Origin of the sequence: Dolichospermum sp. UHCC 0406, from assembly GCF_009712025.1 — a bacterium.
GTDB lineage: Bacteria > Cyanobacteriota > Cyanobacteriia > Cyanobacteriales > Nostocaceae > Dolichospermum > Dolichospermum lemmermannii.
Window position 1 is genome coordinate 91458 of the sequence record NZ_VILA01000001.1, and the last position, 57671, is coordinate 149128.

The 57671-nt window shown below is 37.4% G+C and carries 48 protein-coding genes and 1 pseudogene; 33 read left to right on the forward strand and 16 right to left on the reverse strand.

The features are described 5' to 3' along the window. The coding region (gene smc, locus FJR09_RS00425; protein ID WP_168653992.1) for a chromosome segregation protein SMC at window positions 1-3308 on the forward strand (3308 nt) is incomplete at its 5' end. 56 nt (window positions 3309-3364) lie between these two features. Next, complete coding sequence (locus tag FJR09_RS00430) at window positions 3365-4336, forward strand: hypothetical protein (RefSeq protein WP_168653842.1); 972 nt, start codon at window positions 3365-3367, stop codon at window positions 4334-4336. On the opposite strand, the gene FJR09_RS00435 is transcribed toward FJR09_RS00430, so the two are convergent. Next, complete coding sequence (locus FJR09_RS00435; protein WP_168653841.1) at window positions 4333-4587, reverse strand: hypothetical protein; 255 nt, start codon at window positions 4585-4587, stop codon at window positions 4333-4335. The two genes, FJR09_RS00430 and FJR09_RS00435, sit on opposite strands and share 4 nt — an antisense overlap. Window positions 4588-4842: 255 nt before the next feature. Between FJR09_RS00435 and FJR09_RS00440 the strand changes: the two genes are divergently transcribed. The 8 genes from FJR09_RS00440 (at window position 4843) to FJR09_RS00475 (ending at window position 9791) form a co-directional block, all read left to right on the forward strand. Beyond that, a complete protein-coding gene (locus FJR09_RS00440; RefSeq protein WP_168653840.1) occupies window positions 4843-6042 on the forward strand; it encodes an AAA family ATPase in 1200 nt (399 codons plus the stop codon). Continuing rightward, entirely contained in the window at window positions 6036-6671 is a 636-nt protein-coding gene (locus FJR09_RS00445; protein ID WP_168653839.1) for a DUF4276 family protein, read from the forward strand. Before FJR09_RS00440 ends, FJR09_RS00445 begins: the two co-directional genes overlap by 7 nt. A gap of 245 nt (window positions 6672-6916) precedes the next feature. Then, entirely contained in the window at window positions 6917-7153 is a 237-nt protein-coding gene (locus FJR09_RS00450; RefSeq protein WP_015080100.1) for a DUF433 domain-containing protein, read from the forward strand. 270 nt (window positions 7154-7423) lie between these two features. Next, window positions 7424-7654: a DUF5615 family PIN-like protein gene (locus FJR09_RS00455; protein WP_235082031.1), complete on the forward strand. Its 231-nt coding sequence runs from the start codon at window positions 7424-7426 to the stop codon at window positions 7652-7654. A gap of 324 nt (window positions 7655-7978) precedes the next feature. Then, window positions 7979-8200: a hypothetical protein gene (locus FJR09_RS00460; RefSeq protein ID WP_168651648.1), complete on the forward strand. Its 222-nt coding sequence runs from the start codon at window positions 7979-7981 to the stop codon at window positions 8198-8200. Beyond that, the gene (locus tag FJR09_RS00465) at window positions 8200-8610 is read left to right on the forward strand and encodes a type II toxin-antitoxin system VapC family toxin (protein ID WP_168651647.1); all 411 of its coding nucleotides are present in this window, start codon (window positions 8200-8202) and stop codon (window positions 8608-8610) included. The genes FJR09_RS00460 and FJR09_RS00465 overlap by 1 nt, the downstream gene beginning before the upstream one ends. A gap of 348 nt (window positions 8611-8958) precedes the next feature. Next, window positions 8959-9291, forward strand: a complete 333-nt coding sequence (locus tag FJR09_RS00470; RefSeq protein ID WP_168651646.1) for a type II toxin-antitoxin system PrlF family antitoxin — start codon at window positions 8959-8961, stop codon at window positions 9289-9291. 2 nt (window positions 9292-9293) lie between these two features. After that, window positions 9294-9791, forward strand: a complete 498-nt coding sequence (locus FJR09_RS00475) for a type II toxin-antitoxin system YhaV family toxin (RefSeq protein WP_015080103.1) — start codon at window positions 9294-9296, stop codon at window positions 9789-9791. A 193-nt stretch (window positions 9792-9984) separates the two neighbouring features. On the opposite strand, the gene FJR09_RS00480 is transcribed toward FJR09_RS00475, so the two are convergent. Further along, window positions 9985-10851: a DUF2382 domain-containing protein gene (locus FJR09_RS00480; RefSeq protein WP_015080104.1), complete on the reverse strand. Its 867-nt coding sequence runs from the start codon at window positions 10849-10851 to the stop codon at window positions 9985-9987. Between the two features lie 140 nt (window positions 10852-10991). On the opposite strand from FJR09_RS00480, the pseudogene FJR09_RS26050 reads away from it, so the two are divergent. The 5 genes and pseudogenes from FJR09_RS26050 to FJR09_RS00505 form a co-directional block, all read left to right on the forward strand. Further along, a pseudogene (locus tag FJR09_RS26050) lies at window positions 10992-11239 on the forward strand (hypothetical protein); the annotation flags it as partial. Between the two features lie 105 nt (window positions 11240-11344). Then, entirely contained in the window at window positions 11345-12334 is a 990-nt protein-coding gene (locus tag FJR09_RS00490) for a PRC-barrel domain-containing protein (protein ID WP_015080105.1), read from the forward strand. A gap of 180 nt (window positions 12335-12514) precedes the next feature. Continuing rightward, window positions 12515-13576 carry a hypothetical protein gene (locus tag FJR09_RS00495; RefSeq protein ID WP_015080106.1) on the forward strand — a complete coding sequence of 354 codons (1062 nt, stop codon included), beginning with the start codon at window positions 12515-12517 and terminating at the stop codon, window positions 13574-13576. A gap of 79 nt (window positions 13577-13655) precedes the next feature. Then, complete coding sequence (locus tag FJR09_RS00500; RefSeq protein ID WP_015080107.1) at window positions 13656-14141, forward strand: hypothetical protein; 486 nt, start codon at window positions 13656-13658, stop codon at window positions 14139-14141. Window positions 14142-14328: 187 nt separating this feature from the next. Next, entirely contained in the window at window positions 14329-14571 is a 243-nt protein-coding gene (locus FJR09_RS00505) for a hypothetical protein (RefSeq protein ID WP_217361105.1), read from the forward strand. A gap of 4 nt (window positions 14572-14575) precedes the next feature. Here FJR09_RS00505 and FJR09_RS00510 read toward each other — a convergent pair whose 3' ends face one another. Together FJR09_RS00510 and FJR09_RS00515 are read right to left on the reverse strand one after the other, a co-directional pair. Continuing rightward, on the reverse strand, window positions 14576-14836 hold the full coding sequence (locus tag FJR09_RS00510) for a hypothetical protein (protein ID WP_041457967.1): 261 nt from the start codon (window positions 14834-14836) through the stop codon (window positions 14576-14578). 84 nt (window positions 14837-14920) lie between these two features. Beyond that, window positions 14921-16231: a hemolysin family protein gene (locus tag FJR09_RS00515; RefSeq protein ID WP_015080109.1), complete on the reverse strand. Its 1311-nt coding sequence runs from the start codon at window positions 16229-16231 to the stop codon at window positions 14921-14923. A 281-nt stretch (window positions 16232-16512) separates the two neighbouring features. On the opposite strand from FJR09_RS00515, the gene mfd reads away from it, so the two are divergent. The 5 genes from mfd (at window position 16513) to FJR09_RS00540 (ending at window position 26386) form a co-directional block, all read left to right on the forward strand. Continuing rightward, window positions 16513-20028: a transcription-repair coupling factor gene (gene mfd / locus FJR09_RS00520; protein ID WP_168653838.1), complete on the forward strand. Its 3516-nt coding sequence runs from the start codon at window positions 16513-16515 to the stop codon at window positions 20026-20028. 106 nt (window positions 20029-20134) lie between these two features. Then, a complete protein-coding gene (locus FJR09_RS00525) occupies window positions 20135-21403 on the forward strand; it encodes an AAA family ATPase (protein WP_015080111.1) in 1269 nt (422 codons plus the stop codon). 6 nt (window positions 21404-21409) lie between these two features. Continuing rightward, window positions 21410-21856 (forward strand): hypothetical protein, encoded by a 447-nt coding sequence (locus tag FJR09_RS00530; protein WP_015080112.1) that lies wholly within the window; start codon window positions 21410-21412, stop codon window positions 21854-21856. Between the two features lie 81 nt (window positions 21857-21937). Continuing rightward, window positions 21938-22495, forward strand: coding sequence for a Uma2 family endonuclease (locus FJR09_RS00535; protein WP_168651641.1), 558 nt, complete (start codon window positions 21938-21940; stop codon window positions 22493-22495). Between the two features lie 57 nt (window positions 22496-22552). Further along, a complete protein-coding gene (locus FJR09_RS00540; RefSeq protein ID WP_015080114.1) occupies window positions 22553-26386 on the forward strand; it encodes a hypothetical protein in 3834 nt (1277 codons plus the stop codon). Window positions 26387-26456: 70 nt separating this feature from the next. Here FJR09_RS00540 and FJR09_RS00545 read toward each other — a convergent pair whose 3' ends face one another. The 4 genes from FJR09_RS00545 to FJR09_RS00560 all read right to left on the reverse strand — a co-directional run bounded on the left by FJR09_RS00545 (window position 26457) and on the right by FJR09_RS00560 (window position 33239). Beyond that, a complete protein-coding gene (locus FJR09_RS00545) occupies window positions 26457-27287 on the reverse strand; it encodes a Uma2 family endonuclease (protein WP_371260404.1) in 831 nt (276 codons plus the stop codon). 222 nt (window positions 27288-27509) lie between these two features. Continuing rightward, window positions 27510-28601: a glycosyltransferase gene (locus tag FJR09_RS00550; protein ID WP_015080116.1), complete on the reverse strand. Its 1092-nt coding sequence runs from the start codon at window positions 28599-28601 to the stop codon at window positions 27510-27512. Window positions 28602-29025: 424 nt separating this feature from the next. Beyond that, the gene (gene pdxH, locus FJR09_RS00555) at window positions 29026-29670 is read right to left on the reverse strand and encodes a pyridoxamine 5'-phosphate oxidase (RefSeq protein ID WP_015080117.1); all 645 of its coding nucleotides are present in this window, start codon (window positions 29668-29670) and stop codon (window positions 29026-29028) included. Window positions 29671-29885: 215 nt separating this feature from the next. Then, window positions 29886-33239, reverse strand: coding sequence for a type ISP restriction/modification enzyme (locus FJR09_RS00560; RefSeq protein WP_015080118.1), 3354 nt, complete (start codon window positions 33237-33239; stop codon window positions 29886-29888). Between the two features lie 379 nt (window positions 33240-33618). Between FJR09_RS00560 and FJR09_RS00565 the strand changes: the two genes are divergently transcribed. Both FJR09_RS00565 and FJR09_RS00570 read left to right on the forward strand, forming a co-directional pair. Next, window positions 33619-34713, forward strand: coding sequence for an AI-2E family transporter (locus FJR09_RS00565; protein WP_015080119.1), 1095 nt, complete (start codon window positions 33619-33621; stop codon window positions 34711-34713). 120 nt (window positions 34714-34833) lie between these two features. Further along, window positions 34834-35625: a segregation/condensation protein A gene (locus FJR09_RS00570; protein ID WP_015080120.1), complete on the forward strand. Its 792-nt coding sequence runs from the start codon at window positions 34834-34836 to the stop codon at window positions 35623-35625. Here FJR09_RS00570 and FJR09_RS25670 read toward each other — a convergent pair. Continuing rightward, window positions 35622-35753, reverse strand: coding sequence for a hypothetical protein (locus FJR09_RS25670; RefSeq protein ID WP_256370226.1), 132 nt, complete (start codon window positions 35751-35753; stop codon window positions 35622-35624). The genes FJR09_RS00570 and FJR09_RS25670 overlap by 4 nt on opposite strands. Window positions 35754-35781: 28 nt before the next feature. Between FJR09_RS25670 and FJR09_RS00575 the strand changes: the two genes are divergently transcribed. Then, window positions 35782-36951, forward strand: coding sequence for a sugar phosphate nucleotidyltransferase (locus FJR09_RS00575; RefSeq protein ID WP_015080121.1), 1170 nt, complete (start codon window positions 35782-35784; stop codon window positions 36949-36951). Between the two features lie 11 nt (window positions 36952-36962). After that, a complete protein-coding gene (locus FJR09_RS00580; RefSeq protein WP_168653994.1) occupies window positions 36963-37112 on the forward strand; it encodes a hypothetical protein in 150 nt (49 codons plus the stop codon). A gap of 17 nt (window positions 37113-37129) precedes the next feature. On the opposite strand, the gene speA is transcribed toward FJR09_RS00580, so the two are convergent. Continuing rightward, complete coding sequence (speA, locus tag FJR09_RS00585) at window positions 37130-39142, reverse strand: biosynthetic arginine decarboxylase (protein ID WP_015080122.1); 2013 nt, start codon at window positions 39140-39142, stop codon at window positions 37130-37132. Window positions 39143-39669: 527 nt separating this feature from the next. Between speA and ndk the strand changes: the two genes are divergently transcribed. Beyond that, the gene (gene ndk, locus FJR09_RS00590; RefSeq protein ID WP_015080124.1) at window positions 39670-40119 is read left to right on the forward strand and encodes a nucleoside-diphosphate kinase; all 450 of its coding nucleotides are present in this window, start codon (window positions 39670-39672) and stop codon (window positions 40117-40119) included. Window positions 40120-40188: 69 nt separating this feature from the next. Here ndk and FJR09_RS00595 read toward each other — a convergent pair whose 3' ends face one another. Further along, on the reverse strand, window positions 40189-40911 hold the full coding sequence (locus tag FJR09_RS00595; RefSeq protein WP_168653995.1) for a TerC family protein: 723 nt from the start codon (window positions 40909-40911) through the stop codon (window positions 40189-40191). Window positions 40912-41574: 663 nt separating this feature from the next. Here FJR09_RS00595 and FJR09_RS00600 point away from each other — a divergent pair. Beyond that, on the forward strand, window positions 41575-41769 hold the full coding sequence (locus FJR09_RS00600; protein ID WP_148760003.1) for a DUF2811 domain-containing protein: 195 nt from the start codon (window positions 41575-41577) through the stop codon (window positions 41767-41769). Window positions 41770-41911: 142 nt separating this feature from the next. Here FJR09_RS00600 and FJR09_RS00605 read toward each other — a convergent pair whose 3' ends face one another. Further along, the gene (locus FJR09_RS00605) at window positions 41912-42610 is read right to left on the reverse strand and encodes a response regulator transcription factor (RefSeq protein WP_015080127.1); all 699 of its coding nucleotides are present in this window, start codon (window positions 42608-42610) and stop codon (window positions 41912-41914) included. Between the two features lie 189 nt (window positions 42611-42799). On the opposite strand from FJR09_RS00605, the gene FJR09_RS25675 reads away from it, so the two are divergent. After that, on the forward strand, window positions 42800-42922 hold the full coding sequence (locus FJR09_RS25675; protein ID WP_256370227.1) for a hypothetical protein: 123 nt from the start codon (window positions 42800-42802) through the stop codon (window positions 42920-42922). Between the two features lie 126 nt (window positions 42923-43048). Beyond that, window positions 43049-43672 carry a CPP1-like family protein gene (locus FJR09_RS00610; protein WP_015080128.1) on the forward strand — a complete coding sequence of 208 codons (624 nt, stop codon included), beginning with the start codon at window positions 43049-43051 and terminating at the stop codon, window positions 43670-43672. Between the two features lie 41 nt (window positions 43673-43713). Here FJR09_RS00610 and FJR09_RS00615 read toward each other — a convergent pair whose 3' ends face one another. Beyond that, window positions 43714-44394, reverse strand: coding sequence for an HAD family hydrolase (locus FJR09_RS00615; protein WP_168653996.1), 681 nt, complete (start codon window positions 44392-44394; stop codon window positions 43714-43716). A gap of 56 nt (window positions 44395-44450) precedes the next feature. Then, window positions 44451-47477 (reverse strand): exonuclease subunit SbcC, encoded by a 3027-nt coding sequence (gene sbcC, locus FJR09_RS00620; protein ID WP_168653997.1) that lies wholly within the window; start codon window positions 47475-47477, stop codon window positions 44451-44453. Window positions 47478-47727: 250 nt separating this feature from the next. Between sbcC and hsdR the strand changes: the two genes are divergently transcribed. The 4 genes from hsdR (at window position 47728) to FJR09_RS00640 (ending at window position 53903) form a co-directional block, all read left to right on the forward strand. Continuing rightward, complete coding sequence (hsdR, locus tag FJR09_RS00625) at window positions 47728-50079, forward strand: EcoAI/FtnUII family type I restriction enzme subunit R (RefSeq protein WP_168653538.1); 2352 nt, start codon at window positions 47728-47730, stop codon at window positions 50077-50079. 449 nt (window positions 50080-50528) lie between these two features. After that, window positions 50529-51977 carry a class I SAM-dependent DNA methyltransferase gene (locus tag FJR09_RS00630; RefSeq protein WP_168653539.1) on the forward strand — a complete coding sequence of 483 codons (1449 nt, stop codon included), beginning with the start codon at window positions 50529-50531 and terminating at the stop codon, window positions 51975-51977. Continuing rightward, complete coding sequence (locus tag FJR09_RS00635) at window positions 51974-52831, forward strand: restriction endonuclease subunit S (protein WP_168653540.1); 858 nt, start codon at window positions 51974-51976, stop codon at window positions 52829-52831. The genes FJR09_RS00630 and FJR09_RS00635 overlap by 4 nt, the downstream gene beginning before the upstream one ends. 388 nt (window positions 52832-53219) lie before the next feature. Beyond that, a complete protein-coding gene (locus FJR09_RS00640) occupies window positions 53220-53903 on the forward strand; it encodes a hypothetical protein (RefSeq protein ID WP_015080137.1) in 684 nt (227 codons plus the stop codon). A 632-nt stretch (window positions 53904-54535) separates the two neighbouring features. Here the strand turns inward: FJR09_RS00640 and FJR09_RS00645 are convergent. Then, window positions 54536-55891 carry a sensor histidine kinase KdpD gene (locus tag FJR09_RS00645; RefSeq protein WP_168651024.1) on the reverse strand — a complete coding sequence of 452 codons (1356 nt, stop codon included), beginning with the start codon at window positions 55889-55891 and terminating at the stop codon, window positions 54536-54538. Window positions 55892-56288: 397 nt separating this feature from the next. Between FJR09_RS00645 and FJR09_RS00650 the strand changes: the two genes are divergently transcribed. After that, window positions 56289-56618, forward strand: a complete 330-nt coding sequence (locus tag FJR09_RS00650; RefSeq protein ID WP_015080139.1) for a DUF3155 domain-containing protein — start codon at window positions 56289-56291, stop codon at window positions 56616-56618. A gap of 460 nt (window positions 56619-57078) precedes the next feature. On the opposite strand, the gene FJR09_RS00655 is transcribed toward FJR09_RS00650, so the two are convergent. Then, window positions 57079-57612, reverse strand: coding sequence for a cofactor assembly of complex C subunit B (locus tag FJR09_RS00655; protein WP_015080140.1), 534 nt, complete (start codon window positions 57610-57612; stop codon window positions 57079-57081). Between the last annotated feature and the right edge of the window lie 59 nt (window positions 57613-57671).

The following is a 57671-nucleotide window of genomic DNA, read 5'->3' on the forward strand; positions in this document are numbered from 1 at the left end:
AGGTAGGGGAAGTAGGGGAAAATCTAAAATCTAAAATCCAAAATCCAAAATCGTCTGAGTGGAGTGTTACTCGGCGGTTGCGGGTGTCTCAGCAGGGGGGGTATACGTCGAATTATTATATTAATGGTGTGGCTTGTACTTTGACTGAGTTACATGAGGATTTGGAGGAGTTACGGATTTATCCTGAAGGGTATAATGTAGTATTGCAAGGGGATGTTACCAGCATCATTTCCATGAATGCGCGGGAACGTCGGGAAATTATTGATGAGTTGGCTGGGGTGGCGACTTATGATCGGAAAATTGTCCAGGCTAGGTCTACTTTGGATGAGGTGAAGGATAAGGAGGATAGTTGTCGGATTATTCAGACTGAGTTAAGTATACAATGCGATCGCCTGTCTCAAGATAAGGCTAAGGCGGAAAAGTATCAATTATTGAAAGTTGAATTTATCCAAAAGCAGTCTTGGGAATCTGTATTATCTTGGCGTTCTCTCCAAGCACAGCAAGAAAAGCTAGTTGCACAAGTTCAAGAGGGCGATCGCAATTTCAGTGATTTTACTACTCAGTTAAATACAACTAATTCTCAAATTGATCAAAAAACTACTGAATTAGATCAACTCAATCTCCGGGTAAAGGCTTTGGGGGAAGAGGAACTTCTCTCTGTTCAATCAAATCTCGCTACTCAGGAAGCGGAACGGAAACAACTCCAACGTCAACAACGGGAGTTAGAAGCATCTATTCAAGAATCTACAAGACGGTTAAATCAAACTTATCAAGAAATTCAACAATATCAACTGGCTTTAGAGGAAGCTAAGAAAAAACAAAATATAGAAACGGTAAATGTAACGTCTCTACAAACAGAACGTGACACCGCCCAACAAAATTTAGAATCTTCTCGTCAAGCTGCTGCGGAAATTGCCTCAGCTTCGGAAGCTTGGGTACAACAACAAACAGCTTTAAATCGGCAAATGGAATCTTTGCTGCATACTCTTGAACCGCAACGCACTGAACAAGCGCAATTACAGGAACGGAATACTCAATTACAACAATTGATTTCTGAACAATCTCAGTTAATTGCGACTTTAGAACCCGAATTAGCCCAAAAACAAGCTGAATGTGCGCGTCTGGAAACGGAATTTAATGCTTCTACTCAACCTATTCAAAATTTAGCTGAAAATCTCGCTGCGACAGAACAAGAGTTACAAATTCAACAAGATACCCAAAAGCGACTTTTACAAGAACAACGAGATAAACAACGTCAATTAGATAAGTTAGAGGCACAAACTCAAGCGCAACAGGAAATACAAGGAACACAAGCAAGTAAGGTGATTTTACAGTCGGAAATGCCCGGTTTATGTGGTTTAGTGGTGCAGTTGGGTAAGGTAGATCCCAAATATCAAACAGCGTTGGAAATGGCTGCGGGTGGACGTTTGGGGCATATTGTGGTTGAAGATGATAGTGTGGCATCTGCGGGCATTGAACTGTTGAAACAAAAACGGGCAGGGAGGGCAACTTTTTTACCTTTAAATAAGATTAAAGTCCCGAAATTTACCCAGGATGCAACTCTGCGTTTAGCTGATGGTTTTGTTAATTATGCGGTAAATTTGGTAGAATGCGATCGCCGTTATCATGATGTATTTGCCTATGTTTTTGGTGCAACGGTAGTATTTGCGACTCTTGCCCAAGCTCGGAAAAATATGGGACTATATCGTATTGTCACTTTACAAGGGGAATTATTAGAAACAAGCGGAGCTATGACTGGAGGTAGTAGTAGTCAACGTTCGTCTTTACGCTTTGATAGCGGTGAAGCCGGAGAATCTCAGGAAGTCGCTAATTTGAAATCTCGCTTAATAGATATTGATCGGATTTTAGAACGTTGTGGAGAAGCAATTTCTACTTTAGGAACTCGCACTAAAACATTAACTTTAGAATTAACGGAAGCACGTCAAGGACGCAGGGAACAACAATTATATTTAGAACAGTTAAAGAAAGAGATTAAGAGTTTAACAACGCAGTTAGAAAATACTCGTTCTCAACTTTCCCAAAATACCCAAAAATTTACATCTGCACAATCCCGGTTAGAAGTTTTAAATCGGGAATTACCAGAACAAGAAACTCAATTACAACAATTGCGACATACTTTAGCTGAGTTGGAATCTTCCCAAACCCCTAGCGAATGGCAACAAATCCAAGCTATCATTAAAACCCAAGAACAGGAATTACAACAACGGGAAACAGCGTTAAGAGATGTTCAACAGCAATTAAAAAATCTCGAAAATCAACAACAACGATTACAAGAAAAAATAGAAGAATCCCAAACCAGAGTTATTCAATATCAACAAGAAGAAACGACAGGAAAACAGCAACAAGCAACAGTTAATAGTCAAGTTGAAGAATTGAATAATTTAATTACCGACATTCAGGCTAATTTGCGTAAATTGGAAGAAAACTTAGGGGAAGAAAAGAAAAATCGAGATACAGCAGAAACCGAATTGCGATCGCTCTTATTGCGTCAACAACAATTACAATGGGAAATAGAGAAACTGCAAGAAACTCAACAAAAACGCCGGGAAGATTTAACAGCACTACAAAACCAATTGCGAGATTTAGGTGCAGAATTACCCAGTCCCCTCCCAGAAGTTCCCAATAAAGTTGATTTAGAAGACTTACAAAAAGAATTGCGGAGTTTAGGTAAACGTTTACAGGCAATGGAACCTGTGAATATGTTAGCTTTGGAAGAATTCGATAAAGTCCAAAGTCGTCTTCAAGAACTTACCGAAAAATTAGAGACTTTGGAAGGGGAACGGACAGAATTATTATTAAGAATTGAAAACTTTACCACCCTCCGTCAAAAAGCATTTAAAGAAGCTTTCGACGCAGTAAACGAAAATTTCCAATCAATCTTTGCTATTCTTTCCGATGGTGACGGTTATTTACAACTAGATAATCCCGAAGATCCTTTTAACAGTGGCTTAAACCTAGTCGCACACCCCAAAGGTAAACCCGTCCAACGGCTTGCTTCTATGTCAGGGGGAGAAAAATCCTTAACTGCATTAAGTTTTATTTTCTCCCTACAACGTTATCGTCCCTCTCCATTTTACGCCTTTGACGAAGTAGATATGTTTTTAGATGGGGCAAATGTGGAACGACTAGCGAGAATGATTAAACAACAGGCGGAACAGGCACAGTTTATAGTTGTGAGTTTGCGTCGTCCGATGATAGAATCAGCACAGCGCACAATTGGCGTAACTCAAGCCAGAGGTGCATATACTCAAGTTTTGGGTATTAAGTTGCAATCATCTGATCATTGAAGCAGTCCGCAGAATTGCGTAAGATATATAGTTGTGAAGCGATAGGTTTTTGAAAAATGGACATTAATACGGAAAAAAGTGATGTATATGGGCGTTTAGACATAACTCTGCCCGAAGCAGTATATGAGGCAGGGAAGGTTTCAATAGTTACGATATTGCTCCGTAATCCTTTTAACGAACCAGTTGAGATTTTAGAGATACAAGGTCCACGTTCATCACATCTAAGTGAAGTTGTTAAAGACTTTAGGGCAACATCAAGAAATCAATCTTCTAACTCCAACTCACGGCAAGTTAAAAGAAAACCTGGCTGGATTAAATCATTATTTCAAAATTTCAATGATTTTTTGATGACTCCAGTTGATATTAATGCAATCAACGTTGGTGGATTAGCCATTGAATTTCCAAAATCTAAAAGTGTTCTGAACATAGATGCAAAACCTAATTCTGAAACCGAAATTGATACAGATTTAAGTAACTATGATACGGTTAATATTTCAGTAGATGAAGGTGCAAAAGTAAAATTTTCTCAACAAACTGAAGTGTTACAACCAGCGGAAAAGAAAAGCATGACTATTGAACCGCACTGCGAGGCTGTAGCATATTTTGAGATTTCAACTGGGGGATGGTTATTTTTCACTCCCACACGACGTTCTTTGAGTACACTGGTTAGATATCGCGTAAACAATAGAGAAAAGACGCAAGTAATAACGTCTGAATTTGATGTTAGACCACCATTACTTTCAATGGTAGTTGGTGCAGTCATTGGTTCTGTACTTGGAACGCTGGCAAAAGTTTTAAATACGGTGAAGACTCTTGAGGGTCAAACTCTAATAGTTTCATTAGGTGCTGCTGTTGTAATGAGTTTAATAGCGACGATAGCCTTGTCGCGGAAGACAGGGACTCAAGGTTTTATTACTGTTGAAGACTTTTTTGGTGGATTTGTGGTTGGTTCACTCATTGGTTATGGAGGTTCAGCGTATTTTGAAAGGGCGATTATTCCAACAACGCCAAACTCCCCAACGTCTTAGTGCGATCGCTTGTAGGTTAGGTTGATAAATTGCGATCGCTCATAGGTTAGATTGATAAAGTGCGATCGCTTGTAGGTTGGATTGATAAAGTGCGATCGCTCGTAGGTTAGATTGAGAAAGTGCGATCGCTTGTAGGTTGGATTGGTAAAGTGCGATAGCGAAGCGCTCCGCAGGAATCGCTTGTAGGTTGGATTGATAAAGTGCGATAGCGAAGCGCTCCGCAGGAATCGCTCGTAGGTTAAATTGATCAAGTGCGATCGCTTATAATATACTGAATAGACAACATATATTAGACAACCATTCAAGCATAGGAGCTATCTATGTTGTTACAAGAACTTAAAGAACAGATATTCAAACTACCATCTAGCGAACTGACAAGTCAGCGCTTCGCTATCGCAAAAGATAAATAATTGTTTATTCATTGTCAGGAAATGGATAGCTATTTAGAGTAAAGTCACCCAAAATATTAGCAACAATTTAGTTTTATTTAAAATTAGGAGAAATAAATGGAAGGTAAAAGATTTATTCATAAAATCAAATTACAAAACTTTCTCTCCTATGGAAGTGAAGGGGAAGAAATAGAATTACAACCGCTAAATGTGTTAATTGGTGCTAATACATCTGGAAAATCTAATTTAATAGAAGCTATTGGTATTTTACGCGCAACACCCACAGATTTACCAGCACCTTTTCGTCAAGGTGGAGGTATTAATGAATTTTTATGGAAAGGCAGTAAGGATTATGGTACTCTAGGAGCAGGAGCGACAATTCAAGTAATGGTTGATTATCAATCAGGATTACAAACACTGAAATATAAACTAGAATTTAGTGAAATGAATCAGAGGTTTTTCTTGATAGATGAATATATCCATAATGATGATTTTGTTCATTATTCTTATAATGATAAAAACCTTGAACCTGTTTTTAATTTTCGAGAAAAAGATTTATCGGGTATAGAGAAAATATCTCAAGAAAATTGGAATAAGAATGATTTAAAATCTGATCAATCTATATTATCCCAATTAAAAGCAGCACGTAAATATCCAGAGATTACTTATCTGAGTGATAACTTCAATAAAATAAGGATATATAGAACTTTAAGTACAGATATAAATTCTCAATTGCGTAAACATCAACCTACAGATTTACCCCAACATCCTTTATTAGAAGATGGTAGTAATTTAGGTTTATTTATAAAAGATTTAAAATACCGAATAGGTAATAGAAAAATTATTGAAAAACTCAAAAAATTTTATGAGCCAGCAGAAGAATTAGATGTCACAATATATGGTGGTACAGTACAAATATTTATTCGGGAAGAAGGTGTAATTCAACCAATTCCTGCAACTCGGTTATCTGATGGAACATTGCGGTATTTATGTTTAATGGCTTTACTTTTAGATCCTACTCCACCACCACTAATTTGTATTGAAGAACCGGAATTAGGTTTACATCCAGATATTTTACCGACTATTGCAGAATTGTTAATAGAAGCATCTCAGAGAACTCAATTAATTGTCACAACTCATTCTGATGCTTTGGTTTCTGCGTTAAGTGAATATCCTGAATCTGTAGTAGTTTGTGAAAGAGATGATACAGGAACTCATTTAAGGAGACTTAAACCAGATAAACTCAAAGACTGGTTAGAAAATTATACTTTAGGTGATTTGTGGCGGATGGGTGAAATAGGTGGAAACAGATGGTAAAAGAGATTAGAATTTATATAGAAGGTGGTGGAGATTCCAAAAATCAGAGATCTTCACTTAGAAAAGGATTTAGTAAGTTTTTTTTAAAATTAGTAAAGGAAGCAACAACCAAAAACATTAAATGGAATATCATTATGTGTGGTAGTCGGAATAATGCTTTCCGTGATTTCAAAAATGCTTTAAAATCTCATCCTGATGCTTTTAATGTATTATTAGTTGATGCTGAAGCACCTGTAAATAAAAAATCTCCTTGGGAACATTTAAAATTTAGAGATAATTGGGATAAACCAACAGAAGTTGATGATGATAATTGTCATTTAATGGTACAAACAATGGAAGCTTGGTTTATTGCTGATTTTGCAACGCTGAAAAAATTTTATGGCCAAGGTTTTAAAGAAAATGCTATTCCCAAAAATGCTAATGTGGAAACTATTGCAAAAGATAATTTAGAACCTACTCTCAAAACTGCGACTGGTAGAACTACTAAGGGAGAATATCACAAAATAAAACACGCCTCTGAACTATTAGAATCATTAGATGTAACTCAGGTTCGTCAAGCTTCTCCTTATTGCGATCGCTTATTTAATACTCTAAGATCAAGAATTGGATATTTACAGGATGAATCATAACCTAGTAATTGCTCCTCTTGTGCGATAGCGAAGCGCGACCTAGGAATCGCTCGTATGTTAGATTGATAAAGTGCGATAGCGAAGCGCTCCGCAGGAATCGCTCGTATGTTAGATTGATAAAGTGCGATAGCGAAGCGCTCTGTAAGAGTCGCGCAACGGTGACTTTCAGTTCGCTTTTTTCTATTGTCATAGAACTCGAAAAATCAAGTACAATTAATTTAGTGCCAACATAAAATCTAAATATCATGAATAACCTTCTATTAAATAGAATAACAATTAACCATGATATTTGTCATGGTAAACCGTGTATTCGCGGATTGCGCTATCCGGTGGAAATGATCTTAGAACTTTTGAGTTCAGGCATGAATATTGATGATATTTTAGAAGATTATGATGATTTAGAATACGAAGACATTTTAGCAGTTCTCAGCTTTGCTACTCGACTCACTCAAGTTAAAAGTATTCTCCAATTAGTTTCATGAAATTCTTGATTGATGCTCAATTACCAATGCGAATTGCCAATTTATTAGAGAACTTAGGTTGTGATGTTAGAGGATGTTTGAAAAGTATCAGAATTAATCGAGATCCCCCCAACCCCCCTTACAAAGGGGGGCTAAATTCCTCAAAGTCCCCCTTTTTAAGGGGGATTTAGGGGGATCTGCGGGTGTCAGATCCCACACGAGAAAGTTTTCAAACATCCTCTTATACATACCAAAAATCTTCCTTTAAAAAATGCAACTCCAGATTCGGAAATCAACAAACTATCAATCCTGGAACAGAGAATTGTTATTACCAAAGATAAAGATTTTTTAGATTTTTTTTTAATCAAACAAGAGCCTTACAAACTACTACTAATAACCACAGGTAATATTAGTAATAAACAAATTGAACAACTTTTTCTACAAAATATTACTCAAATAATCGAATTGTTTTTGACCTATGATTTTTTAGAAATGACTAGAGATAGTTTGATTATTCATTAGTGCGAGTTCGCCTGTTGGGGAAGCGTAATCAGCGATCGCTCGTAGGTTAGATTGATAAGGTGTGATAGCGAAGCGCTCCGCAGGAATCGCTTGTAGATTGGATTGACCAAGTGCGATAGCGAAGCGCGACCTAGGAATCGCCTGTAGGTGGATTGATAAGGTGCGATAGCGAAGCGCGACCTAGGAATCGCTCAAATTAGACTTATAAAGCAAGATCGTTTATAATATACTGAATAGACAACATTAGACAACCATTCCAGCATAGGAGCTATCTATGTTGTTACAAGAACTTAAAGAACAGATATTCAAAAGAGGTAAATAGTTATGCAAAGTATGAGAGTGCGATCGCTAATTGGTAAAAATGGACTTTTACAAATTCAATTACCCGAAACAACGGAAGGAACGGAATTAGATATTATTCTTGTTTATGAATCAGCATCACCAACAAAAACAACAATAAAATTGAGTGATTTTTATGGTTGTATTCAAGATGAAACATTTATCAGACATCCACAGCCAGAACAAGCAGAAAGAGAGCTATTTTGATGATTTATCTGCTAGACACTAATGCCTGTATTATTTATCTCAAGGGCAAAAACTTTCATTTAAAACAAAAGCTGGATAATATCCCACTTTCAGAAGTCGCTGTTTGTTCAGTTGTGAAGGGTGAATTATTTTACGGATCAATTCGTAGTGCTAACCCAGAGCGTAATCTGACGTTACAGCAAGGATTTTTGAGTCAATTTGTGTCTTTGCCTTTTGATGACCAGTCTGCTAGAATTTTTGGCAAAATTCGCGCCCAACTTGCTGCTAACGGAACACCTATTGGAGCTTACGATTTACAAATTGCGGCTATTGCTTTAGCGAATAATTTGATCTTAGTTACCCATAATACTAAAGAATTTTCACGCATTCCCCAACTACAATTGGAAGACTGGGAAATAGATATTTTGTAATCTTTTAACTGTAAGCATTACAGCTATCAATGCGATAGCGAAGCGCTCCGCAGGAATCGCTCGTAGGTTGAATTGATAAATTGCGATAGCGAAGCGCTCCGCAGGAATCGCTTGTAGTTTGGATTGATAAAGTGCGATAGCGAAGCGCGACCTAGGAATCGCTCGTAGGTTGGATTGAGCAAGTGCGATAGCGAAGCGCGACCTAGGAATCGCGCAAGCACTAACCAAAGGTATCGCTTGTAGCTCAGTTCTGCCGTTAGATTCCAAAGCAGAAATGTCACTGTTGACAAGACAATGCACTTGCATTACGTTAGAGATATAATTTAACCGATAGGTTTAGAGGTCGCTATGGCTGTAATACCAGCCCCATCTTCAGAATCTACTCTTACTGATCGCTATCAGACTACAATCCCTGATCCTGTTCGCAAGTTCCTTGGCTTGGATAAGCGTGATAAAATCTGCTACACTATCCAGCCTGACGGTAAGGTAGTGATTTCTCGCGTCGACAAAACAGAAAGCGATCCTATACTTGGACAGTTTTTAAATTTTATTGCAAGAGATATCGAGAAGAATCCTCAGCACTTACAAGCCATTAGCTCTGATTTAGTCAGCCGTGTTCAGTCCTTGGTTGCTGAAGTCGATCTTGATCTTGATGCACCACTCTCTGATGAGGATGAATAAGTTTGTCTGTAAATCAACCGCTAGTGATTAATGAGTGGAACATATTTGCTCATCCTCTCTTCCTTAACCAGTTTGAAGAACTTCTGACCCAGGTTGAACATTTGCGTCAAAAGTATCCTCAAGAATACAAGAAAAAAAACGCCACAAAGCGTCTATCTGCCATAGCAAAGCTGGCATTTGATGTTATTCCTCAAGACCCAACACGTAGTGATTATCGCCAAGGCAATACGCTTGTTGACGATTACAAGCACTGGTTTAGAGCTAAATTTTTTCAGCAGTACCGACTGTTTTTTCGATATCATCAAGAGAGCAAAATAATTGTTTTCGCCTGGGTTAACGATGAGAACTCTAAGCGATCCTATGACAGTAACACAGACGCTTATAGAGTTTTTAAGAAAATGCTGGAAAGTGGTCATCCTCCAGATAATTGGAATGACTTACTCAAAGATGCAAAAGATGAAACTAATCGTTTAGAAAAAGCAGTCAAAGCAGAAATTTAACTGGCTAGAAATAAGACACATACACAGCCTAACGAATCATTGGAGCGGATAATATTGTGATATTTTGGTATTGAGTTGAGTGCGATGCCTGCGGCGAGCGAAGCTATCGCAAAATCAAGAAATTTATAGGCGATAGCGAAGCGCTCCGTGAGAGCCATTTTCCCAAGACGCAGAACTGCTGTTTCGAGGTTTCTTAGTTTCTTCTCTCAGTTACTCGTTGATCATTCCGAGTCACGTCTAATTCTTCACGACGAATAGTATCTTCCGCTTCAACTGTATCCTGTTCAACTATTTTCTTGATTTTTACTCCTCCTTCACCTAAATCAGCTTCAGTTAGTGATACATTTTTAACACCCGTTTCTGCATCAGTGTGTTCAATGACTATACGTTCTCTTTGCACAGGTACAGAAACTGTTACCATTTCAGTATATGATTGCTTACTAACAGTTACTTCTCCTGTCTTCACACGAGATTTATTAGCTACTAAACGTTCTTCATATAGTTTCAGGTTTTGGTGATCCTGCTCATTCACATTGTAAAGATTTGGTTCTTCCTCATACCTATATGTATTCCGTTCAACAGGAACAGCAGGAGTAACTATTGTGCGCTCATGAGAAACTAGTGGAGAATCTACAGCTATCGGTGACTCTAGCGGTGTTGATGACTCTAAAGGTTCTTGTGCTATTGGTGGACGATAAACACCCCGCACCCGTTCCTCATAGTCGTAATCAATTTCTTGCAAATCTTTAAAATCTGGTAAATTTTCTACCTGCTGCTTTGTCAGCTTATTCGCGTACACCCGACGTTTATCATAGTCAATTCGGGAACGTCCAATTGGTAACAATACTTGTCTACCAAAGAACCAAAAACCTGTGTCCACAACTAAATAACGCAACCGCCCTGAATCATCTACCAATATGTATTTAATAGTGCCAACTTTATCATCATCTATGTCTGAATAGACATCAAAATGCTTAATCTTTTCAACTTCACTGCCATCCAACCCTGGACTATCATAGTTAGAGTCAGGAGTAAAGTCTTCAATTTTGTATAAAGCCATATTCGTTTAGCTCCAAACAGCTATACTTATAATTTTAAAAATAAAATTTTTTACTTCTTCTTTCTCAAGGAAGATATTAATATCAATAAATCTTGCTGTTCTGGTGGAAATGTATTATCAGGATATCCAGCTACAATTACGAAGTTGATATGTTTTTAAATGGGACAAAGGTGGAATGATTAGCTAGAATGATCAAACAACAGGCGAAACAAGCTTTATAGTTGTGAGTTTGCGCCATCCGATGATAAAATCAACACAGCGCACAATTGGCGTAATTCCAGCCAGAGGTGCATATACTCAAGTTTTGGGTATTAAGTTAGGTGACAGGGAACAGGGAACAGGGAACAGAAAACAGGAAACAGGAAAGAAGTTTACCAATGACAACTGACCAATGACAACTGACCAGTGACAAATTTCTGTTAAAAATAGTGATATACATAAACCGGATTCGAGATTGCCTACGGCACGCTACGCGAACAGGAAGAACTATAGAATGACTTCAGAACAAATAGTTAGACGTTCAGATATATTAAACACTCAGGTAATCACCCGCGACAACGGTAAGCGGTTAGGTATCGTGAGTCAAATCTGGGTTGATATTGATCAAAGAGAGGTTGTGGCACTTAGTCTGCGAGACAGCCTCATCTCTATTTCTAGTTTGCCTCGCAATATGTATCTCAACACCATTAACCAAATCGGTGATGTTATCTTAGTTGATAACGAGGATGTCATCGAAGATGTGGAAGTAGAGATTCTCAGTAACCTGATGAACTGGGAAGTCATCACCGAAACAGGTGAAGTCTTAGGCAAGGTGAGAGGCTTTAAATTTAATGGCGAAACGGGTAAAATATACTCCATAGTCATTGCCTCCTTGGGATTACCGCAAATTCCTGACCAGTTTTTGAGTACCTATGAACTGTCCATAGATGAAGTTGTCAGCACTGGTCCGAGTCGCTTAATTGTGTTTGAAGGTGCTGAAGAAAGAGTAAACCAATTAACCGTAGGCGTTTTAGAACGGCTGGGAATTGGTAAAGCCCCTTGGGAACGAGATGCAGAAGAGGAATTTGGCTATACGCCCCCCCGCACAGTTGCCCCCAGCAATCAATTACCTAGCGGTGTACCCCTCCAAGCACCCCGGCCAAAAGTTCGCATTCCTGAACCTATAGCCCAGGAAGAGGAATGGACGGAAGACTACGTAGAGGAAGAAAGACCCCAGCGGCAAGTCATGAAAGCCCGTTCCTACGAGTCAATTCAGTATGATGAAGATGAAGAAGATAACTGGAGTGACGAAACAGTCAGAGATAGTTATCAGGAAGCACCCAGAACCGCAGCCAAACCTGCTAAAAAGACCTACGCAGATCAGTATGATGACTATGATGATGATCTCGAAACTGATGCTTGGGATGATGCACCAAAGCCTGTGAATATTCCCAAAAAGGTCAAGGAACGACAGGTGGAATACGAAGAAGAAGGCGGATATTAAGTTTTGTAAACCCCCTCTACTATAAGTATGAGGGGGTTATTTTTTTGGAAGGGAAAATTGTAGTTGAATATTAATGCTCTTATGGCTGCTAAATTGTAAAGTTAATGGTTTACCTGATGATACAATATATTTAATTTTTATGAGTTATTCAAATGCCCAATTTTAGGTACAAATAACCCTATGCAAGTGAAAATCATTGGAAAAGCAAAAGATTTACGAACAAATACAGATATTCTTTATGCTCAATTATCTATACAAGACTATTTAGATTTAGTAGGCGATAACTTTGATGATTATGAACCTCAAAGAAAACGCGAGAAATATAAAGCATATGAACGCATGAAAATTGACATCATGGATGGTGCTTTGTTACCTTCCATAACTCTCGCAGTAAAACCAGAACTAGTGAGTGATATCTTACCCATTGTACAAAAAGATGACTGGCAAGAACTTGAAAGCGCGTTAAGTAAACCAGGACAAGTAAATATTTTAGATGGATTACAACGGACGTTTATTCTAAGCGACATAGCCAAAGATAAATTTAACTTTAATCCAGAACAGAAAGTTCTTGTGGAGTTCTGGCTTGAAGGTAACATCCGAAATCTTATTTACCGGATTATTGTCCTAAATGCAGGACAGAAACCTATGTCGATGAAACATCAGATTGGTCTTCTATTCATCACTCTAAATGACACACTGAAAGCCGAAATACCAGATATTGAAATTTTCAAAGAAAAAGAATCTGCACGCCGAACAAAGGCTAGGAAGTACCCTCTCGATAGAATTGCCACCGCATATCAAAGTTTTATAACCAAAAGCCCAGAAACACAGAGACAAAATGTTGTCGCACAGAAATTAGTGGAAGAAGAAATTTTAGATTCTACAGAAGAACAACTTGGAGATCAGTTTGATGCTTTCAAAAATTATCTAAGAATCTATGCTGATTTAGATGTTGAAGTATCTCGAATATATATAGGAAATGCTGATCAAGAAATACCAAATGGTATAAAATGGTTTGGAGAAGAAAGTGTGATAAACTCTTTTTTCGCTGCCCTTGCCCTTGTATCTAGCAATAATTCAGAGCGAGTACAAAAGGCTTTAGATACTCTTCTAAAATTACTTAGAGATACCAAAGAAGATGATGATCCTCTCGCATTAGAAAAATTACAGGAGTTAGAAAGTGGATTTAATGCGCGTAAGGTAAGTCTGGGCTTTGCAAAAATGCAAAAAGGAAACTTCTGACAAATGGATTCAAAGAATACTTTCGTGAAGCAGGAAAAGAAAGTTTTGTTAATTGTTGGATAACAGCAGCAGAGTAACTATGAAATATGACGATTATAAAAATAAATATATGGATTCTGCACCTATTTGGGGAGGATTTTTTCATTCAAATGCTGCATCTAGCTTACCAGAAGCATATCGTTTTACGCCTTCTAAATTGATTGCTAGACCTGGAATTGATATTCCAACTTCCTATCATAAAGAAAGTTGCATTCGTTCGGTAGTCCAACCCTATGCCTTTGAAAGATTTTTGAAGCTTTATCACCTTCTAGAACTGATTTTTGACTGGAACTTAGTTCAGCAAATAAAAAGTTTAAATGATGATTTACAAGGAATAGGACAATTACTCAATCAATATAGTAACAATAGGGAACTTGATTTATTAAAAAATCTACTCAAAAGTAAATGTGATGATAAGAAAAAAGTTGATAAAATTGCAGACTGTCTAAATAAAATTAACTCTTCAGACTATTTAGATAAGGGAATGAAGATTTTTTTCGATTATGGTAAAGACGGTAATCCTTAGAGGATGTTTGAAAACTTTCTCGTGTGGGATCTGACACCCGCAGATCCCCCTAAATCCCCCTTAAAAAGGGGGACTTTGAGGAATTTAGCCCCCCTTTGTAAGGGGGGTTGGGGGGATCTCGATTAATTCTGATACTTTTCAAACATCCTCTTACAACAAAATTAATAATATTACTCCATTTAAAGATTTGATGTCTGAAGGAGGTTTCATTGCAGCTAATAAAAGTAATACGAGGATCAAAGGCATATCAGAAAACAACTATGATGATTTGGTGATTAATTTTTCGGCTTATTGTATATATCGTGTGAGATGTTGTACTGCTCACAATCGCATAGGTGAGTACGTTATGTCCAATGATGACGAAGGATTCGTTGTTGAATTTGCTGAACCACTGCTTCGTGAGGTACTTTGTCAGATATTTACTGAGTGAAGATTCAGAAAGATAGATTTAAATCAAAGTTTTCTGGTAATTCAGCATCTACAACCAAAATCCCCTCTTTTCGATATACATTTGCTTGGTTAGAAGAAACTACATTAGTTGTTTGTAAGTTTGTTTCCGTATTTCCTTCAGCAAATAGATTAGTCAAAGCATCAATTTTTTCTGCAACTGCTTGCAAAATAAACTGTTCCGTTGAGATTCCCTGACTGCTTGCTAATTTTTCTATCTTTCGTTGTATTTGTAGAGGAAAGTTCATAAACATTAACGGCATTAAGTTTACATAAATTATAGCTAGAATCTAACTACTGATTTTGCCATTTTTGTTAAAGAATTGTAATTATTACCCATTACCCATTCCTTTGGGTACAACTAATACCTTATCAACCCGATTTCCGTCCATATCCATAACTTCAAACCGCATATTATCCCATTCAAAATGATCAGCGGCTGCGGGAATCCGTCCTAAATGGGTAATCACAAAACCGCCTAAAGTTTGATAATTTCCTCTTTCTTCAGTTTCTAATTCTTCCAGATCAAATAGTTCTAAAAACTCTTCTATTCCTAACATTCCATCTACTAACCAAGAACCATCTTCCCGTTGTACAGCTTGGGGTTCTTCTTGTCCTGGTTCTGCGGGAACATCACCGACGATTTCACTCATAATGTCGTTAAGAGTGACTAAGCCTTGAATTACGCCATATTCATCTACAACTAAAGCCATGTGTGTAACGGTTTGTTTGAATAATTCTAAAACTTTTAAACCGCGGGTGCTTTCCGGGACAAATACGGGTTGACGTAATCCTAGTGTTAAGTCAAAGGGTTCATTCCGTAAACTTCTCGCTAATAAGTCGGTGACAGGAATAATTCCCAGGACGTTATCTAATCCTTCTTGACAAATTGGATAGCGAGAATAGCCGTTTTCCACCATTTTGTGGCGATTTTCTTCAGGAGAGTCGTCTAAGTCTAACCAAACTATATCAGGACGGGGTGTCATAAAAGAGGTGACGGCGCGATCGCCTAACCGGAAAACTCTCTCTACCATGTCCTGTTCGGCTTCTTCAAATGTCCCCGCTTCTGTCCCTTGTTCTATGAGTATTTTAATTTCTTCCTCTGTAACCTGGGGTTCAGCAGAGGGTGTAATTCCTAAAATTCGCAATACTAAATCCGTAGAAGCGCTCAAAATTTTAACTATAGGTGAAGCTATTTTTGCTAAAGTCCCCATGGGGATAGCTACTAAAGCCGCGATTTTTTCAGGGTTATTTAAAGCCAGACGTTTGGGGACGAGTTCACCGACAATCAGGGAAAAATAGGTAATTAGTAATACCACTATGCCAAAAGCGATCGCATTGCTATAATTCGCTAAAACTGGGACTAATTTGACATACTCTTCCAGTCTTTTGGCAATGGTAGCACCACCGAAGACACCATTAAGGATATTAATGAGTGTAATCCCTACTTGGACAATAGATAAAAAATGGTTGGGAGATTCTGCGAGTTTTAATGCAGCCCTTGCGTTGATATCTCCTTGATTGGCTAACTGCTGTAGTCTAACTTTCCGGGCTGAGACTACGGCCATTTCCGACATTGAAAATACACCATTAGCGAAAATTAGCACCAAAATCGTTAAAATTTCAAACGTGAAGGAAGACATTTTTAAAATTGCTGGTATAAAGAGTAAAAGTATACACAGGATGAGAAATCCAGTTTATTTAGACATTTTATTAGTATCCATTATTTTAGGTAATTCTCTGAATAATTTGACTATACACAAAGTAGTAGCTATATTTCTTCTATCTATTAGTAGTTAAGCTGGATTCTTTGCGATTCATCTTCTAGAGTGCCATGAAAACTTTTAAAATAGCTAATATAAACTGCTTTTAGATTTTGACATCAGCAGCGACTTCCTTTTTTAGCGTAAGATATTTGAAATATATGGCCTTTTCTTCTATTGTGCGTGCTTTGGCGCGATCGCCTCTTACCGCCGAACTAATTACCAAACTCAACAAACAACGGGAATTGCGGTTAAATGGGATTTCTCGTCTCCCCAAGGGACTGGTAGCTTCAGCATTAGCAAACTATGAAGATCAGGATTTGTGCGTCGTCTGTGCCACCCTAGAGGAAGCTGGCCGGGTTTTCGCCCAAATGGAAGCAATGGGCTGGAAAACTGTGCATTTTTACCCAACTTCTGAAGCTTCTCCCTATGAACCTTTTGACCCTGAAAATGAGTTAAGTTGGGGTCAAATGCAGGTTTTAGCGGATTTGGTAAATGGTCAGTTGCAAAAGCAAAAAACTGCCATAATTGCCACTGTGGGGGCATTACAGCCACATTTGCCACCTCCGGAAGCGTTTAAATCATTTTGTGTAACCTTAGAAAAAGGGATGGAATTTGATTTAGATGGGTTTGGGGAAAAAATCACTCTTTTGGGATATGAACGAGTTCCTCTGGTGGAAACTGAGGGGCAATGGAGTAGACGGGGGGATATTGTGGATGTGTTTCCGGTGTCCTCAGAGTTGCCTGTGCGCTTGGAATGGTTTGGCGACGAAATTGAACAAATTCGAGAATTTGACCCCGCTACCCAACGTTCTGCTTTGGATAAGGTGGAAAAAATTACTCTCACCCCGACAAGTTTTGCACCTATTATTTCAGATGCACTGAAAGATCTACCAAATGTAGAGACGTTCCAGGGAATTTCTTCAGAGTTAGGAACATTAGAAGGAAGTCGGCGGTTTTTGGGGTTGGCTTTTACAAAACCCGCTTCATTATTAGATTATTTATCTGAAAATACTCTTGTCGCCATTGATGAACTAGAACAATGTTATGCTCATAGCGATCGCTGGGTGGAAAATGCTAATAGTCAGTGGTCAGTAGGGGAGAAGCATTTAGAAGACCATTTTTTGCAACCACCGATAATTTATCTTCCAAATGCTTCGCCGGTACAGTTGTCAGTTGCATTACCGAAAATTCATCGAAATTTTGATGAGTGTATAGCGGAAATTGGCAATTTTAGAAAGTTATATTTATCGGAATTATCAGAAGAAAATAGTGGACTGAATTTAGCTAGTAGACCTTTACCTGTTACACCTCATCAATTTGCAAAATTAGGGGAAACAATTAGAAAAGAACGCGAACGCAATTTTGCAGTTTGGATACTTTCGGCTCAACCTTCCCGTTCTGTTTCTCTTCTGCAAGAACATGATTGTCCCGCGCAGTTTATTCCCAATCCTCGTGATTATCAAGCTATTGATAAACTGCAAATTAATCATATTCCAATTGCCCTTAAATATTCCGGTTTAGCAGAATTAGAAGGTTGTATTTTACCTTCTTATCGGTTGGTTATTGTCACCGATAGAGAATTTTATGGACAACATTCCTTAGCTAATTTTGGCTATGTCCGCAAACGTCGTCAAGCGACATCTAAACAAGTTGATCCTAACAAATTACGTCAGGGAGATTATGTAGTTCATCGTAGTCATGGAATTGGTAAATTTGTCAAATTAGAAAGTCTGACAATTAATGATGAAACCCGTGATTATTTAGTTGTTCAATATGCAGATGGTTTGTTAAGAGTTGCGGCTGACCAAGTTGGTTCTTTATCTCGTTTCCGCACTGGTGGAGATCAAGCCCCAGAATTACACAAAATGAGCGGAAAAGCTTGGGAAAATACGAAGAGTAAAGTTCGCAAAGCCATTAAGAAATTAGCGGTAGATTTATTAAAATTGTATGCAGCCCGTTCTCAACAACAGGGTTTTTCCTATCCTCATGATATGCCTTGGCAAGAAGAAATGGAAGATTCTTTTCCTTACCAACCTACCACAGATCAACTCAAAGCGGTACAAGATGTGAAACGGGATATGGAAAGTGAAAGACCGATGGATAGGTTAGTATGTGGAGATGTGGGTTTTGGGAAAACAGAAGTAGCAATTCGGGCGATTTTTAAAGCTGTTACCGCAGGAAAGCAAGTTGCACTTTTAGCCCCAACAACAATTTTAACTCAACAACATTATCACACAATTAAAGAACGTTTTGCCCCTTATCCTATAAATGTAGGTTTATTGAATCGGTTTCGCAGTGCGGAAGAAAAACGTAATATTCAAAAACGACTGGCTACGGGAGAATTAGATATAGTTGTGGGGACGCATCAATTATTAGGTAAAAGTGTCCAATTTAAAGATCTAGGACTTTTAGTAATTGACGAAGAACAAAGATTTGGAGTTAATCAAAAGGAAAAAATCAAAAGCTTAAAAACTCAAGTTGATGTTTTAACTCTTTCTGCAACTCCCATTCCCAGAACCTTATATATGTCATTGTCGGGAATTCGGGAAATGAGTTTAATTACCACACCACCTCCCACCAGAAGACCAATTCAAACCCATCTTTCACCGCTCAACTCCGATGTTATTAGAAGTGCAATTCGACAAGAATTAGATCGAGGTGGACAAGTATTTTATGTAGTTCCGCGAGTAGACGGAATTGAAGAAACCACGACAAAATTGCGAGAAATGGTTCCTGGAGGCAGATTTGCGATCGCTCATGGTCAAATGGACGAAAGCGAGTTAGAATCAACTATGCTCACTTTTGGCAATAATGACGCTGATATTCTTGTTTGTACGACAATTATTGAATCTGGTTTAGATATTCCGCGAGTTAACACAATTTTAATTGAAGATGCTCACCGTTTTGGTTTATCTCAATTATATCAATTACGGGGTCGGGTAGGACGGGCAGGAATTCAAGCTCACGCATGGTTATTTTACCCCAAACAACGAGAATTATCTGATGCTGCTAGACAAAGATTAAGAGCAATTCAAGAATTTACTCAACTCGGTTCTGGATATCAATTAGCAATGCGAGATATGGAAATTCGCGGGGTGGGAAATTTGCTAGGTGCAGAACAATCTGGTCAAATGGATGTAATTGGCTTTGACTTATACATGGAAATGTTAGAAGAAGCAATTCGAGAAATTAGAGGTCAAGAAATACCCAAAGTTGAAGACACCCAAGTTGACCTTAATCTCACCGCATTTATTCCTGCAACCTACATTCCTGATCTTGATCAAAAAATGAGTGCTTATCGGGCTGTAGCTACAGTAAAATCAAAATATGAACTCAAACAAATTGCTGCTGAATGGACTGATAGATATGGGACTATTCCAGTTCCAGCTAGTCAGTTATTACGAGTTATGGAACTCAAACAATTAGCTAAAAATCTCGGATTTAGCCGCATTAAACCAGAGAATAAACAGCACATTGTTTTAGAAACACCAATGGAAGAACCAGCTTGGAATCTCTTAGCAGAAAACCTCACTCCCACAATGAAAGCAAGGTTTGTTTATTCTCCTGGGAAGGTAACAGCGAGAGGTTTAGGAGTGTTTAAAGCAGACCAACAATTGCAGACTTTAATAGATACTTTTGTAAAAATGCAAGGGGCAATTTCTGAAACTCCTTAAGTGTAGGGTGGGCAATGCCCACCATTTTTCATATATTCCTGAAATTATAGTGTAAAATCTTAAGATAACGAGCAAGGTAAAATAATGATATTTTTGGGAGGTTACGATGTTTAAACAAGTTACTTTAGAGAATTTTAGAACTCATAAATCAACAACTATAGAATTATATCCAGTAACTTTGTTAATTGGTAATAACAATTCTGGTAAAACAAATTTTTTAGCAGGAATACAACATTTTTGTAATCTTGTCAAAAAAGGAAACCCTGATAATAAATATAGAAATGTCACTGGAATAGATTTATATCCATATAAATACAGACTTGCTAAAGATGATGAACCAATGTCATTTTCCATTTTATGGAATAACAAGAGGGGAGAAATTAATTATAAAATAGAAATATGTGAAAGCTCTAATTTTAGATACAATGCTAGTTGTCAAGAAAAAATAACTATCCAATTAGCTAATAATCAAATATCTAAAGAGCTTGAAAGTGGTTATAATCAGCCTACAAATATACTAGAATTAAGCAAAAAAATACAATTAGATCCATCTTTAGAGGAAAATGAAAAAGCACTATGTGAGTTATTTTTTCTTTATTTTACTAATACATTTAATTATCATTTTCAACCTGCATTCCTCAAACAAAAAAACAATCAGGATATAGATGAAGAACAACACAATGAATTTAATAACAGTCTTGAAATAGAACAAAGGAGAATACCAGAATATTTAGGAGAAACAGGAAGTAACTTTCAGTCACTTCTACGCCATGTAAAAGAAAAAGAACAACGTATATTTTCATCATTTATTGCCAAAATGAGAACTGTTGATACAAGTTTTATTGGAGTTCGTTATGATCCAAATCGTTCCAGTTTAATCTGGGAATTCGATTTAGGACGTAAAGGTTCTGTAGAAGAATTTATGCCAGAAGTTGTATCAGACGGCTTTATGAAAATTGCTGCAATAAGTTTGCTTGCATCATTGAGAAGACCACCTGCTATTATTATGCTGGAAGAGATAGAAAATGGTATTAATCCAGGTAATATACAACAACTAATGAATTGGATTTGGCAAGCAACATCACCTAGTCAAGATGGTTTTGTAAAAACACAATTTATTTTAACTTCTCACAGCCCTTCAGTTTTGAGAGAATTTAATCAACATCCTGATCATGTTTATACAGTTCGTTTAGATAAACGTAGTCGTCAAAGCGATGTGAGAAACTTAAATACTGCACTTGATACCCTTGTAGGAATTGGAGCAATTAAAGATGATGAAGTAGAATATGAAATTGAAGAAAACACAAATAAAAAGTTAATAAAAATACCAAAATATCAGTTAGCAGAACTTTGGTACACAGGGACAATTGGGTAAAATATCATGAATACTATTAATGTGGGAATTGTTGGAGACGGGCTAACTGACTATAAAGTGTTTGGAAAAATTGTTGAATGTATTTTATTAGAAGAAATATCAGAAAATGTCAAATTTGATATTATTCTACTGATTAGAAAAAACATTTTTGATCATGTTCAAAAATACAAAAATGCCTGTCGCAAAAATCCTGAAGGGTATTACTTACCCAATAAAATAGCAGTAGAACTAAGAGATAGTATATGTGGTACAATTATCCAAGCTTTTGAGGAGTTTAAAGATAATGTAGATATTTCCTATAGTGATATTCTTTTAATAACTACTGATACGGAACATATTCTTAAAGATAAAAATCAATATTTTGATACTTGGGCAATTAGTTTATCGCATATTTTGAGAGAAGCAATTGAAATATCTCGTTTATACTGTATGTGGTATTTACATCACAGATAAAAAAGATCTAAAATAAATGTAGAATATTTAATAGATTCCCTAGTTTCACCCCTATTAATTAAAATTCCCATAGAGGCGACAATGGTTTTACAATTACTCAGACACCAATTTACAGTTAAGCAATTTCACCAAATGGCTGAATCTGGTATTTTGTCAGAAAATGAAAGATTAGAATTAATTCGCGGAGAAATGATTGATATGTCCCCTATTAGTACAAGACACTCAGGTTGTGTTTTATTTTTAAGTAACTTACTAGCGTTGCTATTAGGAGGTCTGGCCTTAATTAATGTCCAAAACCCAGTAGAATTAGATGAAACTTCTGAACCTCAACCAGATATAGCATTATTAAAACCCCGTGCAGATTTTTATAGAACTGCACACCCCCAACCAGAAGATATATTTTTGTTAATAGAAGTTGCCGACACAACGATAAAATATGACAGAGAAGTAAAAATTCCTTTATATGCAGAAGCAAATATTCCTGAACTTTGGTTAATAGATGTTAATCAGGAAGTTATAGAAGTATATCGAAATCCTCTCCAGGGAGTTTATCAAGATATACAGAAGTTAGTAAAAAATCAGACTTTATCAATTTTAGCTTTTCCTGATGTCAGTATTAATGTGACTGAAATATTTTAAATTATCCAGTCATCTTAAAAGGGCTATTTCTGATATACATTTACAGGGTTGCAGATTATGACATCACCTTTTGAACCATCCCAGAAAATTCCCGTTAAACTACCATCTAATCATCCTGACTTATTATTAGGATTAGATGATTTATTAAATCTCGGTTTAATATCTGATGATCAAGTTAAACAAATATCCCGTCAATATCTCACTTGCACTGTAGTATTTACACCTCAAACTGCATCAGAACCAGAGGAAATTTTCACCCCTAGCACACCCCCACGAAAACCATTAATTGCGACTTTACCTCCCATACCAACAGTACCTAAAAAACCCAGCTTTGTTAATTCGATGCTGCAATCTTTTGGTGAAGAATTAAGTGTGCGGTGGTTGCTGTTTTTGGGTATATTTTTAGTAGTGCTTTCCTCCGGTGTTCTCGCTGCAAGTCAATGGGAAAGATTCCCCGCAGTTGGACAGTATGGGGTTTTATTTGCGTATACTTTGAGTTTTTGTGGATTTACATTTTGGGCGGGTAAACAAAGCAATTTAAGGTTAACTGCACAGACATTATTAATAGTCACATTGTTATTAGTGCCTATCAACTTTTGGGCAATGGATAGCTTTAGTTTGTGGCAAAATCCATTGAATTTAATTGTGATAGGAATTGCATCTCTGACTCTCACATTTATTACTAATCAACTTTGTCAAAACCGCAATATTATTACTAATTTTCCCAGTGGTAAATTACCTTTAATCAATATTATCGGTTTGAGTTATTTACATTGGGGTTGGAAGTTATCAAATTTCCCCCTAATTGCTGTTTATTTAGCAATGATAGGCACAACTACTATTACTGTTTACAATCAATTAACCCAACCCCAAGAAAATACAAATATAGAAACTCCACAATGGGGAATTAGTTTATATTTTACTTTCCTGATTTACGCTTTATTAACTTTACTGACAAGGGCTATTTTTATAGCTGGAGTTAATATTACTCAATTAGGTTTAGCAATTGGGATTTGCGGTGGTTTAGTAATTTGGTTATCAGAAAAAAATTCTTCTACAAATCCTTCTATCCTTTGGGAAGAATTAGGAAGAAGTTTACTTTTATTAGGTTGGTTAGTTTCAGTCATAACAGAACCAGTCCAAGCTATAATAGTCAGCATTTTAAGTTTGTGGGTTTTTAGTCGTCGGTTACAAAGATATAATTTACAAAAAGATTTTTTAGCTATTTTCTTAATTGGGTTACAGACAATTTGGCTAGGTTGGAGATTAATTCCTAATGAATTAAAAACATTACTAATTAGCACCGCTACCCATTTAACCAATTCTCAAAATGAACCTTGGGTATTATTGAGTATTGCTTTATTTCCCTACATCATATTAATGTTATGGTTAACAGATAAATTACATGATCAAGAAAATCAAGAATTGGCAGATTTTGGAGAATATCTAACTTTATTTTTAGGGATTTGTTTAACAATAATTAGCTTAGTGAATCCGACATTAAGAACGGCTAATTTTTTATTATCTACTATTACTCTAGCCACATTTATCCAACGTCGTGCAGCTTTTTATCCTCCCTTGATATACTTAACTCATGGTATGGGAGTATTGACGCTAATTTCTAGCATTAATTGGTTTTTACCCAGTTTAAATCAAGAAATTTGGGCTGGTATCTTATTAGCTATCATGATAGCTGAATGGGGATTTAGTCTTGGTGAAGGCATAACGCGACGGAGTGCATGGTATATTGGTTTAGTATTGGCTGCAATCAGTTTTTCTCTATTATGGGTAAATGCTCAAAATTATTGGGCTGGTAATTGGCAAAATCAAAACTCTTTAGGCGTAATTTGGTTAATTACACCTTTAGCATTAACAGGTTTAGCTATTCGTAACACTGAACCAAATCGCACCAATAACAGGTTTTTAAGTGTCTTCGCTGTAGGGATTTCTCAATTATTAACTTTACCATTACCAGGAATAAGATTAATCGGTTTGGGTGTGGGTATAGCGGTAATGTTAGTCCATACTCGCTATTCAAGAAACCAAATATATGCAGGAATAATTATTGGTTTTGGATTAAGTTTCCTGACTGCATTATTAGGTGAAGGTGTATTTGGTTTAATCCAATTAAAAATATCAGGTTGGTTTGTCGTTACTGCATTAACAATACTGAGTTTATGGCTATGGCGTGGTGTACTTTTACGCAAAGGTACAGAATTGGCAATAATTTATGCAGCCGCAAGTGATAAATGGGCGATCGCATTATGTACAATAGAACTATCAGCCCTAACTTTGCACTCCAGCTTAATTTATCAAGGAACTATCAAAACCGAATATTTCTATATTATCACCACAGCCATAATTTTAGGGGCAATTGTCTATCGCAGTTGGGGACAATCTAAAGAAGCAGCATTTTATGGAATCGGTTGGTGTTTAGAATTATTAACAGCAGAAATCTTAGGATTTGGCGAACATTCAATCATTAGAATCGCCATAGCAAACATCATTCTCGGTTTAACAACTCAGCTATTTGGTGAATGGTGGCGACGCAAACATCAATTACAAACATTACCTAATAGTTTTCATATTCTCCCCCTTATTTATGGTGCATTTAGCGTCATTTTGCGATTAAATACCTTTGCCAATTTTACAGGTTTTTGTTCCCTGGGTGTAGCCTTAATTATGATTGGGGTAGGAAGACGCAGGGAAGCATTTAAACCCCTCCTTTATTTTGGTATTATCGGCCTATCAATTTCCGCCTACGAACTCCTATTTTATCAAATGTCCCTATCTAAAGGAGAGGCTTTAGGTGATGGTTTAATTGCCATGTCAGCCCTTGGTACTAGCATCATGTATGCTTACCGTATCCTCACACCCTGGCTGATTAGTTATCTGGGTTTAAATTCTCAAGAATTAAAAAATATTGCCCATCTTCATTGGGTTTGGAGTAGTATTTTATTCCTTTTTGCTATGACTTTACCTATCCAAATTAACTCGTCTATCGTATTAGGAACAGGATTATTTTTAGTTCGCTATGCGATTTGGCAAGGAAAAGAAAATTCCCAAGAAACAAATCAAGAAATCTGGGTTTATTTAGGTTTAATAGAAGTAGGAATTATTGGTATTTATTTACAAAATTTACCAATAGGGAGATTAATATCTGAGCAATTACTACCTTGGAATGGGGCGATATCCTGCCTATTTGCCTACTTCCTATATATCCTACCTTGGCAAAGATTAGGTTGGTCAAAAACGCCTTGGCAACGCACAGCATACATTCTCCCATTAATTATTGTAGGAACAACGGGACTAACAACCTATCCTATTACTTTAATTATCGTTGCTGCTTACTACGTCTTTTTAGCTAACGCTGCCACACAAATCCGGTTTACATATATCAGTTTAATATTAATTGATTGGGCATTATTTACTTGGTTTAATGATTTAAACTTCAGAGATTCTCTTTGGTACGTTATACCAATTGGTTTATCTTTACTATATATTGCCCAAATAGATGAACAACTAAAATTATCAACAACCAAACCTCTCCGTCACAGTTTGCGAATGTTAGGAAGTGGTTTAATTTGCGGTTGGACAATTTTGTTTTATCAAAATCTGCCTTTTATCCCTGGTGTTTTTAGTCTGATTACTATTTTCGCTGGCTTAGGTTTAAAAGTCCGCGCTTTTCTTTATGTTGGTACAGGTACTTTTTTAATTACTAGCATTTACCAATTAGTAATTTTCAGTCTGAGTTATTCTTTCTTAAAATGGATTGTTGGTTTATTAGTTGGTATTTTGTTAATTTACATTGCTGCTAACTTTGAAACCCGACGCACTCAAATCACTGCCCTACTTCGCAATATTAGTGATGAATTTGCCAATTGGGATTGATTAGACATCTGGTGAAAAAAGTAGAGACGTTCCATGAAACATCTCTACAACAATTTTAGAAAACGCACATTTAATCAATTGGATCAATACCCAGTGCGCGTAATTGTTCTGCCAATCTTTCAGCCCGTTGGCGTTCCTGTTCAGCCCGTTGACTTTCTTGTTCAGCCCGTTGGCGTTCCTGTTCAGCCCGTTGACTTTCCTGTTCAGCCCGTTGGCGTTCCTGTTCAGTCCGTTGCTGTTCTTGTTCTACCTTTTCGACTGCCCAGGGTAACAGATTACCTGCTTGATCCCACCATCTTAGCCAGTAACCTATACGCCCCTCTTTTTCTCCTTCCCACAATCCCAAAAATAATCCCATATCTGTAATCCAGTAGCGATTATTCTCGTCTGTTGGCTGTAATTTATACTGTCCTGACTCAATTTGATGAACTTCCAATTCAACCGTCAGGGGATCAAAAATTACATAGGTAGGGACTTGGAGAATTTGTTCATAAAAAAACCATTTTCCGGGGGGGAAGGCGCGTCTAGCTGAGTATTCTTTCCCGTCTGTATCTGAACAAAATTCCATGACAACGCGGGGAATTTCTCCTTCCAGATGAGGTGTATAACTGCGTCTATCTGTTGTCCCAGACAAGGGTAAAACCGTCTGCACAAAAAACCAATCTGGGGCTTTAACAACAAGTTTGTCATTCATTGTGGCACATATGCCTAAATTGGCAGCTATCAGCATGGTGGATTCAATATATCCACTTAGTTCCAGACTTTCTCGTAATGCCCCAGCAATTAATGGTTGTGCAGTGTTTTCCACAGGTTCTTCTTCTAGGATAAAATCTTCGGGTAATGCTTCCCAAGAGATTGCTATTGTTGATAGTTGTGGAGCAGTTGAGATTGGAGTAGCCACCATAACTCTAACTCCCTGTTGTGAGGATTTTTTCTAATTTATTATCGTCCCATTATAACTGAATCTTTAGATTCTTAATTTAACTGTTTGTGGAGTTGCTGAATTGGAAGATAAACTTGAAAAATCAGCAATTTCAAACTTCGTGTCTACCCTGCGGGATCTCTCTTAGAGATAGGACAAAACATAATTCATCTCCCTATTATCCAATGCCAAAAATTAGTATTAATCAGGTTGAGTAGAGGTCGAAAAACTTTCCTGAAAACTTAACTCCTCATATACAGCCAATGTTTCTTGGTGTACACGGGCAACATTTAACCATTCTAGATTTTCCTGCGATCGCTGTTTCCATTCCTGAAGTATATTTGCATCACTCAATAATTTTATTAATGCCTTAGCCAACTGATGACTATCCTGCGCTGGCACTAATATCCCCGCTTTACCATTATCTAACGCCTCTGGAATACCATCTACCTCAGTGGCCACAATCGCCAACCCTGCTTCCCTCGCTTCTGAAAGCACCAAGGGACAGGGATCACGGTGGGAAGCCAAGACAAAAATATCACAGGCTAGTAAATAACGTTGGGGTTCAGGCTGAAACCCTTCAAAGTGAATCCGATGACTAACAGCCGTTGCTTGGGCTTGAGACTCAAATATTTGTTTATCTGGGCCATTTCCGACCAAATATAAATGTACTGCGGGAAAATCCTGGGCAATTTCTTCAAAAGCCGCGATTAACTCAGTAATGCCTTTTCGTTTATACATTCCTGCTACGGTGGCTATCGCTGGACTTTGTAAACTTAAAGGTTGATAATCTGATATTTTCCGAGTTCGAGGACTACCCAATGTCCCATTACAAACTACCCGTAATTTCTGTTCAGGAATTCCCCGTTGCACCATCGAATTTTTGACAGCCTTACTAACAGCAATTACTCGATCTGCTAAACCCATCAATAAGCTACTCCGTTGAAATTCATTATGAACAGTAGCCACTAAAATATATCCATTCTCCCATCTCAAAGCCCGTGCTAACACCACACCAGTCATCATGTGAGCATGAACTATATCTGGTTGAAATTCTTGCACAATTGTTCGATAAGCGATCGCCGCCTTAATCATTGTTATTGGCTGACGATTTTGGTTAACTGCGTAATGTTTAACACCAAATTGATTTAATAATTTTTCGTATCCCCCTCCCGCTGAAATCACCGCCACATCATCGCCAGATTGGGATTGCAAACAAGCCATATCCACAGCTACATTGACAATACCATTACCGATTTCCTGGACATGATTTAATATATGTATGATTCGCATAAAGTTAAAAATGTGTATCAAAATTTAAATTGTCGGTCTTTTTTATAAGTCATGCTTACTATATACAAATTCATTATAATCTAACTGTACATTAAGAAACATATATCAAAGATAATTTGGGGTAGTTAACTTACGGCAGAATTTAGGAGTCACCAATTCATGAGTCACAGAGTAAAACTGGCTTTGTGTATAGGTCGCAATTTGGATTTTGTACCTCCTAACTACGCAACCTGTTGTATACTGAATTATTAATTAATAATCACTGTTTTCTAATCTAATCAGGATCTTCTTAATTAATTATCATTTAAACATTCAGTCCTCAGCTATCAGTTTTCAATACGGAAATACAGAATGTTAAATGTGTATAACTTTCTTCTTCTTCACCATTACTGCTGATAGCTGAATGCTGACATCAAATATTCAATCAAGGTGATAAACGCTCAATTTCCCAGCTGCCATCATCTACACGAGTATATAACAGGCGATCATGTAAACGACTCGATCTTCCTTGCCAAAACTCAATTTTTTGAGGAATCACCCGAAAACCACCCCAATGCGGAGGACGAGGAACTTCCTGATTTTCATATTTGCGCTGAAATTCTTGCAATTGTAACTCTAAGATTTCTCTGTTCGCAATTACTTCGCTTTGATTAGAAGCCCAAGCACCTAGCCGACTATATGCAGGACGGATTTCAAAATAGTTATCAGATTCTGCTGCGGAAATTTTTTCCACAGTTCCCACAATCCTCACTTGGCGTTCTAATTCCGCCCACCAAAAAACTAAAGCAGCATGGGGATTTACGGTCAGTTCCTGTCCTTTTTGGCTATTGTAATTAGTAAACAAGACAAACCCCCGTTCATCAAAATCTTTGAGTAATACCATTCTCGCTGAAGGTTGACCCTCGGATGTACAAGTAGCCAAAGTCATAGCATTAGGTTCAGGTAGCTGGGCTGCTAGGGATTGACCGAACCAAATTTTAAATTGTATAAATGGATTTGGATCAATTTGTTTCTCATTCAAATCCTGTAATGTGTAATCTTTGCGAAGATCAGCTATGTTAGTATCCATTTTTGTTATTTCCTCAAACTTTATCTAATGGCTTGCATTTTATTTCATTCTTTGTTTATGATTGTGTTTATAATACTTAATTAAGTATTTGAGTTCATAATGCGATACATTTACATTTGGTAAGTTTCGCTAACGCATTCATTCCACCGTTAACCAACAAACAGCGATAAACGATCGCTCTGCATTTTTGTTATTTTTAGGATAAAGTCAAGTATTTACTCATCTTCTTCATCTATTTCTTCCAAATTTAAAAGTGGTAACTCACTCTGAACTTCTAAAGAATTAAATTTTTCTAACTCTGTTGGTTGTGGAAACTCAGCAGATGTAAACAATTGACTTTTAATCACTTCATCGAATAAAGAAGATAAAGAGGGATATAAATCTACAGTCGCATCTAAAACCCAAAGTAAATCAAGTAATTCAAGATCAAATTGCCAAGTTTGAGGACGAATATCATCTAAAGGTGAAGACTTTTTACCAGCACCGTCTCTCATTCTATAAGCTAACCAAGATTTGACAACTTCTAAACCAGAAACACTAAAATTATAAACTTCTGGACGGACATTTTCAAATACACCTAGACCAACTTTTAATTCTTGTGTACCGACATCATAAGAAAATTCTGTGGGATAATCATTTACTGTATTGGGTATTCCTTTTTGACAACGAACTCTACCAACAGGAATTTTACCTGGTTTTTTACCACTGGGAACAAACCTTTCACAATGGGTATGTAACCAAACTAAAGTGCGTCCTATTTCTACTACTTTAATAAATAAATCCCTATTTTTGGTAATGGAAATCCTTGGACCAGGTGTTTCTAGTTCATTCCAAAATTCTTTTACATATTTGGGAGTTGCAAGTATTCCATAACAGTAAGCGAAAAAGTCCTCTGGGGAAATATTGTAATTGAATTTATTACTAAGAATTTCTAAAACTCCATTAGTAATATTAGGTTCAGTAGCTTCAGAATTTCTCCACAGAGGAATAATATGTTTAGCACCAAAAGAACCACGAAAATGATCTAAATCAGGAATTAATGAAGTAGCAACTGCTGATGGACCATTACCTAAAACATTAGTTAATAAACTTGTCATATAAACTTGCTTATCACTGTGATAACGCAGTAAGCCAGGTTTAGCATAATCACAGAGTCTATTATCTAATAAAGCCCACTGACGATCAAAACTACGATAAGCATAACGAATTGGTTCTAGAGAAGGACTTTTAGGTAATAAGTTCGTAATAGGGGGTAATAATGTTCCATCTTCTAATGATTTATATTGTTTAGTAATTTTGCGGTCACGGGTTTCTTTAAACAGTTTTTTCTGTATTCCTGGGGATTTACTAGCATTAATCAAAGTTTGCCAACGCTCATTTAAAACTTCCTTATTTTCACCAATTGTCCATGTTCGTTTAAATTGCACTCCACCACTTTGCCAAGGAAATAAATCAGTTAACTTTGCCCAATTTCCATAATCTGTATCACTAACAGGTAAAAATAAATCAGTCCAATTATTTGCACATTCTCGCCATTGTAAATCTTGAAAAGAATGAATATTCTCTAAACTTGCTAATTTTTCTTCAGTTGTACCATCAATTCTGGTAAAATGAACTTTAGCAGGAACTTCAGGTTGAGGTTTATTGTAACAAACACCAATAGCAATAGCCACAGGAGTTTGAATTGCAAATACATTTTCGGTTTTTCTTGCCCCTAAATTATCACCTTCTAAATCAATAATCCAAAGTTCATCAAATGTTTGACGCATGACTTTTCGCATTCCCGCAAATCCGGGTCCACGCAAATAGGAAGAAGCAGTAATAAAACTGATAATTCCGGCGCGATTTTCTGTATTAGCTTCAAATACTTTCCACAATGCCCATCGCCAAAAATAAACATAGTCATTATATAAATTTTTTGCATGAACACCATAACCCATTGCTGTTAATGGTTCAAGAAAATCCTCTAAAATAGGACGTTTTTTGATCAATTGCTCATTTTCATCAATCTTTTGTTCATCGTCTCCAAATCTTACCCATCCACCTTTTCTTTTCTGATTCATTAAATCATCTTCATCAATTGTTTGACGGTTATAAGGTGGATTTCCTAAACAAACCATCACTGGTGTATTTTGTTTAATTTTTTGAGCGCGTTTATATTCTTGCCCTAAAGATTTATAAAATAAAGGTAAATTACCACTTAATTTAGCATAGGGAGATTCTAAAGTATCACTTAAATAAACATGAACTCCATTTTCTGGTAAAGTACCACCTTCACTTAAAATCTGTTGAGTTAGACGTAAATGGGCAACAGCATAAGGACCTACTAAAATTTCAAAAGCGTGAATATTTGCTGCCGCATTTGTAGCAGCAGAAACTTTCATTCCTTTTCCTCTTAAATTACTAATTTGATCCAGTCCATGTTTAATAGCTGTTAAAATATAAGTACCTGTACCACAAGCGGGATCTAAGGTAATAACTTTATCATCTACAAAGGAAAATTCAGCATCAAAATGTTCTGCTAATAATTCAGCTACTAATCTAACTTGTGTTTTAATTACAGGAATGGGTGTATAATAAACACCTCTTTCTTTTCGCATTTTTGGATCATATTTAGCCAGAAAATCCTCATAAAAATATAACCAAGGATCTTCAGAACCATCTTTATTTAGTGCTGTAACATCAATAGCTGCAATTATTCTTTCTAATAAATTTACAGAAACTTCTATTTGTTCCCGTGCTGCTTCATCACCTAATATTTTTAAAGCATCAGCTAGTAAATTATGACCTGTTCTAATAGTTTTAACAGCTTGTGGTAAAGATAAATCATCTGCACCAGAAAATCTGGCTAATAAAAGTGCATAAGTTAAAGTTTGAGCATAAGCATCTGCAAATTGTTGATTATCTGCATCAGGAAATAAATAATGTCGCCAGTCTTTAGCTACTTGACTTAAATTAGATTCAGGATCTTCAAGAGCAGTTAAAACATCTTTTCTTAATAACCGACAAATAGGAGCAAGCATTTCTGCTAAAGCTTTAGGTGTAGAAGGAACAATAGGTTGCCAATTTAAAAAATCACGTAATAATATTAGTAAATCATTAGCATTTTGAGCAGTGATAGCTGATGCACCCTTAGCAGTAATATCTCCTGAAAATTTAATTGTTTTTCCTACTTTTTCACCTGTGCGATAAAGTCCCCAACTATTACCATCTGTGTAAATCACATTGGGGAGACTTTTAAACTTTTCCCATTGTTGTTTATCATCTCCTTTCAATTTATTGGGATCTGCGCCTTTTCCTGGTGCTTTTAGTTCAATATGTCCCATTAAAAGACCATTAATTGTTATTCCCATATCTGGCCTTCCTGAAAGTACCTTTTCTCGGACTTCCGTAACTACTACAATAGATAAATTTAAAATATTGGCCGCTGATTTTAATAAATTTTCAATAGGTGATTTTAGTTGGTCTTCCGCACCAAAAGAAACAGAAGAAAGTGAAAATTTAGTAGTTAAATCTTTTGCACAGTCTTGAAGATGGGATAAAAATTGAATTTCAGGATTACTAGACATATTACAAAAACCCTAATAATGATTGACGCAGGAATATATGTGTTTAATTATCTTAGTGTATATTTTTCAGGTTGATTTTATTGATACAGAGAACTATATTAAACTTAACAATTAATAGATAATTAGGTTAATAAAATAAAACCAAACTGTGTAAATAAAGGTAAAATTCCTGGAAACTTCTTCACTCTTGCCTTGCTATACTACAATTTTCAACCCCAACCTTATATCTTAGAAGTGGGCTTTCCCTCCTACATCCTGCTATATGATCAAAATCAGGAATTATTTACACAATAGATAAAGGAAGTGACAAAAGTATGGCAACACCATCCTCAATCATTCCTCTCTTACCCCTGAAGTCCTTGCTTATACATTAAATCAGATGCGCCGTTCCGCTTCTCTGCAAACTCTATTAATTTATGGACTCAGTGGACCAATTATCGCCCTCAATATCTGGCTACTGTCTGTATTATTTCGTTTTTTCCAGAATCCAATTACTATTCTCAGTATTGCGGCAATTCTGGCTTTTTTACTGAATTACCCGGTTAAGTTACTTGAGAAAGTCAGAATTACCCGCACTCAAGCGGTAATCATTGTTTTACTACTAACTTTAACTTTGTTTATTGTTTTGGGTGTTACTCTCGTACCCATGCTAATTGACCAAACCATTCAACTTTTAAATAAGATTCCGGATTGGTTGGCGACTAGTCAAGCTAATTTAGATCACTTAGAAAGTTTAGCAAAGCAGCGGCGCTTATCTATAGACTTAAAGCTGGTAACAAATCAAATAAATGCTAATATTCAAAATCTGGTACAGCAAATAGCTTCAGGGGTAGTAGGATTTGCAGGAACACTATTATCAGGAATACTGAATGTAGTCTTAGTCATCGTTTTAGCTTTTTATATGCTTATATATGGCGATCGCGTTTGGTCTGGTTTAGTTAATCTGCTACCCTCTAATATTGGTATTCCCTTTAGCCGATCATTGCAGTTAAATTTCCAAAACTTTTTCCTAAGCCAATTATTGCTGGGACTGTTCATGGTCATAGCCCTCACACCCATATTCTTATTTCTAAAAGTCCCATTTGCTCTCTTATTTGCCATTATAATTGGTATTTCTGGACTTATTCCCGTTGTTGGCGCAACTTTAGGCATTGGTTTAGTCACAATGTTAGTATTAATCCAAAATTGGTGGTTAGCCTTTCCGGTCGCTACAATGGCAGTTATCATGCAACAAATTAAAGATAATCTGTTAGCTCCAAAATTAATGGGTAATTTTATCGGACTCAACCCCCTGTGGATTTTTATCGCCATTTTAATGGGATTTGAAATTGCCGGATTATTAGGAACACTCGTTGCTGTGCCAATTGCTGGGACTATCAAAGGCACTTTTGATGCCATCAAAAGCAGTAACCATAGCGATTTTGTCTCAAATTTTCGAGTTAATTATGGCTCAGAATTTCAAGAAGATAAATAAGTTGGGCATGGGGCATGGGGCATTGAGAAAATTCTTCCTTCTTCTGACTCGTGAACTCCTGATAGCGAAGCGTGGCGTTAGCCATACTCCTGAACTCCTGGTATATTAAATTTTAAATTAATGGATGCAGCCGAATTATTAGAAAAAATTACACACCTGATTGAGCAAGCTGAAAAAGGGGAAATTGACCCTTGGGACGTGCGAGTTATTGAGGTGATTGATCATTACTTGGAATTAATGTCCCCAGAAGCAAAAACCATCAGAGGCTACGAAAGTGACTTATCTCAATCTGGACAGGCTTTTTTATCAGCATCAATGCTCGTATTATTTAAAGCTAATACATTAGTTCAGTTATCAACAGTATATAATACTCCAGAAAAAGTTTTAGATGATACACTATTAGGAATGGAAGACGGCTTGTTATATCCGGCCCATCGTTTGCACCTAGAGCAACACTTGCGTCGTCGTCCGGCCGCTATGCCACCGCCAAAACGTCGGGTGACTTTGCAAGAGTTAATAGACCAGTTGCAAATTATGGCCAGCCAGCTAAAACTGGTAGAAAAAGTTGATAAACCTAGGCGGCTTAAAGGTCGGCCTAGTGTGCAGACCATGCGAGAAGCTCTAGAGTTAGCGCACCAAGAAAATTTAACCCAAGTCGCGTTAGAAATAGAGCAGGTGTTATATGGTGCTGCTAAAGAGCAAAATTCAGAGGAACAATATTGGAATCTAGAAGAACTGATAGATTTATGGATACAGACAAAACAACCAGAGAAAAATGGGGAGCATCATGAATCAGAACACGGTAACTTAGTTAGCGTTTTTTGGGCTTTACTACTGCTATCGGCTCAATCTAAGGTAGAACTATTTCAAAAAGAATTTTACCAGGAAATTCAAATCCGCTTACCTAGCTAAAAGCAGGGGCAGGGGGAGAATAAATTTCTATCTATTCCAACTGACAACTGTACGGGCGAAGCATTTGGAGAACTATTTTTGGCAATGACCGATAATTCATCTTCCAAATGCTTCGCCCCTACTAACAACTAACAACTGACTAAGGAATAAAATTTTATGAAAGCGATGATTCTTGCAGCGGGAAAGGGTACTCGTATCCGTCCCATCACATATACAATTCCCAAACCCATGATTCCTATTCTGCAAAAGCCAGTTATGGAATTTTTACTGGAGTTATTACGTCAACATGGATTTGACGAAATTATGGTCAATGTTAGCCATTTGGCGGAAGAAATAGAAAGTTATTTCCGTGATGGTCAGCGGTTTGGAGTGCAGATTGCCTATTCTTTTGAAGGTAAAATTGATGATGATGGTAAACTCGTCGGCGAAGCTATCGGTTCAGCCGGGGGTATGCGGCGGATTCAAGACTTCTCACCATTTTTTGATGACACATTTGTAGTGTTATGTGGTGATGCTTTAATTGATTTAGATTTAACTGCGGCGGTAAAGTGGCATAAATCCAAAGGGGCGATCGCTACTATCATCACCAAATCAGTTCCCAAAGAAGAGGTTTCTAGCTACGGTGTGGTGGTTACTGACGAAAATAATCGCGTTCAAGCTTTCCAAGAAAAACCTTCAACAGAAGAAGCCCTTAGCACTAATATCAATACAGGTATTTATATTTTCGAGCCAGAAGTGTTTAAATATATACCCTCTGGAGTGGAATATGACATTGGTAGCCAGTTATTCCCCCAACTTGTAGCAGATAACGCCTCTTTTTATGCTATTCCCATGGATTTTGAATGGGTAGATATTGGTAAAGTTCCCGATTATTGGCGAGCAATTCGTGGTGTTTTATCAGGAGAAATTAAAAATGTCCAAATCCCCGGACATGAAGTTGCTCCCGGTATTTTTACTGGGTTAAATGTATCTGTAAATTGGGATAAAGTTGATATCACTGGACCTGTTTATATTGGGGGAATGACCAAAATCGAAGATGGGGCAAAAATTATTGGACCAGCAATGATTGGTCCAAATTGCTGGATTTGTAGTGGGGCTACTGTAGACAACAGTGTAATTTTTGAATGGTCGCGTTTAGCTCCAGGAGTCCGCTTAGTAGATAAGCTGGTGTTTGGGCGTTACTGTGTAGATAAGACGGGAGCATCTATTGATGTGCAAGCTGCGGCTTTAGATTGGCTAATTACTGATGCTCGGCAAACTCGACCTTCAGAAATACCTTTAGAACACCAAGCGATCGCTGAATTATTAGGAGCAAATGTTAATTAGTTAGTTGTCAGTTGTTCGTTGTCAGTTATTCGTTGTCAGTAGGGGCGAAGCATTTGGAAGATAAATTATCGGTCATTGCCAAAAATAGTTCTCCAAATGCTTCGCCCCTACAGTTGTCAGTTGTCAGTTGTCCGTTATCCGTTGTTTTTTTTGACCACTGACAACTGACAACTGACTATTAACTATTCAAGTAAGTATACCGTTGTAAACTTTGCTCATAAGTTTGTAGTAGTCGCTGAGATTCTGTTATAGTAATGTGCTGTTCTTCTAAAGCTCGCTCACACCGTTGGCGAATATTTTCTATCATGTCCTCAGCATCATACTGGACGTAGCTCAGAACTTCACTCATGGTATCGCCCTTGACAACGTGTTCAATTTGATAACCTTTGGGTGTTAAATTAATGTGAACAGCGTTAGTGTCACCAAAAAGATTATGTAAATTCCCCATAATTTCCTGGTACGCTCCATTCAGGAACATTCCCAGATAATAAGGTTTCCCCGGCTCAAATTCGTGCAGTTCTAACACTGATTTGACATCTCGCAAATCTATGAAGCGGTCTATTTTCCCATCACTATCACAGGTTAGATCCGCTAAAATTCCTCTCCGGGTTGGTTCTTCATCCAGCCGATGTATAGGCATAATGGGAAATAGTTGATCTATCGCCCAACAGTCCGGTGCTGATTGAAACACGGAAAGATTGATATAATAAATGGAAGCCATGATTTTTTCTAGGTCTTCCAACTCATCAGGTACGTATTCTTCCTGACGGATGAGAGTTAAAACTTTTTGACAACAAGCCCAGTAAAGACGCTCGGCTTTAGCGCGTTCCTTGAGGCGCAAAATTCCTAAGTTAAAACGACTGATGGCTTCCTCTTTGAATTGAGCCGCATCGTGATAGAACTCTTGGTAATTTTCTTTGTTGATGGATTGGTAGGTTTCCCAGAGATATTTAATGATTGGGGATTCTCCCTCTTGGTGAGGAGAAGGGGGATTAAGGGGGACATCGCTGGTGCTGAGAACATCAAAGATTAAAACCGATTGGTGGGAAGAAATCGCCCGGCCACTTTCACTCACTAATGTTGGTACGGGAATATGCTTTTCATCACAGGTATCTTTTAACTCTGCCACGATGTCGTTAGCATAGTTTTGCATATTGTAGTTTTTCGAGGTGTAGAAGTTGGTTTGAGAGCCGTCGTAATCTACACCCAAGCCACCACCAACGTCTAAATATTTCATATCTGCCCCCAGCATGGCCAACTCCACATAAATGCGGCTGGCTTCTTGGATGGCATCTTTAATGACATTGATAGCAGAGATTTGAGAACCAATGTGAAAGTGTAATAACTGCAAAGAACCGAGTAAGTCGGCTGCACCTAATTTTTCCACAGCTTCCATAATTTCGGGAATTGTCAGGCCAAACTTAGCGCGATCGCCTGTGGAAGTTCCCCAACGCCCCATTCCCTGGGTACTTAATTTCGCTCTTACTCCCAAGATGGGTTTAATGCCTAATTGACGGCTGACCGCAATGGCCAAATCTACCTCTTCAATTTGCTCTAGGACGATCACTGGTGTTTGTCCTAGTTTCTGGGCTAACATCGCTGTTTCGATGTATTCCTGGTCTTTGTAGCCGTTGCAAATTAACAATGCGCCTGGCGTATCCAACAAGGCTAGAGCAATCATTAATTCTGGTTTAGAACCTGCTTCTAAACCAAATTGATGGGGTTTACCAAATCTCACTAAATCTTCGATCAGGTGGCGTTGTTGATTGCACTTAACGGGAAATACTCCCCGATATACCCCAGGATAGTTATAGCGAGCGATCGCTTTGGCAAAACAAGCATTTAATCGCTCAATTCGGTCTTCCAAAATATCGGAAAAGCGAATTAACATAGGTAGCCCCAAATTACGCTGCTTTAAAGCATTTACCAACTCGAACAAGTCTAATGACCCACCACGTTCACCCTTGGGGGAGACAGTCACATGACCAGCCGCATTAATCGAAAAATAAGGCTTTCCCCAACCTTCAATCCGGTACAGGTCTTCACTGTTCTCAATTTTCCAAGGTAGAGGTAAATCTCCCGTAATTGGACTAGGGACTAGTAGTTGCTTCTGTTTTTGGCGTTTCAATTCAGCTTTATGCCCATTAGACGGCATTTTCACAATTTCATCAGCGGTTGACTCGACACCCATTTCTTCCTGACCTCTGTGGTTGCCTACGAAAATAATAATTTAACAAAATAGTCTGGTAAGGGATATACAACTAGAAATAATTTCTGATTAAGAATTAGTAATTAGGGGCTGCTGAATAAACCTAGAACTGAGATATATCAAGAGTTTGAAGGTAAAAAAGGTGAATCAGGTGCAAGGAATAAGGGTTGAAATCAGCAAAAACCTATCACTTGACCAGATTCAATACTATTCTTCTCTTCTTCTAATTCTTCCTCCTGACTCCTGACTCCTGACTCCTGACTCCTAGCCCTCACAGACAACTTTTTCAGCACCCCCTAATTATAAATATCGTCATTACCATGCTGCGCTACCCGTAGAGGGGTAAGTAAGCCTTGCTGCGTCTTTACTAGCCAGAAAAGAAGACAATTTTTTTCTCGTTCCCTTATCTCTGCAATTTTTCGGGAATATTCACAAGACTACTAGACAAAAGACATCAATACAACTGACAATTAACCCATCAAAATTTGATTATGTTTTTGGAGACAGATTTGGAACGCACATTTTTAGCAATTAAACCTGACGGTGTACAACGCGGCTTGGTGGGTGAAATTATCCGCCGATTTGAAACTAAGGGCTTTACCCTAGTGGGCTTAAAGTTTATGAAGGTTAGTAAAGAATTAGCGGAAAAACATTATGATGTTCACCGTGAAAGACCTTTTTTCCCTGGTTTAGTGGAATTTATCATTTCTAGTCCAGTGGTAGCCATGGTTTGGGAAGGCGAGGGCGTTGTGGTAGCAGCCAGAAAAATTATTGGCGCAACCAACCCTTTAACAGCAGAACCAGGCACAATTCGCGGCGATTTTGGCGTTAATGTCGGTCGCAACCTCATTCATGGTTCTGATGCTCAAGAAACCGCCCAAACAGAAATTGCGCTGTGGTTTAAGGAAGAGGAATTAGTTGCTTGGCAACCTCATTCCACACCTTGGTTAAATGAGTAATTAGGGATGGGTAATGGGTAATGGGTAATGGGTAATAAAACTGTTACCTGTTACCTGTTCCCTACCTAATTACTTCAAGACTTCGGCTTTTTCCTTTTCTTCTGGAACTAACTTCACAACGGTGCGTTTAGAGAAGCCCCAGGCTAAGATGATACCAATAGCTGTCACCATGAGCCATTGTGGTGGGACTAAATCATCGTTGATGACTTTTAATAACAGACGTAAACCTACAAACGCTACAGTGATGTAACCTGCGTCTTCTAAGTTTGCATATTCATCTAACCAGCGGATAAATAATCCAGCCATGAATCGGAGGGTGACAATACCGATGGTTGTACCAGTGATTACTAACCATGTTTCTTGAGAAACGGCGATCGCTGTGGTCACACTATCCAAGGAAAAGGCTAAATCGGTAAAGGCAATCACGGGTATAGCTTGCCACAGAGATTTAAAACGTGGTCCGTGATGGTGATTGGATTCGTCTTCTTGGGAACTAAAGTGTTGGAATACTAGCCATAAGAGATAACCAGCGCCCAATAGTTCAAATTGCCAAAATTTTTGTACCCAAGTAGCTGTTAACAATAGGGTGATTCGGAGGACATAAGCAAATACTAAACCAATGTTTAGGGCTTGACCTTCTAGTTTTTTGTCTTCTAGTCCTTGGGCGATCGCAGCGAGGGCGATCGCATTATCAGCCGATAGCACTGCCTCTAAAAACACTAAGATTAGGAGGACTATAGAAGCTTCGACGCTGAAATGAAAATCTAGGTAATTAAATATTTGGTCTAACATTCCAATTTCTCAGGCAAAAATCAATAATTTACAGAATTAGAGCTTAAAAGTTTTTCTTGTAGAAAGCACAACAAATTACTACTTTCATCTATTTTAACTTGCATTTAGCCTAGTTTTAATGAGTAATTTCCGTCACCACTTTAAACTAGATAACTAAAAGTTAGCATACTTATATTCATAAATTGACTTTATCATCTTATTTACCTGATATGTCATATCTTCCTGACATTTTGGTAATTCTTATTATTAACTATTATTTTCCTCATTCATTCCACAGGATTTCCACAGGTAATTTTGCAGTTTTCCACAGATGTTTGACGAGTTAATCAGCTATTCCTGACTTATTGGGGATTGTGAATTTTTCACTACTAACAGGCTTGATAACCGAGTTTTCATGAAGTTATGTAACAAAAATATAGTTATAAGCCTGATTAATTCGTCAATATTTATTTTTGACTGCTAATTGTTAACATTTCGCAGCATTGACAAATCCACCCGTTGTGAGCGCAAAATGATGAGTCTTAGTTTGATTCCCCTAGGCATCTGCATTTTGTATTTTGGTTTATTTTAATTTCCTTCCCTACTTTCCTCACAGGGGATGAATCAGCCCTCAGTCAAACTGAACACAAGTAACTTCTCTTGATTAATCTACAGGAAAATTTTATGAACTCAACAGTTCCTCTCTTTACTGAAATTCCCGAAACATTACAGGAATCCATGAACAACTATCTGCAAAGCCATCCTGATTGGGATCAAACCCGCGTATTAACAGCGGCTTTATCGCTATTTTTGCTGCAAAATGGCGAAAGCGATCGCCGAGCGGCTCGTGTTTACTTAGAAACTTTATTTCATCAATAATCCAGATAAATACTGGATTAAATTAATAAACCAACTCTGTTTCTGTTCACAACATTTTGCGTTGATAGCATAAATTTTGCAGCCCTGCTCCCACGCCTTGAAGGCTTGGGAGCGGCGGAAGTTTAGAGATAGTAGTCAAGTTTTAGTTAGAAGTAGCGCATTCAAATTTGTACCCTACACCACGGATAGTGTGAATTAATGTTGATTGAGTCGGATCGATTTCAATTTTCTTACGAATTTGACCAATATGGACATCTACAACCCGTTGATCCCCAACATATTCATAGTCCCAAACTTTTTGGATCAGTTCAGATCGTCGCCAAACTCTAGCTGGATGACTAGCTAAAAAATATAATAAGTCAAATTCCAGAGCAGTTAAGAGAATGGGTTCGCTATTAAGCATTACTTCCCGTCCTATGGAATCAATAGTTAGTTTGTCAAAGATAAGACGTTGCTGTTCTGCATTAGTTACAACCCGCTGCCGCCTTAAAATTGCTGCTACTCTAACTTCTAACTCTCCTAAACCAAATGGCTTAGTGAGATAGTCATCAGCACCTTTAGAAAAACCGCGAATTTTATCCGCTTCGTCTGTCCTGCTAGTCAGTAGTAGCACAAATACACCACTACGACTCTGCATTTCTTGACAGAGGTTAAAACCAATCACATCCGGCAAATTAACATCTAGAATTACTAAATCAGGGTTAAATTGCTCAAACATACTTAGACCAGTCTTCCCATCTTCGGCAGACTCAACTTGATAATTTTGTTTCAGTAAAAAGCGTTGGATTAAATTCCGAACCGCAGGATCGTCGTCAATTACAAGAATCTTGGCAGCAGCCATGGCTATTATTTTTTACAGAAGTACATAGAATTAACAAAGATGATTGCGTAAAAACGCAGGTTTTACTTTGGCAGTAATTCAAAATTTACGGGGGATAGGGATGATTATCCTGATTATTTCTATAAACTGTAATTTTTATTGTGAATATTGAAGAGGTAAATCTGCTGGTATAGCAGGAGTTAGGGGAGGATGAAAGTAGTTTCCCGACTTCAGCCCACAGTCCTGAGTATTCAAATTTTCAACAATCTTAAAACCACAATTTTCTTATGTGCGGTTGCCCCGACTCATGCTATTATTGTGGTAGATAGATAAAATTGCCTACTTTCTCTAATGCAGGTAGCTACTTGTCTAATTGTTGTCTTTATTTCTATAAAATCTAAAGTTGTTTTTCTGTAAAATAAAAAGTGCCGCTGATTAAGGCTAAAGTAATAACCTCCCATGAGTGATCAAAGTCCCTACGAGAAACTTGGGGTATCAGAAGATGCAAGCTTCGATGAAATTCAGGATGTTCGGAATCGCCTGTTAGAACGACATGGTGGTGATGGCAATGTCCGAGAAGTTATTGAAGCTGCTTATGATGCGATTCTAATGGAGCGCCTGCGGATGCGCCAAGAAGGTAAAATTAAAGTGCCTGAACGCATCCGGTTTCCAGAAAAGCGAGTTCCATCTTCTCCCCAAACAAGTCAAACCCTTGGTCAGCAGTCTCCTGCATGGCTACAGCGGAGTATAGATCAGCCTACTTTAACTGATGTACTGCTACCAGGAGCTTGGTATCTGGGTTTAAGTGCAACTAGTGTGTTATATCCCGGTGGTAGCGGACAGGTTTTACAACTGTCCTTGGTAGTTGGGGTAGCTATTGGTGTTTACTTCCTCAATCGCAAGGAAGGAAAATTTGGTAGAGCGGTTTTATTCACGTTAGTTAGTTTAATTGCTGGCTTAATCGCTGGCGGTCTAATTGCTGGCTTGATATTACCATCACCATTAATAACTTTGACAGCGAATCAGTTTTCGACGCTGTTGACTTTTATATTGATGTGGTTAGTAAGTAGCTTTTTACGTTAGGTAATGGGTAATTGGTTAATGACCGATTACCCATAATTTTTTTATTGTTTGAGGATAAAATCTACAGCCGTTTTTAAATCGGTCACAATCATATCAGGTTGATAAAATGCTAGTTGACTGCGATCTCGGATACCCGACTCAACTGCAATAATTTTGATATCGTGTTTTTTGGCAGCAGCAATGTCGGCTTCTGTGTCTCCCACCATCCAAGTATCAGCCGCAGGGGGGAGTTCAGCTAAGGCTCTAGCCATTAATAATGGTTTATCTTCGATATCACGAGTTTTTAGATAGTCGTTACTTAGGCAATAACGGCGATTTTCTGGGAAAAACTGGCTCAAATTATATTGATTAAAAGCATAATCTAATTCTCGTACCCGTCGCATTGTCATCACGGCTAAATCAACACCGGCTGCTTGAACTTTGGTGAGTGTTTCTAATGCAGTGGGAACAAGGACATCATACTGGAAATAGGGGAGGGTGTGGACTATTTGTTTACGGATTTGGGAAAATTCTTGCCCTTGTTGGGCATCTAAACCTGATTGTAGAGCAATTTGGAGTTCGGGAGTGTGCGATCGCTTGAGTTGCCAAAATTCGGCTTTAGAAAGTTCTATAATTGTTTGTTCAGGATATCGGGTTTTCTCTAAACACAACTGATAAACACGGTAGTAGCGTTCCGAAACATCCATGATTGGCCCGTCAAAGTCAGTAATTAATCTCAGCATGAGTAGATAATTGGATATAGATCCCCGACTTCTCAAAGAAGTCGGGGATCTGGGTATTACATCAATAATTGTAACTGTGAACCTTGCTGATTTTTACTCACTTCAATTCTGGCTTGGAAGGCTTCTTTGAGGTGGGGCATATGGGTTACAGTGAGGATACAGGCAAAATCAGAGGATATGGCGTTAATTGCCGCAATTAAGCGATCGCATCCTTCCCCATCTTGAGTCCCAAAACCTTCATCTATTACTAATAATTGTAATGAGGCTCCTGCCCTTTGTGCCAATAATTTTGCCAAAGCTAAACGAATGGCAAAGTTAATTCTAAAAGCTTCTCCTCCTGAATAAGTTTCATAGGATCTCGTTCCTCTGGAATCAGCAATTAAAATATCTAATGTATCTATTAATTTAGCATTTTTCTTACTTGATTTGCCACTGCGTCCCGCTTTTTGGGTGATAAATTGGACGTGAAATTGATTCGCACTCAATCGAGAAAGTAATTGATTAGCTTCTGCTTCCAGTTGGGGTAAAATATTTTCAATCATTAAAGCTTGAATCCCATTTTTGCCAAAAGCTTGAGCTAATTCTTGATAAACACGCTGTTGTTGTTTACAAATTTGCACCTGTTGGATATCTTGTTCATATTGATTTTGCAAAGTTTCTAATTGCAGAGACATTTGTTTTAATTGTCCCAACTGAGATATTTTATGATCTAGTTCCCGTCTCCGGTTTGCTAATTGTTGTTCTAAAGCATTAATTTGGGCTGTTGGGTTCGCACTGTCGGTTAATTGTTTAACCATATTATCAATTTGTTGAGTTAATATTTCTCGTTCTTTGAATATTCTTTGCAATGAATCTTCCAAATCTTGACTTTTATGACTTAATTGAGGATATTGTGCTTGTGCTGATAAGAATTGTTGATGACGTAATTGCCAACCTTGCCCTTGTCGCACACCTTGACGCAGATAATTATGCTGTTCTGAACTATAGCCAATTTCGGCAATTTGCTGTTCTAAATTAGCGATTTCTTTGGCACAATCAGAATCAGTTTGTCCTTGTTGCAGTTGCAATTGTAATTGAGCAATATTCGCTGTTAATTCTGGTTTTCTAGCTATTAGTTGTCCTTGACGTTTTAAGGCATCCTTAATTTGTCCTTGTTTAATTTCTGCCCAACGTAATTTATCCACATCACTACGGGCAAGAACGTGGTCTTGTTCACTATAATTAAGTTGCTGGAGATATTGATCTAATTGCTGAATTTCTATTTGTTTTTCTGGTGCATAATCACCGGTTTCTAAGGAATTTTCTAAATGTTGTTTTTCAGAAATAATTTGCAGTAACTGTTGTTGAACATCACTTGTAGCTTCTAACTGTGCTGCTAATTGTCCCCGTTTTTCTCGCAATGAATCATAACCTGATAACTTTTGGTCTATTTCTCGATATTCTTGTCTGAGTACCTGAATTTCCCGATCTGAAACCGCTATTTGTTCCCGCACTACCCAAAATTGTCCTTGGGTATCTTCATATTCTAATTGAGTTTTTTCGATAACTTTACTCCAATGATGTTCGTCTAGAGGACGTTCACATAAAGGACAACTAGCATCGGGATTTTGTAACATTTGCAATTTTTGTTCTAGTTCCCCCAATAACCTTTCATAATCTCCTTGATGAGCTTGTAAACGCTCCAGAAAATGTCGTCTTTCCTGTCCTTTTTCCTTTACTCTTTGGAGATAAACTCGCTTTTTATCTAATTCTTCAATTTGCGTTCCTATCTCTATTACTGCTTGTTGTAATTGGGGTTGACGATGGTGTTGATTTTGTAATTGTTTTTCTGTGGCTTGCATTTGCTCCAATCGCGCTACTAGACTAGCATGAGTGCGATCTAATTGACTTTGCAAACTGGCTCTTTGTTGTAATAATGGTGTTACCTGCATTTGCAATTGATCTAAGTTAGTCAAATGCTGACGAGCGGTATTTAATTGTAATATAGCTGTTTCGATATCCCCAGATTTACTCAAGGTTTGGGAAATTTCTTGTTCTTGTTGTTCTAAAGCTGCTAATTGAGCTTCAGCTTGTTGTAATTGACGTTCTAAATCTTGAGTTTGTTTATATAGCTGTTGTTGTTTTTGTTGTTTTAAATTGGTAGCGCGGGTATGTTGTTCAAATTTAGCTGCAAAAATTTCTTCTTGAGATTGCAGACTTTGATATTGAGCATAACCAGCTTGAATATCAACTTGTTGATTGATAATCTTTTCTAAATCTGTTAATTGGGATTTTACGGATATTTGTTCTTGTTGTAAGCGATCGCTATCTTGGTTCAGATTATCATATCGTTGCCGCACAAAATTTAATTGTTGTTCCCAACTTTGTCTTTGATGTTGGATAACTTGTAAACTTTGTAATTGAATATTTTCAAAAGCTTGTACTTGTTGTAAATTATTCAATTGCGCTTCTAACTCAGCGCGTTGAGTTTCCGTTGTTTCCCGTTGTTGTAGTTGAATTTTAATATTCGCTAAAGAATTTTCTAAATCTTCTCCTCGGATTCTATAAAGTTTAGATTTATCCTTAGCGCGTTCTTCTAACTCATCATACTGATTTAGTTTTAATAACTCCGCCAAAATTTCCTTGCGTTCAGCAGGACGTTTGAGCATAAATTCATCGGCTTTCCCCTGACGCAAATAAGCTGAATTAATAAAAGTCTCATAATCTAGCTTAATATGTTCGAGAATGACATCCTGAGTGGCTTTTAATCCCTTACCCGTCAAAGGACGAAACCCAGCAGGAGTTTCAATTTGAAATTCCAAAATACTAGTTCCACCTCTTACCCGGTTGCGAATTACCCGATAAGTTTGCAAACCACTCTGGAAAGTGAAATCAATTCGGACTTCTTGTGCGCCAGAATGAATCACATCATCCTCAATAGTAGCACGGCTTTCACCCCAAATTGCCCAAGTGATAGCTTCTAAAAGGGAAGATTTCCCCGCACCATTAGAACCACAAATACACGCCGTATGCAAGCCGCTAAAATCTAAAGCTGCGTCACGGTAACTAAGAAAGTTTTTGATGATAAGTTGGACTGGAATCATTCAGGCTATAGCGCCACATTTACAATTTTAAAAGTTAACAGTACAGATGCACTTAGTTTTTAGTTTAGCTATCTAATTAGCAGGTTTCTAGTCTTGAAGACATCAATTTTACAAAAATTTACAATATTGGGACAACTTTTTTCAAATGTCATCTGATGTCATCGTCAGATATTCTGTTTTTGTTGTCAAAAATGCGTTTATTGATACTATAGGTAATAAGTGTGCTAAAACCATAATCAGACTTAATTCTATGGACTTTGACAAAAAAGCCCTCAGCGAACGCGACATCTGTACTAAATACATCACTCCTGCCATAGTGCAAACCGCAGGATGGGATTTACATAGCCAAATCCGTGAAGAATACACCTTTACCGCAGGACGGGTTTATGTGAGGGGTAAATTAGTCACAAGAGGAGAAAGTAAACGCGCTGATTATATTCTCTTCTACAAACCTAATCTCAAAATTGCTGTCATTGAAGCCAAAGATAATAACCACAGTGTGGGAAGTGGAATGCAGCAAGCACTTAATTATGCAGAAATGTTAGATATACCTTTTGTTTATAGTTCCAATGGTGACGCATTTTTAGAACATGATAGAACTGTGACATCAGGAATAATGGCAAGAGAAATTCCTTTAGATAGTTTTCCCACACCGGCGGAATTATGGCAACGTTACTGTAAATGGCGAAATATTGATGATGAATTACAGCCTATTGTTACCCAAAGTTATTATGATGATGGCAGTGGTAAATCACCCCGTTACTATCAAGAAATTGCTATTAATAAAACTGTAGAAGCCATTGCTAAAGGTGAAAACAGGGTATTATTAGTTATGGCTACAGGTACGGGTAAAACCTTCACAGCTTTTCAAATTATTTGGCGGTTATGGAGATCTAAACATAAAACTAGAATCCTATTTTTAGCAGATAGAAATATTCTCATAGACCAGACTAAAACCAATGATTTTAAACCCTTTGGTTCTCCGATGACGAAAATAACTAAACGTCAGGTAGATACAGCTTATGAAATTTATTTAGCCCTTTATCAAGGTGTATCAGGAACAGAAGAATCTAAAAATATATATAAACAATTCACTAGGGGATTTTTTGATTTAATTGTAATTGATGAATGTCATCGTGGTAGTGCGGCTGATGATTCTGCATGGCGAGAAATTTTAGAATACTTTTCTGCTGCTACCCAAATCGGTTTAACAGCTACACCCAAGGAAACTAAAGAGGTTTCTAATATAGATTATTTTGGCCAACCCATTTATACTTATTCTTTGAAACAAGGGATAGAAGATGGATTTTTAGCCCCTTATAAAGTTGTCAGAATTGACATTGATAAAGACTTAGAAGGCTGGCAACCAGCACCGGGAGAATTAGATAAATATCATCAATTAATTGATGATAAACTTTACACCCAAAAAGACATTAACCGCACATTAATATTAGAAAATCGAGATATTTTAGTAGCGAAAAAAATTACCGAATTTCTCAAAGCTACCAACCGTTTTGATAAAACCATTGTTTTCTGTGAAGATATAGACCACGCCGAAAGAATGCGCTGTGCCTTAATTAATGAAAATAGTGATTTAGTTTCCCAAAATCGTAAATATATTATGCGAATTACGGGAGATGATGAACAGGGAAAAGCAGAATTAGATAATTTCATTTTACCAGAAAGTCCCTATCCAGTGATTGTGACAACTTCTAAATTAATGACTACAGGAGTAGATGCCCAAACCTGTAAATTAATTGTTTTAGATAAAAATATTGGTTCAATGACTGAGTTTAAACAAATCATTGGTAGAGGGACAAGAATTAATGAAGAATTTGATAAAACATATTTCACAATTATAGATTTCAAAAAAGCTACTAAAAAGTTTAATGATAAAGATTTTGATGGCGAACCTGTACAAATATATGAACCAAAAACAGGGGAATCTCCTGTACCTCCAGATGATGATAATGGTAGTACAGATAATGGAGACAGTAGAGATAATATTGATGATTTACCAGAAAAAACAGGACAAAAGCGAGTTAAATTTGTACCTGTAGGTGTGGATGTTGATATAGTTTCTGAAAGGACTCTTTATTATGGTAAAGATGGTAAATTAATCACCGAATCTATTAAGGACTATACCCGGAAAACTGTCCAACAAGAATTTACGACTTTAGATAAATTTCTCCGTCGCTGGAATGCAGCAGAACAGAAACAAGCTATTATTCAAGAATTAAATGAACAGGGAATTTTATTAGAAGCATTAACAGAGGAAGTGGGGAAAGATTTTGATCCTTTTGATTTAATTTGTCATGTAGCTTTTGACCAACCTGCATTAAGTCGGAAAGAAAGGGCGAAAAAGGTGCGTCAGCGTGATTATTTTCATCAATATAGTGAAAAAGCCCGTGCGGTTTTAGATGCACTTTTAGATAAATATGCAGATGAGGGAATTGAAAATATTGAAAATATAAATGATTTAAAAGTGCAACCGTTTGATAAAATAGGTACACCTATAGAAATTGTCAAATTATTTGGTAATAAACAAAAATATTTAGAAGCATTACAGGAGTTAAAAAATCAACTTTATATGGCATCATGAAATATGAATTACTGAATATATCTGTGTAGTTATCTGTTAGTTTCCACACCCGCCCAGAAATGAATTTCCGGGCTAATAGCTAAAGTAAACTAAAGTTTACTCAAAGATTCTCAGGTTATTTAGTCATCAAAAGACAACTTTTGCTATGAGACTGGGAATATGGCTAACGCCACGCTGCGCTATCATTCCCAGGCGGGCTATTTCTCGTTCCCATACTCTGTATGGGAATGAATTTTAGAAGGCTCTGCCTTCAATGATACTAGAGGTAGAACCTCTTGATAGCATTCCCAGTCAGAGACTGGGAACGAGATAATAAATAAAACAAAAAAATAGTCGGTTTTAACCGACTTTAGCTTTGAGACGGGGAATTTATTCCCTGGCTGGCTGACTGGCTGACTCAAGTATCTGGCATAATAGCCAATAGTGCATAACTCTATCTTTATCAACAAATGTCAATCAGTACCACAATTAAAACTATCCAAGACATCATGCGTAAAGATGCTGGTGTGGATGGTGATGCCCAACGCATTAGTCAATTAGTATGGATGATTTTTCTCAAGATTTTTGACGACAGGGAAGAAGAATATGAATTATTAGATGATCATTACCATTCTCCCATTCCAGAGGCTTTAAGGTGGCGGAATTGGGCTACAGACTCGGAAGGAATGACGGGGGATACTTTACTTGATTTTGTGGATAATGTTTTATTCAAAACTCTAAAAGACGCGAATACCTATCAAGATAAAAACCCTCGCGGGTTTGTTATTAAGGCGGTATTTGAGGATGCCTATAATTATATGAAAAATGGCACTCTTATCCGGCAAGTAATTAATAAATTAAATGAAATTGATTTTAATAGTTCCCAAGATAGGCATTTATTTGGCGATATTTATGAACAAATACTTCGTGATTTACAAAGCGCGGGTAATGCTGGAGAATATTACACTCCCCGTGCTGTAACTCAGTTTATGGTGGATATGATTGACCCTAAATTGGGTGAAAGAATTTTAGACCCTGCTTGCGGTACGGGAGGTTTTTTAACTTGTGCTTTAGAACATATTAAAAATAAATATGTAAAGACTTCAGATGATAGCGAAAAATTACATAAGTTAATTAGAGGTGTGGAGAAAAAACCTCTACCTCATTTATTGTGTATGACGAATATGTTATTGCATGGTGTGGAAGTTCCAGCGATAAGTCATGATAATACTTTATCTCGACCTTTGCGAGATTATAAACCTAGTGATAGGGTGAATGTCATTATTACAAATCCGCCTTTTGGTGGTATGGAAGAAGATGGAATTGAGTCTGGTTTTCCGGCTACTTTTAGAACTAAAGAAACGGCTGATTTATTTTTATTATTGATTAGCCATTTATTACAAGATGGGGGACGGGGTGGTATTGTTTTACCAGATGGGACTTTATTTGGTGAAGGTGTGAAAACCCGGATTAAAGAAAAGTTGTTAGAGGAGTGTAATTTACATACTATTGTCCGTTTACCGAATGGGGTTTTTAGTCCTTATACTGGGATTAAAACTAATTTATTATTCTTTACTAAGGGTGAAGCGACTCAAGAGATTTGGTATTATGAACACCCTTATCCACCAGGGTATAAGTCCTACTCGAAAACTAAGCCCATTAGGATTGAAGAATTTGCACCGGAGAAAGCTTGGTGGCATAATAGAATAGAATCGGAATTTGCGTGGAAAGTTCCTATCCAGGTGATTAAGGATAATGGATATAATTTAGATATTAAAAATCCTCACACGGTTGATTTTGAACATCGAGATGTGGCGGAAATGTTGGAAGAATATGCAAGTCTTTTAGATGATTTGGGTGAAACTCGCAATAGTTTAAAACAGGAATTGATGACGGCTTTAGGGGGTGAATTTGTATGAAGTTAGAAACGTTTTTTGAGCATTTTGATTTGTTGGCTGAAGCGCCTAATAGTGTGCAGAAGTTACGGGAATTGATTTTAGATTTAGCTGTGAGGGGTAAGTTAGTACCGCAAGATGCAAATGATGAACCTGCGGCGGTTTTGTTGGAGAGAATTAAGAAGGAAAAGGAACGGTTAGTTAAGGAAGGGAAGATTAGTAAATCACAACTATCATCTAATGATAAAAACGAGAATGAATATATTTCTTTTACTTTACCAAAAATATGGAAATGGGCAACTATTAATGATATTACTTCACAAGTAACAGATGGAGAACACGCAACACCACCTAGAATAAACATCCCTGAAATACCTTTAGCAACAGCGAAGAATGTTCGAGACGGTTATCTCGATTTAACCAATACTGATTTTGTTTCTTACGAAACTGCCGAAAAATGTTGGAAAAGATGCGAGCCTATACATAATGACATTTTGATGGTATGTGTAGGTGCTACAACTGGAAGATTATGTCTGATTAAAGAGCCACCAAAAATTACAATTGTTCGTAGTGTTGCTTTAATAAGAACTTTTGCAAATTATATCTACCCTGAATATATTGCTCTTGTAATTAAGAGTCCTATTGGACAAAATCAAATTTGGAATAAGGTAAAACAATCTGCACAACCTTGTTTATATATCAATAAAATTCAAAGTATTTATCTTTCTATCCCACCCCTCAATGAACAAAAACGCATCGTTACCAAAGTAGATAAATTAATGAAACTATGTGATGAACTAGAAACCAAACTAACACAAACTCAAACAGAGAGCGAAAAAATCATCAACGCTGCTGTTAAACAATTATTAATGGTGTAGGTTGGTTTGAGGTACGTTCACGAAGTGTGGCGAAGCCATAACCCAACATTTGGGGGATTTTGTTGGGTTTGGTCTTCGTTCTACCCAACCTACGAAAATTAAATTAATATTTTATTCCATAAGGGTAGCGGTAGAACCTTATTTTTTGAAAATTAGTAATATAATAATGAAAGATATTAAGGAGTTAATTATATGCAAATAAAACTTAAATCAAAGGTTGATGCAGAAGGTAAATTATTTTTACAACTTCCTCAACGATTAGCTCTAAAAACCAATTAAAAAAAGAAAACGTAAGTAAGCAGCGCTTATGCTTAATTAACAATTGTCCAGAAACTATCCTAGCCAACCCACGTCACCATACATATCACATATTATGGGCAATCTTATCATGAGTCGTTCTACCCGTTGGCAATCTCGCACCGCTGCACTCATGGCCATAGCCATTACCACAGGTGCAGCTACCCCGTTATTATCTTTTAGTCCTGTTCTGGCCCAAGGATACAATCTCAATCAATCGCGGACAATTAGTATTCCCGCTAACGTAACTTTACCTGTTACCTACGACAAGGAAAAAGTTATTGTCAAACCGGGTGAAACATTAGCCCTAACTCTGAAAATAGCTGACAATGTTACTGATAGCAACAGAAATATTTTAATTCCTGCCAATACTGAAGTGATTGGTGAATTACAACCAGTAAGATTAAATACTCGATCTTCTGGGAATAATCAGCAAGGTGTTCGTTTTGTAGCCAGAGAATTAGTATTTCCTTCTGGACAACGACAACAGATTTTTGCTAATTCCCGAACCATAACCAAAACAGAAACAATCTCCAAGGGATCAAGCACTGGACAAGTATTAACTGATGCTGCTATTGGTGCCGGTGCAGCTAGTGTGATTTCCCTAATTACAGGTAACAAGAAAATTGAAGTTTTAGAGCCTGTGGGTGGTGCAGCAGCGGGTGCTTTAGCTAGTGTACTATTGCGGAAACAAAAAGCTGATGTTTTTGTCCTCAGACCAGAACAAGATTTAGCTATTACCCTGACTTCAAATTTGGTGATCACTCGTCAATAGAGTTAAGTAGGTTAGCATTGAAAATCGTCGTTATGGCACTAGGCAAGAGGCAAGAGGCAAGAGGCAAGAGTGAAGAGGGTTTGGCCGATTTTACTTTTCGTTACATATTACTCTTCGAGAAGCCGCTTCGCGTCTACGGTTTTTTCCGTTCACCTACTTAATAGTTTTGAAGTTGTGAATTTTATAATACGAATAAAGCGATTGTTTCCCTGAATTATGGGGCAATGTCGCTTTATTTTTATGTAAAAACTATTTTTATTCTCTAAGAGGTTGTTTGAAAAGTATTATATCAAACCCGTAATCTCCAAAAACCTAACCCCCCTACCCCCCTTCCCTGCAAGGGAATGGGGGTTTTAAAGCCTCTCCCCTTGCAGGGGAGAGGTTTGGAGAGGGGTCAGTCTATACATTCAAAACTTTTCAAACATCCTCTAAGAGGTTGTTTGAAAAGTATTATATCAAACCCGTAATCTCCAAAAACCTAACCCCCCTACCCCCCTTCCCTGCAAGGGAATGGGGGTTTTAAAGCCTCTCCCCTTGCAGGGGAGAGGTTTGGAGAGGGGTCAGTCTATACATTCAAAACTTTTCAAACACCCTCTAAGCATATATCCAATTAAATATAAAACTTCTATCACTTAATCAACAGACTGTAGCCAAATTATAAATGTAGTTCCTGGGATATGCGGTAATGTGATAATTGAGTGAATGGCCGGACTGAAAACCTCTATACTTCCCTGCATTTCTGCTATTAACTGTTTAGCAATACTAATTCCTAAACCAGTTCCGGGTATTTCTGTTTTTGCCTGTACACCTCGATAATGTCTTTCTCCAAGATGTTCTAGATCTTCTGGAGGAATACCAGGACCTGTATCACTAATAGCAATACCTTGTAAATTTCCTTTTTGTTGCCCACATTGGACTAAGATTTTTCCACCGGGGGGAGTATATTTCAAAGCATTATCTATAATATTACTCAACACTTCTGTTAATGCTTTTTCATTCACTTTTACTAAAGGTAAATAGTGGGAAATTTCCGTAATTAATTGTAAATTTCTTTCTTGGGAAATAGCTTGAGCCGATATTAATAAAGGTGCTAATAAATCTGCTAGACAACAATCAGTTAATTGTTCTCCTGTTCCTGGCAATAATAATGCAGGTTTAACTGGCTTTTGCACATTTTCATTAATAACAACCTTTGATTCTGGTAGAGGTAGAGGTGCTAAATCTGCTGTATTTAAATCAATAACCTGATCAAATTGTTGCAATAGCTCTTGCAAGCGATCGCTCTCCCTGACTATACTGGTTGCTACTTCCCGATTAGGATCAACCGGTCGCATTCGCTTAAATAGTAACTTACCAAAGGTGCGGATAGCAGTTAAGGGGTTACGAAGCTGATGCAAAAGATTATCTAATAAATCCCGTTGTCTCTCTTGCAAAATTTGTTCTTGCTGGAGTTGGTGTTGTAACCAAGCCCTCCGTTGGTCTAAAATGCAAGCGATCGCTAAAGTTTTGGCAATGCGTTCAATTTCCCCCTCTTCCCGTTGATTCCATTCCCTATCGTCCCTCGCAGTCACCAATAAGCCCATCATTACACCCTCATAAATCAGGGGTAAAACAATTTGGTTATGACTGAGTAAGTATTCATCCTGTTCATCGTGTAAATTTTGTTTTTCTGTTGTTTCCGATTCCACCGACGGATGAGAAGATACAGAAGTCGGTTTTAACAACCTCGGTTGCTGATTTGGGAATGCTAAAACATTAGCAAGCCTTACAGAATAGCTATTCTCTGGTTCACCATATTCATTACTAGAATTTAATGCTATAGTCTCTGGATACACCATTACCGGAATTAGTCGCGCCTCACTTATAGGCTTTTCTACCAGTTCCTGTGTTAAATAAACCACCGTAAAAGATGCCCCCATTCCTTGGGTTAGCAGGGCTATTTGTTCTCGACATAGAGCAAGGAAATCAGAACTGGCAGACATTAGCATGAGTTCAGGAATCTAGGAGGAAGAAAGAATCTAGGAGTCAGGAATCACCGAGTCAGGAATCACCGAGTCAGGAGTCACCGAGTCAGGAGTCACCGAGCAAGGAAGAAGAAAATTACCCAGTCCCCAGTCCCCAGTCCCCAGTCCCCAGTCCCCAGTCCCCAGTCCCCAATCAAGGCTTATAGCTATCTAGTTTAATCTGGTAATGGGGGAAGAGGTAACAAGTAATGACTGAAAAGGCAGCGATTTTTTAATTTTTAATTCTTGATTTTTAATTGTTTTTTCCCCAGTTGTATCAAAACATTAAAAACTATTGATTTTTTGAGATAGAACTTATATAATGACGACGGATTTTGTAGCCATAACTACAGTCTATAGCTTGAAACAGGAGGACAATAGGTTGGCACGGAGACGCAAGCGGAAGAGTCGTCGGAGACAGGAAGGACGGCGCATACTTGAGCATATTCCTCAGTACAGCATTGAAAGTGGCGAAGATAAACCTGTGACAGCAGCAAGAAAATTTATTCAAGCTGAAGGTATTTTGCCACCCGCGCTGCTACTAGTAAAACGTAATGAACATACAACAGACCGTTATTTCTGGGCGGAAAAAGGTCTGTTTGGCGCTCAATACGTAGAAGAGAATCATTTCTTGTTCCCTAGTCTTAGGACTTTAGAATCACCAACAGCACAAGAACCTGTTGCTGTTGCTGTTGCTGTTGCCAGTAACTAAACAACAAATGACCATCATATCTTGTAAGTGTGACTTCTGAATCTGTGAATAATTAACTGGTAATTTTGACCAGCTTATTCAAAAATTCCTTTTTTTAATTTTGTTGTTGAATTTGCCAGTAGGGTTTAAATGAATTCTCTCAAGTCATGGCATAATTAATTCCTCATCAACTAAATTTGGTTAGATGAATCAGTTTATTATCAGCTTATACACCAAGAGAATAGCGACAGAGCCAAGGTCATCCAAAAAATGAAGCATGAATTATTTATGCTCTCATTAATTTGGACTACTATCAAGCTCTGTCCACCAATTTAAATTTTTCCTTATGACATTTCAGGCATCAGGAAGATTAACAGCACAAGCAAAATTTTTCCTTCCTTCCTACTGCTGATTTACTCAAAATTTTAGTCAGAAGCCTACATGAATGTAGAGAATGCTGGTTTTTATCCCCAAAAATCAATCAAGTGTCCAGCGTCTTTAGCTGTAATGCCCTTTGTAACTCAGCAAGTTCATCTCTATGGGCAGTCACAGTAATTATACTTGAGAAGTCTTGTCCACTCAGGATATTTTCCATCTTGAGTGACACCTTCTCAAGTCTTCCAGATTTTTTCCAATACAATAACCCACTTAAAGGCGAAAATAGGATTATTCCCAGAAAAAACTGCCCAAAATCGGGAAAAAGCATTGATAAAACCAACGCCAGACAACCTAAACCCACAGCAGCTAATACAGTCAAAAATACTGCTAAAAACCAGCTAGGGCTGACAAATCCCTCAAAAGTGACTTGATTTTTGGCAGAGTCTACCGCTAAAACTCGATAAGCACGAGAGCGAAAATACTCCTTTAATGAAGTCATGAATGTATTTTCGTCCTGATCCGAAGTCAAGCGCATCATTTCTGTACGGTCTTTAGTTGAAGCACGTATAAAGAAAAATAAACCAACTGATAAGAGGAAAGTTAACAGGAAAGTAGATTGCAAAACGGTAAAATCCATAACTAATTTTTAAGTCGGAAATTTTCAGTAGACTTAAACCATTATCAATTATTCTGGAA

Excerpts from the sequence above, each read along its gene's own strand:
- FJR09_RS00440 (WP_168653840.1), top strand. The coding sequence starts at position 4,843 with ATGGAAGGTAAAAGATTTATTCATAAAATCAAATTACAAAACTTTCTC.
- FJR09_RS00640 (WP_015080137.1), top strand. The coding sequence starts at position 53,220 with ATGAGTCGTTCTACCCGTTGGCAATCTCGCACCGCTGCACTCATGGCC.
- FJR09_RS00450 (WP_015080100.1), top strand. The coding sequence starts at position 6,917 with ATGAATAACCTTCTATTAAATAGAATAACAATTAACCATGATATTTGT.
- FJR09_RS00525 (WP_015080111.1), top strand. The coding sequence starts at position 20,135 with ATGTTTAAACAAGTTACTTTAGAGAATTTTAGAACTCATAAATCAACA.
- FJR09_RS00515 (WP_015080109.1), bottom strand. The coding sequence starts at position 16,231 with ATGTCTTCCTTCACGTTTGAAATTTTAACGATTTTGGTGCTAATTTTC.
- FJR09_RS00510 (WP_041457967.1), bottom strand. The coding sequence starts at position 14,836 with ATGAACTTTCCTCTACAAATACAACGAAAGATAGAAAAATTAGCAAGC.
- FJR09_RS00465 (WP_168651647.1), top strand. The coding sequence starts at position 8,200 with ATGATTTATCTGCTAGACACTAATGCCTGTATTATTTATCTCAAGGGC.
- hsdR (WP_168653538.1), top strand. The coding sequence starts at position 47,728 with ATGGACTTTGACAAAAAAGCCCTCAGCGAACGCGACATCTGTACTAAA.
- FJR09_RS00500 (WP_015080107.1), top strand. The coding sequence starts at position 13,656 with ATGAAATATGACGATTATAAAAATAAATATATGGATTCTGCACCTATT.
- FJR09_RS00540 (WP_015080114.1), top strand. The coding sequence starts at position 22,553 with ATGACATCACCTTTTGAACCATCCCAGAAAATTCCCGTTAAACTACCA.
- FJR09_RS00470 (WP_168651646.1), top strand. The coding sequence starts at position 8,959 with ATGGCTGTAATACCAGCCCCATCTTCAGAATCTACTCTTACTGATCGC.
- FJR09_RS00550 (WP_015080116.1), bottom strand. The coding sequence starts at position 28,601 with ATGCGAATCATACATATATTAAATCATGTCCAGGAAATCGGTAATGGT.
- FJR09_RS00635 (WP_168653540.1), top strand. The coding sequence starts at position 51,974 with ATGAAGTTAGAAACGTTTTTTGAGCATTTTGATTTGTTGGCTGAAGCG.
- FJR09_RS00575 (WP_015080121.1), top strand. The coding sequence starts at position 35,782 with ATGAAAGCGATGATTCTTGCAGCGGGAAAGGGTACTCGTATCCGTCCC.
- FJR09_RS00490 (WP_015080105.1), top strand. The coding sequence starts at position 11,345 with ATGACTTCAGAACAAATAGTTAGACGTTCAGATATATTAAACACTCAG.
- FJR09_RS00570 (WP_015080120.1), top strand. The coding sequence starts at position 34,834 with ATGGATGCAGCCGAATTATTAGAAAAAATTACACACCTGATTGAGCAA.
- FJR09_RS00595 (WP_168653995.1), bottom strand. The coding sequence starts at position 40,911 with ATGTTAGACCAAATATTTAATTACCTAGATTTTCATTTCAGCGTCGAA.
- FJR09_RS00530 (WP_015080112.1), top strand. The coding sequence starts at position 21,410 with ATGAATACTATTAATGTGGGAATTGTTGGAGACGGGCTAACTGACTAT.
- FJR09_RS00600 (WP_148760003.1), top strand. The coding sequence starts at position 41,575 with ATGAACTCAACAGTTCCTCTCTTTACTGAAATTCCCGAAACATTACAG.
- FJR09_RS00645 (WP_168651024.1), bottom strand. The coding sequence starts at position 55,891 with ATGCTAATGTCTGCCAGTTCTGATTTCCTTGCTCTATGTCGAGAACAA.
- FJR09_RS00565 (WP_015080119.1), top strand. The coding sequence starts at position 33,619 with ATGCGCCGTTCCGCTTCTCTGCAAACTCTATTAATTTATGGACTCAGT.
- pdxH (WP_015080117.1), bottom strand. The coding sequence starts at position 29,670 with ATGGATACTAACATAGCTGATCTTCGCAAAGATTACACATTACAGGAT.
- mfd (WP_168653838.1), top strand. The coding sequence starts at position 16,513 with ATGGCCTTTTCTTCTATTGTGCGTGCTTTGGCGCGATCGCCTCTTACC.
- FJR09_RS00615 (WP_168653996.1), bottom strand. The coding sequence starts at position 44,394 with ATGCTGAGATTAATTACTGACTTTGACGGGCCAATCATGGATGTTTCG.
- sbcC (WP_168653997.1), bottom strand. The coding sequence starts at position 47,477 with ATGATTCCAGTCCAACTTATCATCAAAAACTTTCTTAGTTACCGTGAC.
- FJR09_RS00610 (WP_015080128.1), top strand. The coding sequence starts at position 43,049 with ATGAGTGATCAAAGTCCCTACGAGAAACTTGGGGTATCAGAAGATGCA.
- FJR09_RS00630 (WP_168653539.1), top strand. The coding sequence starts at position 50,529 with ATGTCAATCAGTACCACAATTAAAACTATCCAAGACATCATGCGTAAA.
- FJR09_RS00480 (WP_015080104.1), bottom strand. The coding sequence starts at position 10,851 with ATGGCTTTATACAAAATTGAAGACTTTACTCCTGACTCTAACTATGAT.
- FJR09_RS00430 (WP_168653842.1), top strand. The coding sequence starts at position 3,365 with ATGGACATTAATACGGAAAAAAGTGATGTATATGGGCGTTTAGACATA.
- FJR09_RS25675 (WP_256370227.1), top strand. The coding sequence starts at position 42,800 with ATGAAAGTAGTTTCCCGACTTCAGCCCACAGTCCTGAGTATTCAAATT.
- FJR09_RS00560 (WP_015080118.1), bottom strand. The coding sequence starts at position 33,239 with ATGTCTAGTAATCCTGAAATTCAATTTTTATCCCATCTTCAAGACTGT.
- FJR09_RS00655 (WP_015080140.1), bottom strand. The coding sequence starts at position 57,612 with ATGGATTTTACCGTTTTGCAATCTACTTTCCTGTTAACTTTCCTCTTA.
- FJR09_RS00460 (WP_168651648.1), top strand. The coding sequence starts at position 7,979 with ATGCAAAGTATGAGAGTGCGATCGCTAATTGGTAAAAATGGACTTTTA.
- FJR09_RS00535 (WP_168651641.1), top strand. The coding sequence starts at position 21,938 with ATGGTTTTACAATTACTCAGACACCAATTTACAGTTAAGCAATTTCAC.
- FJR09_RS00605 (WP_015080127.1), bottom strand. The coding sequence starts at position 42,610 with ATGGCTGCTGCCAAGATTCTTGTAATTGACGACGATCCTGCGGTTCGG.
- speA (WP_015080122.1), bottom strand. The coding sequence starts at position 39,142 with ATGGGTGTCGAGTCAACCGCTGATGAAATTGTGAAAATGCCGTCTAAT.
- FJR09_RS00445 (WP_168653839.1), top strand. The coding sequence starts at position 6,036 with ATGGTAAAAGAGATTAGAATTTATATAGAAGGTGGTGGAGATTCCAAA.
- FJR09_RS00495 (WP_015080106.1), top strand. The coding sequence starts at position 12,515 with ATGCAAGTGAAAATCATTGGAAAAGCAAAAGATTTACGAACAAATACA.